Below are 57671 nucleotides of genomic sequence, written 5' to 3'. Positions count from 1 at the left end.
ATCACGCGGACGTCGTCGAAGACTCCGTCGCCAAGGCGGCGCTGGACGGGCTCACCCTGGTGCTGGAGCAGATCATCGCGGAGCCGGGGACGCCGGTCGGCAGGCTGGACGTGCTGGACGCCGCCGGGCGTGCGCTGGTGGTCGAGCGCTGGAACGAAACGGACGACATCGTCGACGCGGCGTCGGCGGTGGAGATGTTCGGCCGTCAGGTGAAACGGACCCCGCACGCGACGGCGATCGTGGCCGCGGACCGGGAATGGTCGTTCGCGGAACTCGACGAATGGTCCGGGAAACTCGCCACGGTGCTGACGGCCCGGGGCGTGCGGCGCGGCGACCGTGTCGGGGTGGTGGTCGAAAGGTCGGCGGAGCTGCTGGCGGCCTGGCTCGCGGTCTGGAAGGCCGGGGCGGTGTACGTGCCGATCGATCCGGACTATCCGGCCGAGCGGGTCGCGTTCATGCTGGAGGATTCCTCGGCGGCCGCGGTGGTGTGCCGGGCCGGGACCGCGACACCGTCCGGATATCAGCGGATCCTCGTGGACGATCGGGTTTCCGGTGAGGCTTCGCTGGTACCGGTCGGTGCGAACGATCTGGCGTACGTGATGTACACGTCCGGGTCGACCGGGACGCCGAAGGGCGTGGCCGTCTCGCACGGCGGCGTCGCGGCGCTGCTGGGGTACAAGGTGTGGGACCTGCACCCCGGCGACGCGGTGCTGATGCACGCGCCGCACACGTTCGACCCGGCGTTGTACGAGGTCTTGGTACCGCTCGTGGCGGGGGCGCGGGTGATCCTCGCCGGCCCTGGTGTGATCGACGCGGACCGGCTCGCCGCCCACGCGGCGGAAGGCCTCACCTCGGTGAACTTCACCGCCGGGCAGTTCCGCGCGCTGGTGCAGGAGAAGCCGGACTGCTTCGCGGGGCTGCGGTACTTCCAGACCGGCGGGGACGTGGTGCCGCTCGGTGCCGTGGAGCGGGTGCGGCAGGCCTGTCCGGATCTGCGCGTGCTCCACACTTACGGTCCGACGGAAACGACGTTCTGCGCGTCGTGGAAGGTGATCGAGCCCGGTGACGAGCTGGGCACGACGCTGCCGATCGGGAAGCCGCATCCGGGACGGCGGCTGTACGTACTGGACGTCTTCCTGCGGCCGCTGCCGCCGGGCGTCGCGGGCGACCTGTACATCGCGGGCGCCGGGGTGGCGCACGGCTACCTGGGCCGGACGGCGCTGACGGCCGAACGGTTCGTCGCCGACCCGTTCGCGTCCGGCGAGCGCATGTACCGGACGGGGGATCTGGCCTACTGGAACGACGAAGGTGAGCTGGTCTTCGCCGGACGGGCGGACACGCAGGTCAAGATCCGCGGCTATCGCGTGGAACCGGGCGAGGTCGAGGCGGTACTGGCGGACCAGCCGGGCGTCGACCAGGCGGTGGTGGCGGTCCGTGATGGACGGCTGATCGGGTACGTCGTGTCCGGCGCGGGGGTGGATCCGGTGCGGCTGCGGGAGCGGATCGCCGGGCTGCTGCCGGAGTACATGGTGCCGTCGGTGGTGATGGCGCTGGCCGCGCTGCCGGTGAACGCGAACGGCAAGGTCGACCGGAAGGCGTTGCCGGAGCCCGATTTCAGCGGGCACATCGCCGGCAGGGAACCGGTCACGGAGATCGAACGGCTGCTGTGCGAGCTGTTCGCCGAAATGCTCGGGCTGGCGCGGGTCGGAGCGGACGACAGTTTCTTCGAGCTGGGCGGCGATTCGATCGTCTCGATGCAGCTGGCGGCGCGGGCGCGGCGCGAGGGGATGACCTTCGGCGCGCGGGAGGTGTTCGAGTACCGGACCCCGGCGGGGCTCGCGTCGTTCGTCGAATTAGGGGAGGAACCGGACGAGGTCCCCGCGGCGCGGAAACCCGCCGCCGACTTCGAACTGGTCGACATGGGCAAGGACGAGATCGAGGAACTGGAGTCGGAGTTCGACACCGTGTGAGGCTCGCTTTTCGCCTTGGGGTCGTGAGTGGCGTTTCGGGTTAGAACCCGAAACGCCACTCACGACCCCGGTGAGGGCCAACGGTTCCTGGACGAAGGGGACTTTCGCCGCATGGGATGCGGTGAAAGTCCCCTTCGGCGCATCCGGCACCGGTGGGCATGTTGCAGTCCCTTTCACCGCAGGAAAAGCGGCCGTTGGACATGTTGTCCGTGCCGACCCTTCGGGCGACGATTCTGCGGGGGGACATGCCGCGTTCGACGTCGGCTCTTCGACTTCGCGCAGGACGGGATTCGCCGAAGGACTCGCTGATCGAGGGAGAAATTGATGGCTCAGTCGCGGATCGAGGACATCTGGCCGCTGTCGCCGTTGCAGGCAGGGCTGGTCTTCCACGCGGTCTACGACGGTGAGGGGCTCGACGTCTACATCGGACATTGGGTCCTGGAGCTGGACGGGCCCGTGGACGCGGCGAGGTTGCGCGCGGCGTGGGAGGCGCTGCTGGCCCGGCACGCTTCATTGCGGGCCTGCTTCCGGCAGCGCAAAACCGGTGAGACCGTGCAGATCATCGCCAGGCAGGTCGAACTGCCGTGGCGCGAGATCGACCTGTCCCACCTCGAAAACCCCGAAGCCGCCGTGCACGAGCTGGCCGAAGAGGACCGGACGAAGCGGTTCGACCTCGCGACGGCGCCGTTGCTGCGGCTGACCTTGATCCGGCTCGGCGACGACAGCCATCGCCTCGTGGTGACCTGCCATCACGCGATCATGGACGCCTGGTCGCTGCCGATCGTGTTCGACGAGCTGTCGGCGCTGTACGCGGCGGCGGAGCTGCCGGAAGTGACGCCGTACCGCGAATATCTCGCGTGGCTGAGCCGTCAGGACAAGACGAAGGCGCTTTCGGCCTGGACGAAGGAACTGGGCGATCTCGAGTCGCAGACGCTGGTCGCGCCCGCCGATCCGGGACGGGCGCCCGGAATTCCCGAGAGCGTCACGGTCGAACTTCCCTCGGAGCTCACCCGCTCGCTGGAGGAGCTGGCCCGCGGCAACGGGCTCACGCTGAACACGGTGGTGCAGGGCGCGTGGGCGCTGGTGCTCGCCCAGCTGTCCGGCCGCACCGACGTCGTGTTCGGCGCGGTGGTCTCGGCGCGCCCGCCGGATCTGCCCGGCGTGGAAGGAATGGTGGGGCTGTTCCTCAACACCGTCCCGGTACGCGCGCGGCTGCGTGGCTCGGCGCCGGTCGTCGAGATGCTGGCGGAGCTGCAGAAGCGGCAGTCGGCGCTCATCCCCGACCAGTTCGTCGGGCTGGCGGACATCCAGCAGGCGGCCGGTCCCGGCGCGAGCTTCGACACGATGATCGTCTTCGAGAACTTCCCGCGCGAGCTCGGCGGGCCGGAGTCCGCCGCCCCCTTCGGCATTCGCGTGAACCAGGGCCAGGAAGCGGCGCACTATCCGCTGACGCTGGTCGCCGTTCCCGGCGAGTCGATGCTCGTCAAACTCGACTACCTCACGGACCTCTTCGACGAGGCGGCCGCGTTCGCCATCGTCGAGCGGTTCACCGGCGTGCTGCGTCAGCTGACGCGTGATCTCACCGTCGCCGACATCGAGGTCATCAGCGAGGTCGAGCGCGAAACGGTCGGTCAGTGGGGCGTTTCGTCCGAGGCACCGCCGAATGTCCTGGCGCCGGATCTGTTCTCGCGTCAGGACGAAAGCGCGGTGGCCGTCGTCGCCGGTGACGAGACGCTGTCGTACGGAGAGCTGGCCGAGCGCGCCGAGCGGCTCGCCGGGTACCTGAGCGGCAACGGAGTCCGGCGCGGAGACCGCGTCGCCGTCGTGATGGACCGGTCGCCCGACCTGATCGCGACCCTGCTCGCCGTGTGGAAGGCGGGTGCCGCGTACATCCCGCTGGACCCCGCGTACCCGGCGGAACGCGTGAAGTTCATGCTGGCGGACGCCGAACCGGCGGCGGTGGTGTGCACGGAAGCCCACCGGAGCGCCGTGCTGGACGGCGGGCTCGCCCCGATCGTCCTCGACGAGCCGGAAACCCGGCGAGCGGTCGCGGAGTCCGCGCGGCGGTCGATCGGCGTCACGGCCGACGACGTCGCGTACGTGATGTACACGTCGGGCTCGACGGGCACGCCCAAGGGTGTCGCGGTGTCGCACGGCAACGTCGCGGCACTGGCCGGCGAGCCCGGCTGGGACGTCGGTCCCGAAGACGCCGTGCTGATGCACGCCTCGCACGCCTTCGACATCTCCCTGTTCGAGATGTGGGTGCCGCTGCTGACGGGCGCGCGGCTGGTGCTCGCCGGATCGGGGGTGGTGGACGGCGAGGCGCTGGCCGGTTACGTGGCCTCCGGGGTCACGGCCGCGCACCTGACCGCCGGCAGTTTCCGGGTGCTGGCCGAGGAGGCGCCGGAATCGGTGGCCGGGCTTCGCGAGGTGCTGACCGGCGGCGACGCGGTGCCGCCCGCCGCGGTCGAGCGTGTCCGGCGGACGTGCCCGGACGTACGGGTGCGGCATCTGTACGGGCCCACCGAGGCCACGCTGTGCGCGACGTGGTGGCTGCTCGAACCCGGCGACGAGATGGGGGCGGTGCTGCCGATCGGCCGTCCGCTCGCGGGACGCCGGGTCTACGTCCTCGACGCGTTCCTGCGGCCTGTTCCGCAAGGCTTGCCTGGCGAGCTGTACGTCGCCGGAGCCGGTGTGGCGCAAGGCTATCTGGGCCGGTCGATGCTGACGGCCGAGCGGTTCGTCGCGGATCCGTTCGTCGCGGGCGGCCGGATGTACCGGACCGGCGACCTGGCGTACTGGACGGAGAACGGCACGCTGGCCTTCGCCGGCCGCGCCGACGACCAGGTGAAGATCCGCGGTTACCGCGTGGAGCCGGGGGAGATCGAGGTGGCGCTCGCCCGGCTGCCCGGGGTCGCGCAGGCCGTGGTCGTCGCCCGGGGCGAGCACCTGATCGGCTACGCAGTCCCCGAAGCGGGGCAGGCCCTCGACCCGGCGCACCTGAGCGGACAGCTCGCCGAGACGCTGCCCGAGTTCATGATCCCGGCCGCGATGCTGGTGCTGGACGACTTGCCGCTGACCGTCAACGGGAAGGTGGACCGGCAGGCGCTGCCCGAACCGGACTTCTCCGCGAAGGCGGCGGGCCGCGAGCCCGCGACCGAGGACGAACGAGTCCTTTGTGGAGTGTTCGCCGACGTCCTCGGGCTGGAGCGGGTCGGTGTCGAGGACAGCTTCTTCGAGCTGGGCGGCGACTCGATCTCGTCGATGCAGGTGGCCGCCCGCGCCCGGCGCGAGGGCATCTCCCTGACCCCGCGGCTGGTGTTCGAGCACCGGACGCCCGAACGGCTGGCGGCGCTGGCCAAGGAAACCGCGGTACCGTCCACAGTGGAGTCCGGCGTGGGCGAGATCCCGATGACGCCGGTGATGCTCGCCCTCGGCGAGAACGCCGTGCGGCAGGGCTTCGCGCAGGCCAGAGTCCTCGTCACCCCGGAAGGATTCAGGCAGGAAGCGCTGGTCAAGGCGCTGCAGGCCGTGCTGGACACGCACGATCTGCTGCGGGCGCGCGTGGACGCGGGACGGCTGATCGTGCCCGAGCCGGGTGCGGTGGACGCGGCCGGTCTGGTGACGCGCGTCGAGGCCCGAGACCTGGACGAGGCCGCCGGACGCGAGGTCCGGAAGGCGACGGCCACGCTGGATCCGGCGGCCGGGACCATGCTGCGCGCGGTGTGGATCGACGATCCGCAATCCGGGCAGGGCAGGCTCGCGCTCGTGGCGCATCACCTGGCCGTCGACGCGGTCTCGTGGGGAATCCTGCTGCCCGATCTGCGGTCGGCCTACGAAGGCGCGGCGCTCGAACCCGTGACGACGTCGTACCGACACTGGGCGCGGCGGCTGGCCGCGCAGGCGCGCGACGAGCGTGCCGTGGCCGAAACCGGCCGCTGGCTCGCCCTCCTCGACGGGGCGGAACCGGCCGTGGACCTGAGCGCGGGCAAGACGCACTCGTGGTCCGCGACGCTGTCCGGCGCCGTGGCGGACGACCTGCTGACCCGGCTGCCGAACGCCTTCCACTGCGGGATCCAGGACGTCCTGCTGGCGGGTCTCGCGGGTGCGGTGACGAGACTGCGCGGGACCGGCGCGCTGCTGGTGGACGTCGAAGGACACGGGCGCGAGGCCGCCGACGACGAGGACCTGCTGCGTACCGTGGGCTGGTTCACCAGCGTGCACCCGGTCCGCTTCGACGTCTCGTCGGGGAATCTGCTGAAGACCGCCAAGGAACAGATCCGCGCGGTCCCCGGCGACGGACTCGGCTACGGGCTGCTGCGGTACCTCAACCCCGAGACCGGCGCCCGGCTGGCGGAGTCGCCGTCCGCGCAGATCGGCTTCAACTATCTCGGCCGCACCAGCCTTTCCGCCAAGGACCGTGCGTGGCAGCAGGCGGGCGAAGGGCCGCTCGGCGGTGGGCCGGACATGATCCTGGCCCATCCCGTCGAGGTCGGCGCCGAGGTGCAGGACACGCCGGACGGGCCGCGGCTCGGGCTCGCCATCGACGGCCGGGATGTCGATCCCGCCACGGTCGAGCGCCTCGGTGAGGCCTGGCTGGCGACGCTGAACGCGCTCGCCGACGATCGCGCCGCGGGCGGGCACACGCCGTCCGACTTCGCTCTCGTCGAGCTGGCGCAGCAGGACGTGACGGAGCTGGAAGCCGCGACGCCGGGGCTGACCGACATCTGGCCGCTTTCGCCGCTCCAGGAGGGCATGCTCTTCGAGCGGGCCGTCGCCGACGACGGCGTCGACGTCTATCAGAGCCAGCGGATCCTGGACCTCGACGGACCGCTCGACGCGGACCGGCTGCGGGCCGCGTGGGACCAGGTGGTCGTCCGGCACGACTCGCTTCGGACGAGCTTCCACCAGCTGGGTTCCGGCGCGACGGTGCAGGTCGTCGCCGCCGAGGCCGAAATCCCTTGGCGCATGGTCGATCTGTCGCACGTCGGGGAGGAGGACGCGGCCGCGGAGATCGAGCGACTGCTCGCCGAGGACCAGGCCGAGCGGTTCGACGTGACGAAGGCGCCGCTGCTCCGGCTGATGCTGATCAAGCTGAGCCCGGTGCGGCACCGGTTCGTGCTGACGTCGCACCACGTTCTTTTGGACGGCTGGTCGACGCCGCTCGTCCTGGGCGAGGTGTCGATCGCGTACGCGGGTGGACGAGGCCCGGCGAAGACACCGTCCTATAAGGACTATCTGAGCTGGCTGAGCCGCCAGGACGAGCAGGCGACCCAGGAGGCCTGGCGCGCCGAACTCGCCGGTTCCGACGAGCCGACCGTGGTGGACGCCGACGCGGACAAGGCGATGGTCGTTCCGGGCGAGCACGCCGAATGGCTGCCCGAAGCGGCGACACGGGCGCTCACCGGATTCGCCCGCGGACACGGCCTGACGCTGAGCACGATCGTGCAGGGCGCTTGGGCGCTGGTGCTGTCTCGGCTCGCGGGCCGCACCGACGTCGTGTTCGGGACGGTCGTCTCCGGCCGTCCGGCGGATGTGCCGGACGTGGAGCAGATGGTGGGGATGTTCATCAACACCGTCCCGGTCCGCGTGCGGCTCGACGGCGACCTGCCGGTGCTGGAACTGCTCCAGGACCTGCAGAGCCGTCAGTCCGCGTTGACCGAGCACCAGTACCTGGGGCTGTCGCAGGTGCAGCGCGCGGCCGGGGCGGGCGCGGTCTTCGACACCATCGTGATGATCGAGAACTATCCGCACGACGCCGACGGTCTCGGCGACGACGGCGGGGTGTCGATCAGCTCGGTCGTGACCAGGACCGGCACCGGTTATCCGCTGACGATGAGCGTTTCGCCCGGCAAGACCCTGCAGATCCGGGTGGCCTACCGGCCCGATCGGATCGAGGCGGCGACGGCGGCCGAGGTCGCCAGGCAGGTCGTGCGGGTACTGGAGCGGGTGTCGGCGGAGGCCTCGCTTCCCGTGGGCCGCCTCGGCGTGACGAGCGAACCGGCGCGCGCTTCCGTGGTGGAGCGCTGGAACGCGACGGGCGAGGCGACGTCCGGGACCACGGTGCCGGAGCTGTTCCGGCGGCGGGTCGCGGAATCGCCGGACGCGGTCGCGGTCGTCGACGGGGAGCGCACGCTGTCCTACGCCGAACTCGACCGGGAATCCGATGGGCTGGCCGGGTATCTGGCCTCGCGAGGGGTGCGGCGCGGTGACCGCGTCGGTGTCGTGATGGAACGCGGCGCGGATCTGCTCGTCGCCCTGCTCGCGATCTGGAAGGCAGGCGCGGCCCAGGTTCCGGTGAATGTCGATTACCCCGCGGAGCGGATCGAGCGGATGCTGGCCGATTCCGGTGCGGCGCTGGCGATCTGCGTGGCGGCGAGCCTCGACGCGGTGCCGCAGGGGATCGAGCCGGTCGTCATGGGCGCGAGGGAGTACGCGGCGCCGCCCGTCCTCGTCGGCGCGCACGACACGGCGTACGTGATGTACACGTCGGGTTCGACCGGCGTGCCCAAGGGGGTCGCGGTGCCGCACGGCAGTGTCGCGGCGCTGGCGGGTGACCCGGGCTGGTCGCAAGGCCCCGGGGATCGTGTGCTGCTGCACGCTTCCCACGCTTTCGACGCGTCACTGGTCGAGATCTGGGTGCCGCTGGTGAGCGGGGCCACCGTCGTGGTCGCGGAACCGGGCGCGGTCGACGCGCAGCGGGTGCGGGAGGCGATCGAGCGCGGCGTCACCACCATCCACCTGACCGCCGGGACTTTCCGTGTGGTGGCCGAGGAAGCGCCGGAGTCGTTCGTCGGGCTGCGGGAGATCCTGACCGGCGGCGACGCGGTGCCTCTCGCGTCCGTGGAGCGGATGCGCCGTGCCTGCCCGGACGTCCGGTTCCGTCAGTTGTACGGCCCCACCGAGATCACTCTGTGCGCCACGTGGCTCGTCCTCGAACCGGGTGCGGAAACGGGCGACGTCCTGCCGATCGGCGGACCGCTGGCCGGCCGCCAGGCGTACGTGCTCGACGCGTTCCTGCAGCCGGTGGCGCCGGGGGTGACCGGCGAGCTCTATCTCGCCGGTGCCGGTCTGGCACACGGCTATCTGGGTGCTCCGGACGCGACGGCCCAGCGTTTCGTCGCGAATCCGTTCGCGGCCGGTGAGCGCCTGTACCGCACGGGCGACCTCGCGCGCTGGACCGAGGACGGCGAACTGCTGTTCGGCGGCCGGGCCGACTCCCAGGTGAAGATCCGGGGCTACCGCGTCGAACCGGGCGAGATCGAGGCCGTGCTGACCGCACTGCCCGACGTCGCCCAGGCCGTCGTGGTCGCTCGGGAGGAACGACCCGGCGAGAAGCGGCTGATCGCCTACGTCACCGCGGAATCGGAACTGGACGCCGAGACGGTCCGCGCCCGGCTCGCCGAACGGCTGCCGGAGTTCATGGTGCCCGCGGTGGTGCTCGTGCTCGACACCTTCCCGTTGACCCTCAACGGAAAGATCGACCGCGCCGCCCTGCCCGCGCCCGAATTCGCTGGGAAACCCGCCGGCCGTGAACCGCGGACCGAGGCCGAACGCGTGCTGACCGATCTGTTCGCCGAGATCCTCGGCGTGGACCGGGTCGGCGCGGACGACAGCTTCTTCGAACTGGGCGGCGATTCGATCCTCTCGATGCGGCTGGCCGCCCGCGCCCGGCGCGAGGACTATGTCTTCGGTGCCAAGCAGGTCTTCGAGCAGAAGACGCCCGCCGGAATCGCGGCGGTCGCCGGACGTGGTGTGCGGCAGGAGGAGGTCGCCGACGGCGTCGGCGAGGTGCCGTGGACGCCGGTCGTGCGGGCGCTGCTCGAACGCGATCCCGGCGCGATGTCCCGGGGCGCGCTGGCGCAATGGGTGATCGCGGGGGTGCCCGGCGACCTGACCGAGACGGCGCTGACGACCGGTCTGCGTGCGGTGATCGACACGCACGACCTGCTGCGGAGCCGGGTGATCGACTCCGGTCTGGTCGTGGCGGAGCGGGGAACCGTGGACGTCGCCGCAGTGCTTCGGCGGGTCGAGGTGGGCGACGGTGACCTCGACGAGATCGCGGAGCGCCACGCGCACGAGGCGGCCGGACGGCTCGATCCCGTCGCGGGTGTGCTGCTCCAGGCCGTTTGGGTGGACGCGGGTGCCAAGGGGCGGCTCGTGCTGGCCGCCCACCACCTCGCAGTCGACGTCGTGTCGTGGCGTGTCCTGCTCGCCGATCTGCAGGCGGCGTGCGAGGAACCGGTGCTCGATCCCCCGCCCGTTTCGTTCCGGCGCTGGGCGCGGACGCTGGCCGACCAGGCCGCGCGGCGGACCGGGGAATTGGAGACCTGGAGGGAAATCCTCGACGGCGCGCGGGCGCGGATCGGCGTACTCGACCCGAAACGCGACACCATCGCGACCTCCGGCCGCCGCTCGTGGACGTTGCCGCGGGACCGCGCGAGCGTCCTCGCGGAGAAGGCGACGTCGGCGTTCCACTGCGGCATCCATGAGGTGCTGCTGGCCACCCTCGCCGGCGCGGTCACCCGATGGCGCGGCGGCACCGCCGTCGTGGTGGACGTCGAAGGCCATGGCCGTGAGCCCCTCGAAGACATGGACCTTTCGCGGACGCTCGGCTGGTTCACCGATGTCCATCCGCTGAGGTTGGACACCGCCGGGGCGGACACACCTGGCCAGTTGTTAAAGCAGGTCAAGGAAAACGTGCGTGCGGTCCCCGACGGCGGGCTCGGCTTCGGGATGCTGCGGTATCTCGACGACGAAGCCGGGAAGGTGCTGGCGGCACTGCCATCGCCGGAGATCGGGTTCAACTACCTCGGCCGGTTCTCGCCCCGGCCCGACGGCGACGCGGAACCCTGGCAGCTGGCCGGAACCATCGGCGGCACGGCGGAGGGCGACCTGCCGCTGCGGCACGCCGTCGAAATCGACGCGGTGGTGCTCGACGGCGACGCCGGACCCGAGTTCACCCTGACCCTCACCTGGGCGGAACGGCTGCTCACCGAAACCGACGCGGAATCGCTCGGCAAGGCGTGGCTGGACTCGCTGACCGAGCTCGCGACTCACGCTGAAGCCGGCGCGGGAGGACACACGCCGTCTGACTTCCCGCTCATCGAGCTGACGCAGCGGGAAGTGGCGGACGTCGAGGCGCTCGTCCCGAGCCTGCACGACATCTGGCCGCTTTCCCCGCTGCAGGAAGGGTTGCTGTTCCACGCGGTCGACGAGCGCGGCCCGGACGTCTACGCCGGTATCCGCGACATCGTCCTCGACGGGCCGCTCGACGTCGCCCGGTTCCGCGCGTCGTGGCAGACCCTGCTCGACCGGCATCCCGCGCTGCGGGCGGGTTTCCACCGGCTCGGCTCCGGCACGGCCGTCCAGGCGGTCGTCCGCGATGTTCCGGTGCCGTGGCAGGAAACCGACCTGTCCCACCTGCCTGAAGCCGAGGCGCTGGCGGAATTCGAGCGGCTCGCGGCGGAGTCCCATGCCGAGCGGTTCGACCTGGCGAAGGCGCCGCTGCTGCACCTGCACCTGGTGCGGTTCGGCGACCGCAGGCACCGGCTGGTGCTCCGGTCGCACCACATCTCGGCCGACGGCTGGTCGCTTCCGGTCTTCCTCGGCGAGGTGATGGCGGCGTACGAAGGCGAGCGGACGCTGCCCACCCCGACGTCGTACCGGGAGTACCTCGCCTGGCTTTCCCGTCAGGACAAGGCGGCCGCGAAGGAGGCGTGGCGGACCGAACTCGCCGGGCTCGACGAGGCGACCCACGTGGTGCCGCCGGACACGATCGCCGTGCCCATCGAGCCGGACCGCGTCCGCTTCGAACTCGACGCCGAGCTCAGCGTCCGCCTGATGGAGTTCACGCGGCGCCACGGCGTCACGACGAACACGCTTTTCCAAGGTGTCTGGGCACTGCTGCTGGCCAGGCTGACCGGACGTGACGACGTCGTCTTCGGGACCACGGTGGCCGGACGGCCGATCGAGATCCCGGGTGTCGAATCCGCGGTCGGCCTGTTCATGAACATGCTGCCGGTCCGTGCCCGGCTCACCGGTGCCCAGCCGTTCCTGGAGATGCTGACGGATCTGCAGGAACGCCAGGTCGCCCTCATGCCGCATCAGCATGTCGGACTGACGGAGATCAACCAGCTCGCCGGCCCGGGCGCGGCCTTCGACACGATCGTGGTGTTCGAGAACTACCCGCCGCCGCCCCCGCCGTCCGACGATCCCGACGTCCTCGCGTTGCGCCCGGCGGGGATCCCGGACGACACCGGGCACTATCCGTTGTCCATCCGCGCTTCCGAAGGCGGCGGCGTCCACGGTGAGGTGATCTACCGGCCGGACGTGTTCGACCGGACGCGGATCGACGAGATCGTCGCCTCGATCGTCCGGGCGCTCGACCAGGTCGTGACCGAACCGCGGGTGCCGGTCGGGCGGGTCGCCCTGATCGGGCCGGAGCAGCGCCGCCTGGTGATCGACGAATGGAACCGCACCGAGGTGCCGTTCGAGGCCGAAGCCCTGCCGGTGCTGTTCCGCCGTCAGGTGGAGAAGTCACGCGACGCGGTGGCGATCGAAGACGCGAAGCGGACCCTGACGTTCGGCGGGCTGCTCGACGAGGTCGAGACGCTGGCGCGGTTGCTCGTCGGGCTGGGTGTCCGGCGGGAGACCCGGGTCGGTGTCCTGGTGGAGCGGTCGGCCGAACTCGTGGTGACGATGATGGGCGTGTCGTTCTCCGGCGGGGCTTTCGTGCCGGTCGACCCGGACTATCCGGCCGAGCGTATCGAGCTGATGCTGACGAGTTCGGCGCCGCAGGTGCTGGTGTGCACGGCGGCCACGCGGGCGGTGGTGCCGTCGACGTTCGACGGCGAAATCCTGATGCTGGAAGAACTTCCGGCCGCGGATCCGGCGGTCGTGCTGCCGCCGGTGAAACCGACCGACGCGGCGTACGTGATCTACACGTCGGGGTCGACGGGGGTGCCGAAGGGTGTCATGGTCACCCATTCCGGGCTCGGGAACCTGGCGACGGCGCATATCGAACGCCTCGGCGTGACGTCGTCCTCACGGGTTCTGCAGCTGTCCGCGATCGGCTTCGACGCGATCGTCTCCGAGCTGTACATGTCGCTGCTGGCCGGCGCGACCCTGGTGCTGGCCGGCGCGGAGACCATGCCGCCGCGGGTGACGCTCGGCGACGCGTTGCGGCGCTGGGGGATCACCCATCTCACGGTGTCGCCGAGTGTGCTGGCGGTCGAGGAGGATCTGCCGGACACGCTGCGCGGCGTGCTGACCGGCGGCGAGGTGTGCACGCCCGCGCTGGTCGACCGCTGGTCGCCGGGCCGCCGGTTCATCAACGCCTACGGCCCGACCGAGACGACGATCTGCTCGACCATGAGCGCCCCGTTGTCGCCGGGACACGAGGTGGTCCCGCTCGGTGGCCCGATCCGGAACGTGAAGCACTACATCCTCGACGCGTACCTGCAGCCGGTGCCGCCGGGTGTCGCCGGCGAGCTGTACATCGCGGGGGCCGGGCTCGCTCGCGGGTACCTGGGGCGGCCGGGCCTGACGTCGGAACGGTTCGTCGCGGACCCGTTCACCCCTGGCGAGCGCATGTACCGCTCCGGCGACCGGTTCCGCTGGGACCCCGACGGCGAGCTGATCTTCGTCGGCCGGGTCGACGCGCAGGTCAAGGTCCGCGGCTACCGGGTCGAGCCCGCGGAGATCGAGAACGTGCTCGCCGAACATCCGGGCGTCGCGCAGGCGGCGGTCGCCGTGCACCGGGACGGGCCGGGCGACAAACGGCTCGTGGCTTACGTCGTGCCGTCGGACGGCGCCGACGGTTCGCTGACGTCGGTGCTGCGCGAGATGGCGGCGGAACGCCTGCCGGAGTACATGATGCCCGCGGCGTTCGTGGCGCTGGAGAAGATGCCGCTCACCCCGAACGGCAAACTCGACCACCGGGCGCTGCAGGCACCCGACTTCTCCGGCATGTCCTCCGGACGCGACCCGCGCACGGCCATGGAGGCGAGGCTGTGCGGCCTGTTCGCGGAGGTGCTCGGCCTGGAGCAGGTCGGGCCCGACGACAGCTTCTTCGAACTCGGCGGCGACTCGATCATCTCGATGCAGCTGTCGGCCCGCGCCCGCCGCGAAGGGCTGGAACTGAGCCCGTGGCAGGTGTTCGAAGAGAAGACACCGGAACGGCTGGCGACGCTCGTCAAGGAGATCCCGGCCGAAGGCGAAAGCACCCCGGAACCGGAGCCCGCCGGGGGCTCGCTTCTCGCCCTTTCCCCTGACCAGCTGGACCAACTCGAGGCCGGGTTCTCGTGATCGAGTACCGCACTCGCGTGCTTGAGGCCGTAACTCACGTGATTGGGGCCGTAACTCACGTGCGCGGCCCCGATCACGCGAGTTCCGCCTCTGATCACGCGAGTTCCGCCTCCAAACACGCGAACGCGAGTTCACCCACCCACCAAGGAGCAGATCGTGACCGTTGACGACACTCGCGCGAAACCGCGTTCCAGCGTGGAGGACGTCTGGCCTCTTTCCCCGCTGCAGGAGGGAATGCTCTACCACACCGTGCTCGACGACGACGGGCCGGACACGTACACCGTGCAGACCGTCTACGGTATCGACGGCCCGCTGGACGCCGCGCTGCTGCGCGCGACGTGGCAGGCGCTGGTCGATCGGCACGCCGCGCTGCGGGCCTGTTTCCGGTACGTCAGCGGCGCGCAGATGGTGCAGGTCATCACCCGCGACGCGCAGATCCCTTGGCGTGAAACGGATCTGACCGGGCTGCCGGAGGAGATCCTCGAAAGCGAAGTGGACCGGCTGGCCGCGGACGAGCTGGCCGAGCGGCTCCGCATCGAGGTGGCGCCGCTGATGAAGCTGCACCTGATCCGGCTCGGCCCGGACCGCCACCGGCTCGTGCACACGCTGCACCACGTGCTGACCGACGGCTGGTCGATGCCGATCATCCACCGCGAGCTCGCCGCGATCTACGCCGCGGGCGGGGACGCGTCCGGGCTGCCGCCCACAGTGTCCTATCGGGACTATCTCGCCTGGCTCGGCAAGCAGGACAAGGAAATCGCCCGCGCCGCCTGGCGCGACGAGTTCGCCGGGATCGACACGCCCACCGCGGTCGCGCCCGCCGATCCCGGCCGGGTGCCGGAGATCGACACCGAGATCGTCGAGCTGTCGACGGAACTCACCGAGGGGCTGGCGAATCTGGCGCGCGGCCACGACCTCACGCTGAACACCGTCGTGCAGGGCGCGTGGGCCGTGGTGCTTTCGCAGCTCGCCGGCCGCACCGAGGTCGTGTTCGGCGCGACGGCGTCGGGTCGTCCCGCCGAATTGGCCGGTGTCGAGTCGATGGTCGGCCAGTTGCTCAACACCCTGCCGGTGCGTGTGCGGCTCGACGGCGCCCGGCGCGCGGTCGACCTGTTCGCCGAACTGCAGCGCGACCAGTCGGCGCTCATGGCCCACCAGCATCTCGGCCTGCAGGACGTCCAGGCCGTGGTCGGTCCCGGCGCGGTCTTCGACACGCTGGTCATCTACGAGAACTTCCCCCGCAAGGGGCTCGGTCAGGCCCACGACGGCCTGACCCTGCGTCCGGTCAAACGCGGGCGCAACTCGTCGCACTACCCGTTCACGCTGGTCACCGGTCCGGGTGAGCAGATGCCGCTCATCCTCGATTACGACCGTGGCCTGTTCGACGAGAAGGTCGCCGGATCGGTCGTCGGCGCGCTGGCCCGCGTCCTGGAGCGGCTGGTCGCCGAACCCGACGTCCTCGTCGGCCGGTTGACCCTGCTGAGCGAGGCCGAACGTGCCTTGGTGGTGGACGAATTCAACGCGACCGAAGGCCCGGCCCCCGGGGAATCCGTCGTCGAACTGTTCGCCCGGCGGGTGACCGAGGCGCCCGAGGCGGTGGCGATCACCGACGCCGACGGCGCGGATCTGACCTACGCCGCCCTCGATCGGGCCTCGAACCGGCTGGCCGCGCACCTCGCCGCTCGTGGCGTCGGCCGCGGCGACCGCGTGGGTGTCGCCATGGAAAGGTCGCCGGAGCTGCTGATCGCGTTCCTGGCGATCTGGAAGGCGGGCGCCGCGTACGTCCCGGTGGACGTCGAGTACCCGGCCGAGCGGATCGCGTTCATCCTCGAAGACTCCGGGGTCTCGGTCGTCGTGTGCACCCAGGCCACCAGCGGGGTCGCGCCGGCGGACGCGATCGTCCTCGACGCACCGGAAACACGCGCAGCCGTCGACGCTTTCGCGGACACGGCAACGGAATTCCGGCCGAGCGCGGACGACCTGGCATACGTCATGTACACCTCCGGATCCACCGGTCTGCCCAAGGGCGTCGGCATCCCGCACGGCGGCGTGGCGGGACTGGCGGGCGACCGGGGCTGGCAGATCGGCCCTGGCGACGGCGTGCTGATGCACGCGACGCACGTCTTCGACCCGTCGCTGTACGCGATGTGGGTGCCGCTCTCGACCGGCGCGCGTGTCCTGCTCACCGAGCCGGGCGTCCTCGACGCGGCCGGAGTGCGGCAGGCCGTCGCCCGCGGCGCGAACTACGTCCACCTCACCGCGGGGACCTTCCGCGCCCTGGCGGAGACGTCACCGGAATGCTTCGACGGTCTGGTCGAGATCGGCACGGGCGGAGACATCGTTCCCGCGCAGTCCGTGGAAAACCTGCGGCGGGCCCAGCCGAACCTTCGGGTGCGCAACACCTACGGGCCCACCGAGACCACCCTGTGCGCGACGTGGCTCCCGATCGAACCCGGTGACGTCGTCGACCGGGAACTACCCATCGGGCACCCCATGACCAACCGCAGGATCTACATCCTCGACGCCTTCCTGCGGCCGGTCGCGCCGGGTGTGGCTGGCGAGCTGTACATCGCGGGAACGGGGCTGGCGCGCGGATATCTCGACAGCCCGGGCCTGACGTCGGAGCGGTTCGTGGCGTGCCCGTTCCTGCCGGGCGAACGTATGTACCGCACCGGCGACCTGGCCCGCTGGACCCGCGGCGGCGAGGTGGTGTTCCTCGAACGCGCCGACGACCAGGTGAAGATCCGCGGCTACCGCGTCGAACTGGGCGAGGTCGAATCCGTGCTGGCCGCGCAGCCGGGCGTGGTCGAGGCCGTCGTCATGGCGCGTGAGGACCAGCCGGGGGAGAAGCGGCTGGTCGGGTACTTCGTCTCGGACGGCGGCGACGCCGGTCCCGAGGAGATCAAGCGGCAGATGGGTTTGGTGCTGCCCGCGTACATGGTCCCCATGGCGGTCGTCGCGCTGCCCGGCCTTCCGGTCACGCCCAACGGGAAGGTCGACCGCCGGGCGCTGCCCGCCCCGGATCTCGCCGGCCGCGCGTCGGAGAAGGCGCCCGAGAGCGAATCCGAGAAGGTGCTCTGCGACCTGTTCTCGGAGATCCTCGGCGTCGACAACGTCGGTGTCGACGACGCCTTCCACGACCTCGGCGGCAGTTCGGCGCTGGCGATGCGGCTCATCGCGCGGATCCGCGAGGTGATCGGCGTGGATCTGCCCATCCGGCAGCTGTTCTCCTCGCCGACGCCCGCCGGTGTCGCCAGGGCGCTCGCCGCGAAGTCGCGGCCCGCGCTGGAACCCGCCGAGCGGCCCGAGCGGGTTCCGCTCACGGCGCGGCAGCTGCGTGCCTGGCTGCTGGCCAGCCCCGGCGAGGAGACCGCCGGACTGCAGATCTCGGTCGCGCTGCGCCTGCGCGGCAGGCTCGACGTGGCCGCGCTGGGGGCGGCACTCGGCGACATCGCCGCCCGGCACGAGGTGCTGCGCACGACCTTCCCCGGAGACGCGCAGAACGTCCGGCAGCTCGTCCACGAGCCCGCGGCCATCGAGCTGTCCCCGGTGCCTGCCACCGAGGAGGAGCTTCCCGGGCTGCTCGCCGGGCTGCGTGCGTCGGTCTTCGATCTCACCAGCGAAGTTCCTTGGCGCTGCGACCTTTTCGCGCTCGCGGAGAAGGAACACGTGCTGCATCTGCGGCTGCACCGGATCCTCGCCGACGACGACTCGCTCGACGTGTTCTTCCGCGACCTGGCGGCCGCGTACGGCGCACGGCGTTCGGGCCGGGTCCCGGAACGCGCGCCGCTGGCACTGCAGTTCGCCGACTACGCGATCTGGGAGCAGCGGCTGCTCGCGGACGAGGACGAACAGGGCAGCCTGATCAACGAGCAGGTCGTCTTCTGGCGGGACACCCTCACCGGGATCGAAGGCGAGACGGTGCTCCCGTTCGACCGGCCGCGTCCGGCCGTCCCGTCGCGCAAGGCGGGCACGGTCGAGCTGCGGCTCGGCGCCGAACCGTACGAACGGCTGACCAAGGCGGTGGAACGGCTCGGCGCGGACACCATTCACGTCGTGCACGCCGGTCTCGCGATGCTGCTGAGCAAATTCGGCGCGGGCCAGGATCTGGTGATCGGGACGAAACTGGCGCGGGACGAGGACCTCATCGACCTCGAACCGATGATCGGGCCGTTCGCCCGGCCGCTCGCCCTGCGCACGGATCTCTCCGGTGACCCGACGTTCCTCGAGGTCGTCACGCGGGTGCAGGAGGCCGTCCGGGGTGCGCGTCAGCAGCTGGACGTGCCGTTCGAGCGGATCGTCGACCTGCTGGACCTGCCCGCCTCGCTGTCCCGCCACCCCGTCTTCCAGGTGGGGCTGGAGGTCGACGAGGAGGACATCGGCGCGTGGGACGCGGCGGAACTGCCCGCCCTGCGCACCAGCGTCGAACCGGGCGGAACCGAGGCCACGGAACTGGATCTCGCGTTCAAGCTCACCGAGCGGCTCGACGAGGACGACGACGAGGACGGTCTCGAAGGCACTCTTCGCTACGCCGCCGACCTGTTCGACGAGGCGACGGCGGAATCGGTGGCGCGGCGGCTGGTCCACGTCCTGGAGCAGGTGGCGGAGGATCCCCAGCGGCGGATCAGCGAACTGGACCTCTTCCTCGACGAGACCGAACGCGGCCGTCCGGCGATCGCACCCGCCCGGTGGGCGGGCGAGGTACCCGCGGTGGTCGCGGAACTGGGTCCGCTCGGCGCGCTCGTGCTCGACGAGCAGCGCCGTCCGGTCGCCCCGGGCGTCGTCGGTGATCTCTACGTCACCGGTCCGGCGGTCGACGAGGGCAAGTCCGGCGAGCCCTGCCCGTTCGGCGAGCCGGGGCACCGGATGCTGAACACCGGCCTGCTCGCCCGCAAGACCCCGGCCAAAACCCTGATCGTGGTGGGGGAGCGGCGCCGCACGAGTACCGCGGTGAAGACGGGCGACTACGAGATCCTGTTGCCGCTTCAGGCGAACGGCGACCGGCCGCCGCTGTTCTGCGTTCACGCGAGCGGCGGGTTGAGCTGGAACTACGGGCCGCTGCTGCGGCATCTGCCCGCGAACCAGCCGGTCTACGGCGTGCAGGCACGCGGTCTCGCGCGGACCGAACGGCTGCCCGAGAGCGTCGAGGAAATGGCGGCCGACTACCTCGCGCACATCCGTGCCGTGCAGCCGACCGGGCCGTACCACCTGCTCGGCTGGTCGCTCGGCGGCCGGATCGCGCAGGCGATGGCCGCGATGCTCGAAGCCGACGGGGAAGAACTCGGCCTGCTCGCCCTGCTCGACGCGTATCCCGTCTACATGGGACGGAACGCGACCGGCACGGTGACCGAAGAGGCCGCGCGCGACGAAGACGGCCTCCAGAAACGGAAACAGCGGGATCTGGAGCTGGCGGGCGGCATGGTCCAGGGCCCCGGTGCGCGGGAGCGGCTGGAAGCGGTCATGAAGAACCTCTGGAAGGTCGGGCCGCAGCACACGGCCTCGCCGTTCAACGGCGACATCCTGCTCTTCGTCGCCTCGGAGGACCGGCCGGCGCACCTGCCCGTGTCGGAGGCCGTCGCGGGCTGGAAGGACTTCACCAGCGGGGCCATCGAACACCACGAGATCCCGACCAACCATTACGACATGGTGCAACCCGCGGCGTTGGTCCAGATTGGGTCCATCGTCGCCGAGAAGCTCCGGCCGCGGCCGGGCGCCTGAAAGGAAAACCGATGAGCAATCCCTTTGACAACGAAGACGGTTCCTTTTTCGTGCTGGTGAACGACGAGGGCCAGCACTCCCTCTGGCCGACGTTCGCCGAGGTTCCCGCGGGCTGGACCCGCGTCCACGGCGAGGCCCCGCGCCAGGAATGCCTCGCCTACGTCGAGGAGCACTGGACGGACCTGCGGCCGAAGAGCCTGATCGCCGAAGTCAACGGCTGAGCGGGGGTGTCCAGCCGCTCAATGCGGACGGTTGGACGAGCCTCGGCGAAGGGGACTTTCCCCGCGTGACACGCGGTGAAGGGCGCTTTCCTCGCATCTCATGCGGGGAAAGCGCCCTTCAGCCCCCGCCGCCCCCGATCCGGGCGGTTGGACGAACTCGACGCTCGTCCGGCCGACCGGGAACATCCCTATCCGCGCGCGACGGCCGGTTGAGGCGAAAGGAACTGCCGTGTTCGAGGAGCTCAACGTCGTCAAGGGCTTGGAAATCCACCGGAGAAACCGATTCGACCCGGGGGCCGAACTCCTTTCCCTGATGGCCGAAGGCCCCATCTCCGCCCTGGGCACCGAGGAAGACGGTGAACGGCGGACGGCGTGGCTCGCCACCGGATACGACGAGGTCCGCCAGGTCCTCAGCTCCGACAAGTTCAGCGCGCGGCTGATCTACGGCGGGACCGCGGCCGGGATCGCCTGGCCCGGTTTCCTCACCCACTACGACCCGCCGGACCACACGCGCCTGCGCCGCCTGGTGACCCCGCCGTTCGCCATCCGGCGGATGCAGGGGTTCCGGCCGGAAGTCCGGCAGATCGTCGAAGACACCTTGGACACCATCGAGGACATGGGCGGGCCCACCGACTTCGTCCCGCATTTCGGCTGGGCCGTCGCCACGACGGCGACCTGCGACTTCCTCGGCATCCCGCGCGACGATCAGGCCGATCTGTCGCGCACCCTGCACGCCAGCCGGACCGAGCGGACGGACAAACGGCGCAACGCGGCGGGCAACAAGTACATGCAGTACATGAACAAGGCCGTCGCCCGCGTCCGCCGCGATCCCGGCGACGACCTGTTCGGGGTCGTGGTGCGCGAACACGGTGACGAGATCACCGACGCGGAACTGGCCGGGGTGGCCGCGTTCATCATGGGCGCGGGCGGCGACCAGGTGGCCAGGTTCCTCGCGGCGGGTGCGTTGCTGATGGTCGATTTCCCGGAGCAGTTCGACATCCTGCGGGAACGGCCGGACACCGTCCCGGACTGGCTGGAGGAGCTGAACCGGTACCTCACGACCGACGAGAAGCTTCACCCGCGTATCGCCAAGGAAGACGTCACGATCGGCGGCCGCCTCGTCAAGGCCGGTGACACCGTCACGTGCTCCCTGCTGGGGGCCAACCGCGCGAACTTCCCGGCACCGGAAGACGAATTCGACATCACGCGGGAGAAGTCGCCGCACGTCTCGTTCGGCCACGGGATCCACCACTGCCTCGGCAGGCCGCTGGCGGAGATGGTGTTCCGGGAGGCGATCCCCGCGCTGGCGAGGCGTTTCCCCAAGCTCAGGCTCGCCGAGCCCGAGCGCAAGCTCAAATTCGGCCCGCCCCCGTTCGACGTGGAAGCCCTGCTGCTCGACTGGTAGCGCCGGAAACCTGAGGAGAATCATGGTAGTTCCCTTGCCGCATCAGCGGATCCGGCTCGATCCGGCGCCGGAGCTCTCCGCGTTGCAAAAAGAAGGCCCCCTGCACCGGTACGACACGGAGACGGGGCTGAACGGCCGCAGGCAATGGTTGGTCACCGGATACGACGAGGTGCGCGAGATCCTCGCCGACGCCACCCGGTTCAGCTCGATGCGGCCGGTCGACGACGAGGCGGACCGGGCCCATCTGCCGGGCATCCTGCAGGCCTACGACCCGCCCGACCACACCCGCCTGCGTGGCACGGTGGCCGGGGCGTTCAGCGTCCGCCGGATCGAGCGGTTGCGGCCCCGGGTCGAGGAGATCATCGAGGAGGGCCTGGACGATCTGGAGAGCATGGGCTCGCCGATCGACTTCGTCCGGTACGCGGGCTGGCCCATGCCGGCGCTCATCGCGTGCGAGTTCCTCGGTGTCCCGCGCGACGACCAGGCCGATCTGTCGCGGATGATCCGCGACAGCCGGGAAAGCCGGATTCCCAAGCAGCGGGCCCAGTCGAGCCTCGGTGTCGTCAACTACTGCGAGAAGCTCGCGGCCCGCGAACGCCGTGATCCCGGTGACGAGCTGATCGGGTTCATCGCGCGTGAGCACGGCGACAAGGTCAGCGACGAGGAACTGTCGGGGCTCGCAGAGGCGATCCTGATCGTGGCCGTCGAGCAGATGGCCGCCCAGCTGGCCATGGCGGTGCTCCTGTTCGCGACGAACCCGGCCCAGCTGTCGCTGCTGCGCGAACGGCCGGAGCTCGTGGACAGCGCGACCGAGGAGGTCTTGCGCTTCCCGACGATCGTCGAGGCCCCTTCGCCGCGGACGGCGCTCGTCGACCTGGACATCGCCGGATACGAGATCCACGCCGGTGACGTGCTGACCTGCTCGATGCTGGCGGTCAACCGCACGCTCGGCGACAAGTTCGACATCACGCGGGAGAACAGCCCGGGGCATCTGGCCTTCGGGCACGGCATCCACCACTGTGTCGGCGCCCCGCTGGCCAGGCTCGAACTGCGGGTCGCGCTGCCGATCCTGGCCCGGCGGTTCCCCGGCCTGCGGCTGGCGGTGCCGGAGGAGGAACTGCGGTTCGTGGCCGGCAAACCCGCGCCGTTCAACATCGAGGAGCTCCCCGTTGAGTGGTGAGGACACGCGTCCGCTGCACATTCGCAGACAGGACCTCGATCCGGCGGACGAACTGCGTGCCGCCGGACCGCTGTCGAAGGTCACGGTGGGCACCGGCGCGGACGCCGAGACCATCTGGATGGCGGCGGGGCACTCCGTCGTGCGCCAGGTTTTGGGCGACCACAAGCGCTTCAGCACCCGGCGCCGGTGGCACGAGCAGGACGAGGTCGGCGGGGAAGGCATCTTCCGGCCGCAGGAGCTGGTCGGCAACCTGATGGACTACGACCCGCCCGAGCACACCCGGATGCGGCAGAAGCTGACGCCGGGGTTCACGCTGCGCAAGATGCGGCGCATGGAGCCGTACATCGAGCAGATCGTGTCGGAACGGCTCGATGCCATGGAGGACGAGGGTTCTCCCGCCGACGTGATCGAACTCGTCGCCGACGAGGTGCCGGGAGCCGTGCTGTGCGAACTGATCGGGGTGCCGCGTGACGACCGCGCCATGTTCCTCAAGCTGTGCCACGGACATCTCGACGCTTCGCTGAGCCAGCGGAGACGAGCGGCCGCGGGTGAGGCGTTCTCCCGCTACCTGCTGGCGATGATCGCCAGGAACCGCGAGGAACCCGGCGAGGGGCTGATCGGGGCGGTCGTCGCCGAACACGGTGACGAGGCCACCGACGAGGAGCTGAGAGGCTTCTGCGTGCAGGTGATGCTGGCCGGTGACGACAACATCTCCGGCATGATCGGCCTCGGCGTGCTGGCGTTGCTGCGGCATCCCGATCAGCTCGCCGCGGTGCGGGGCGACGGGCAGGCGGCGGACCGGGCGGTCGACGAGCTGATCCGGTATCTCACCGTGCCGTACGCCCCGACCCCCCGGACGGCGATGGAGGACGTCGCCATCGGGGACGAGGTGATCAAGGAGGGCGAGACCGTTCTGTGTTCGCTCCCCATGGCGAACCGCGATCCCGCGCTGGTGCCGGATCCGGACCGGCTCGATCTGACCCGCGAGCCCGTGCCGCATGTGGCGTTCGGGCACGGGATCCACCACTGTCTCGGCGCTTCGCTGGCGCGGCTCGAACTGCGCACGGTCTTCACGTCGCTGTGGCGGCGTTTTCCCGGCCTGAGGCTCGCGGATCCAGAGAAGGACACCATGTTCCGCCTCACCACACCGGCTTACGGGCTCACGAGCCTGATGGTCGAGTGGTGAGTACGCACTGAGCGTCCATGGCGGCGCTGGACGTCCCGCCCGATCGCGGATGAAGATTGCGGCGCGGCCCCGGGCCGGACCGCGATTCCTGGTCTATGAAGGAGCTTCCACTCGGTATGGAGCACGCAATCGACGAGGTCGCGCCGGCCGTGGAGCCGACCGCGAACTACATGATGAGGACGCACTGCGACCCGCACGAGGACATGTTCACGTTGCGGGAGAAGGGCCCCTTGGTCCGGATTCTCGGTGACGCGTCCACGCAGCTCGGCAAGGGCTATGTCTGGCAGGCACTCGGGTACGACGTCGTGCGCAAGATCCTGGGCGACCACGAGAACTTCACGACGCGCCCCCGGCTGACCGAGGCCGAAGCCGAACGGACGACCAACGGCGAAGACGTTCCCATGGCACCGCAGTTCGTCGGGCAGATCTCGACCTACGACCCGCCCGAGCACACGCGGCTGCGCCGGATGCTGACGCCGGAGTTCACCGTCCGGCGGATCCGCCGGCTGGAACCGGCGATCCAGGAACTCATCGACGAACGTCTCGACGAGGTCGAGGCCGAAGGCCCACCCGCTGACGTACAAGGACTTTTCGCCGATCCGGTGGGTGGCGGTGTCCTTTGTGAACTCCTCGGGATCCCGCGCGACGACCGCAACGAGTTCATCCGCCGCATCCGGCGCAACGTCGACCTCAGCCGCGGTTTCAAGGCGAGGGCCGCCGACAGCGCGGCGTTCAACCAGTATCTGCTCGGTCTCATCACCCGCCAGCGCAAGGATCCCGACGACGGTTTCCTCGGCATGCTGGTGCGCGAACACGGGGACAATGTCACCGACGACGAGCTGAAAGGCCTGTGCACGGCGCTGCTGCTCGGCGGTGTCGAGACCGTCGCGGGAATGCTGGGCTTCGGCGTGCTCGCGCTTCTGGACCACCCCGAACAGAAGCAGTTGCTCTTCGAAGGCCGTGAGCAGGCGGACCGGGTCGTCAACGAACTGCTGCGCTATCTCTCGCCGGTGCAGCAGCCGAATCCGCGGATGGCGCTCCGGGACGTCGTCGTCGGCGGACAGCTGATCAAGGCGGGGGATTACGTCCTCTGCTCGATCCTGATGGCCAACCGCGACGAAGCGCTGACGCCGAACCCGAACGTTCTCGACGCGCGGCGCCCGCCGGTTTCCGACGTCGGATTCGGGCACGGCATCCATTACTGCATCGGCGCCGCGATCGCGAGGTCGGTGCTGCGGATGGCGTATCAGTCGCTGTGGCAGCGATTCCCCGGGCTGCGCCTGGCGGTGTCCAACGACGAGGTCAAGCTCCGGAACGCGTTCATCGACTGCCCGGATCAGTTGCCGGTCACCTGGTAGAGGGGAAGCGCAATGCGCGTGTTGTTGTGGGCGTGTGGATCACGCGGCGACGTCGAACCGCTGGTCGCGTTGGCGGCGCGGTTGAAGGAATCCGGCGCGGAAGTGCGGGTGTGCGCGCCGCCGGACAGCGCCGAACGGCTGGCCGAGCTCGACGTGCCGCTGGTGCCGGTCCCCCGGCCGGACCGCGGGATGAACGACGGCGAGGGACGGGACCCCGAGCTCGCGGCCGCCGGGATCGCCGATCAGTTCGACCAGATGCCCGCCGTCGCCGAAGGCTGCGACGTCGTGGTGGCGACCGGTCTGCTGTCCGGCGCCGTCGCGGTGCGGTCGGTGGCCGAGAAGCTCGGAATCCCGTACTACTACGTCGCTTTGTGCCCGATCCACCTCCCGAGCCACCTCGAAGCGCCGCAGCGGGAGATGTACAACCAGGGCGCCGACGGCCTGTTCGGCGACGCGCTCAACGCCAAGCGTGCCGAGATCGGCCTGGCGCCGGTGAAGAACCTCTTCGACTACTGCTCCACCGAAAAGCCTTTGCTGGCGGCGGATCCGATCCTCGCGCCGCTGGAGCCGCGGCATGAGGCCGTGCAGACCGGCGCGTGGATCCTGCCCGACGAGCGGCCGCTTCCCGCGAACCTGGAGGCGTTCCTCGCCGCCGGAGCGCCGCCGGTGTACGTCGGTTTCGGCAGTTCGTCCGGCACCGCCGACGCGGCGAAGGTGGCCATCGAGGCCATCCGCGCGAAGGGCCACCGTGTGATCCTTTCCCGCGGCTGGGCCGGTTTGGACCTGCCCGAGGACGAGGCCGACTGCTTCGCCGTCGACGAGGTGAACCTGCAGGAGCTGTTCCGCCGGGTCGCCGTCTCCATCCACCACGACGGCACCGGCACGACCCATATCGCCACCCGGGCGGGCTCCCCGCAGATCATCGTGCGGTCGATCGTCGGCCAGCAGTACTACTCCGACCGGGTCGCCGAGCTGGGGATCGGGGTCGCCCTGGAGGGGCCGGCGCCGAGCTTCGAAGCCATGTCCGCCGCGCTCACCACGGCACTGGATCCCGAGACCCGGGCCAAGGCGATCGAGGTCGCCGAGACGACCAGCGCCGACGGGACCACGGTGGCCGTGGACCTGCTGCGTGACGCGGTCAGCCGCGAAAAGCCGTCGGTTCCCGCCTGACCTGAAAGAACGGGGAATTACGTGAAGCGCGTGTTGCTGGCGACGTCCGGAAGCCGCGGAGACGTCGAACCGCTGGTGGCGTTGGCGGTGCGGCTGCGGGAGGCGGGGGCCGAGGTGCGGATGGCCGCGCCGCCGGACTCCTCCGAGCGGCTGGCCGAGGTCGGTGTCCCGCTGGTGCCGGTCGGGCAGTCGACCCGCACGGCGATCAAGGACGCGAAACCGCCGTCGCCCGAGGACGGGCCGCGGCTTTCGGCCGAGGCGATGGCCGTCCAGTTCGCCGAGGTCCCGGCCGCCGCCGAGGGTTGTGACGTCGTGGTGACGACCGGGATGCTGGCCACCGCGGTCGCCGTCCGGTCGGTGGCCGAGAAGCTGGGCATCCCTTACTACTACGGGTTCTACTGCCCGCGCTTCATCCCGTCGCCGCACTACGCGCCGCCGCCTCCGCTGGGCGAGCCGCCCGCGCCGGAGGGGGCCGACAACCGCGCGTTGTGGGAGCGCAACAGCCGCAGCGCCCTCAGGCGGTTCGGCGAGCCGCTCAACGCCCAGCGGGCCGCGATCGGTCTGCCGCCGGTCGAGGACGTCTTCGGCTACGGCTTCACCGATCACCCGTTGCTCGCGGCCGACTCGTCGCTGGCCCCGCTGCAGCCGACGGATCTCGACGTCGTCCAGACCGGCGCTTGGACACTGCCCGACGTGCGGCCGCTTTCCGCGGAGCTGGAGGAGTTCCTCGCCGCGGGTCCGCCGCCGGTGTACGTCGGTTTCGGCAGCATGCGCGCCCCTGAGGAGGCCGCCAAGGTCGCCGTCGAAGCGGTGCGCGCCCACGGACACCGCGTGATCCTTTCCCGTGGCTGGGCCGATCTGGCGCTGATCGACGACCGGAGCGACTGTTTCGCGGCGGGGGAGGGCAACCAGCAGTTGCTGTTCGGCCGGGTCGCCGCGGCCGTCCATCACGGTGGCGCGGGGACGACGACCACGGCCACCCGGGCGGGTGTTCCGCAGGTCGTGGTCCCGCAGATCGCGGACCAGCCGTACTTCGCGGGCCGGGTGGCCGAGCTGGGCATCGGCGTGGCGCACGACGGCCCGACGCCGACCTTCGAATCCCTGTCCGCCGCGCTCGAGACGGCGCTCGCCCCGGAGGTCCGGGAGCGGGCGGCGGCCGTGGCGGGCACGGTCCGCACCGATGGGGCCGCCGTGGCCGCGAAATTCCTCCTCGACGCGGTCGACCGCGTTTCCGTCTGAACCAGGGGATACGAAATGCGTGTGTTGTTGTCGACGACCGGACTCCGCGGCGACGTCGAGCCGGTGGTCGCGCTGGCGGTGCGGTTGCGGGAACTCGGCACCGAGGTGCGGGTGTGCGCGCCGCCGGACACCGTGGAGCGGCTGACCGAGTTCGGCATCGAGGTCGTCCCGGTCGGGCAGTCGTTGCGCGCCATGATGGAGGGGATGGCGGAAGGGCCGGAACCCCGGCGTCCCGCCGACGAGCTCGCCGAGCAGTTCGACGCGGTCCCGGCGGCCGCCGAGGGCTGTGACGTGGTGCTGGCGACCGGCGTCCTCTCCGCCGCCATCGCCGTGCGGTCGGTGGCGGAAAGCCTGGGCATCCCGTACTTCTACGCCGCCTACTGCCCGATCTACCTGCCGTCGCCGTACTACCCGCCGCCGCTGTCGCGGGGCGACGGACGGCCGCCGGAGGAGGCGATGGACGACAACCGGGCGCTGTGGGACTTCTACACCGACGTCTTCTCCCAGCGCTACGCGGACGCGCTCAACGGCCGTCGCGCGGAGCTCGGCCTGGCGCCGGTGGGGAACCTCGTCGAATACGGTTTCACCGAACAGCCCTGGATGGCGGCGGATCCGGTCCTGGCCCCGCCTCGGCCGGAACTCGGCGCCGTCCAGACCGGCGCGTGGATTCTGCCCGACGAGCGGCCGCTTCCCACGGACCTGGAGGAGTTCCTCGCCGCGGGTCCGCCGCCGGTGTACGTCGGTTTCGGCAGCACGCCCGAGATCGCGGACACGGTGAAGCTGGCCGTCGAGGCGATCCGGGCGCAGGGGCACCGGGTGGTGCTCTCCCGTGGTTGGGCGGACATGGCGCTTCCCGACGACGGAGCCGACTGTTTCGCCGTCGGTGAAGTGAACCTGCAGGCGTTGTTCGGCCGCGTCGCCGCCGTCGTCCACCACGCCGGCGGGGGTACGACGACCGTGGCCGCGCGGGCGGGCGTCCCCCAGGTCGTGCTGCCGCAGATCACCGATCAGCCGTACTTCGCCGAGCAGGTGGCCGCGTTGGGCATCGGTGTGGCGTTCGAGGAGTTCGGCCCGGCCCCGACCTTCGGCTCGCTGTCCGCCGCGCTCGTCACCGCGCTCTCCCCGGAGACCCGTGCCCGGGCGAAGGCCGTCGCGGGCACGCTCCGCGGCGACGGGACGACCGTGGCCGCGGAGCGCCTGCGCGCCGCCGTCGGCCGCGTTTCCGTTTGACCATCAACCGACCAGGGTGAGGAACATGTCCGATCTGGCTGCAGCACCGCACGAGAACCGGCAGATGGCGCAGTGGTTCGGCGCCGACGCCGAACGGTACGACCGCGCCCGTCCCACCTATCCCGAGGCACTGGTCGACCGGATCGTCTCGTTGAGCCCCGGCAAGAGCTTCGTGGACGTCGGCTGCGGGACCGGTCTCTCGTCGCGCCCGTTCCAGGCGGCGGGATGCACGGTGCTCGGTGTCGAACCGGACGCGCGGATGGCGGAGGTCGCCCGCAGGCGTGGGCTCGACGTCGAGGTCGCCAAGTTCGAGGACTGGGACCCGGCGGGCCGCACCTTCGACGCGGTCACTTCGGGGACCGCGTGGCACTGGGTCGACCCGTTCGCGGGCGCGGCCAAGGTGGCGGACGTGCTCGTTCCCCAGGGGCTGATCGCGTTGTTCGACAACGGGTTCGAACTCCCGGAAGCCGTCATGACGGCACAGGGGGAGGCGTACCGGCACGCGATGCCGGACGTGAAGTTCGAACCTCCGTCCAAAAAGGACGAAGACGTCGAAGAGTACGTCGAGCAGATCTACGCCAAGCAGTACGTGAAGGCGGCCGAAGGCATCCTCCGCACCGGCGCGTTCACTCAGCCGGAGGAACTGCGGTTCGAGTGGTCGCGCGTCTGCACACGGGACGAATGGCTCGACCAGATCCCGACCCAGGGCGGGCTCAACCACCTCGCGGAAGACGCGCGTGCCCGGTTCCTGGCGTACCTCGGCTCGGCGATCGACGAGATCGGCGGCTCGTTCACCATCAACTACGCCACGGTCGGCATCGCCGCGGTCCGGCGCTGAAGCATCCAGGGGATACGAAATGCGCGTGCTGTTTTGGTCGTACGGAACCCGCGGCGAGATCGAACCGCTGCTGGCACTGGCACTCCGGTTGCGCGAGCAGGGCGACGAGGTACGGATGTGCGCCCCGCCGGACTACACCGCGCGGCTGGCCGAGGTCGGAGTGCCGCACGTCGTCGTCGGCAAGCCGGTGCTCGAAGAGGCGGGCGCGCTGGGCGGACCGCCCGAATCGCCCGAGGCCGCGATCGCGGGGATCGCCGAGCAGTTCGAGAAGATCCCGGCGGCCGCCGAGGGCTGTGACGCGGTGGTGGCGACCGGGCTGCTGTCGGGCGCGATCGGTGTCCGTTCGGTGGCCGAGAAACTGGGCATCCCGTACTTCTACGTCGTGCCTTCGCCGGTGCTCGTGCCGTCGCCCGAACACCGGGGGATGTACAACAACGGCGCCGACGGCATGTTCGGCGGCGCGCTGAACGAACTGCGCGCCGCGATCGGCCTCCCGCCGGTGAAGAACCTGTACGACTTCAGCAGCACCGACAAACCCTTCCTGGCGGCGGATCCCGTCCTGGCCCCGGCCGACGGCGGTGTCCGGACCGGTGCTTGGATCCACCCTGACGATCGGCCGCTTTCTGCGCGGCTGGAAGCGTTTCTCGCCGCGGGCGAGGCGCCGGTGTACGTCGGCTTCGGCTGCTCGCCCGCCCCCGCCGGCATCGCCAAGGTGGCCGTCGAGGCGATCCGCGCGCAGGGCCGCCGGGTCGTGCTTTCCACCGGCTGGGCCGGTTTGACGCTGCCCGACGACGGTGCCGACTGTCTGGCCGTCGGTGAGGAGAACCTGCAGGCGTTGTTCGGCAGGGTCGCCGCGGCCGTCCATCACGGCGGCACCGGGACGACGCATGTGGCGGCTCTGGCAGGCGTTCCGCAGATCGTGGTCCCGCAGATCGCGGATCATCCGCATTTCGCCGCCAAGGTGGCCGAACTGGGCATCGGCGTGGCGCACGACGGCCCGAACCCGACGGTCGATTCGTTGTCCGCCGCGCTCGTCACCGCGCTGGCGCCGGAAACCCGCGCCCGCGCGAAGGCCGTCGCCGGCACGATCCGCACCGACGGCACGACGGTGGCGGCACAGGCGCTGTCCAGGCTCGTCGGTTGAAGCGCGACAAGGCGGTGACCAAAATCAGCACCATGCCTCCACGCCGGCTGCTGGCGATCTCCCCGCATCTGGACGACGCGGTCCTTTCCTTCGGCGCCGGTCTCGCCCAGGCGGCGCGGGACGGCGCGGAGGTACTCGTCGACACCGTCTTCGCCGGAACGGCGCCACCTCCGTATTCCGCGGCGGCGGAGCGTATGCACGCGGTCTGGGGTCTTTCCCCGGAGGACGACGCGCCTCTCCATCGCCGGAACGAGGACATCGCCGCGCTCGCCCATCTCGGGCTGGCGTACCGGCACGGCCGGTTCCTCGACTCCATCTACCGGAGGCTGCCGGACGGCCGATGGCTCACGGATCACGTGGAGGGCGGGCAAAAGCTCGCTTTGGCCCAGGATTCACCGGGCGATGACGGTCTCGTCGCCGAGATCAAGGACGACATCGAGGCGATCGTCGCCGAATTCGAGCCGACGCTGATCGTCACGTGCGCGGCCGTCGTGGACCATCCCGACAACCTGGCCACCCGTGACGCCGCGTTGTCCGCCGCGCGTGCGATGAACGTTCCGATACGGCTGTGGGAAGACCTCCCGTATTCGATGTTCACTCCGGGAAAGGTCGAATTACCGCCCGGTTTCCACCTCGGGGGTTCCGAATTCGTTCCCGCGACCGCGGAGAATTGGAAACGGAAGAACGAAGCCGTGGAGTGTTATTCTTCCCAGCTGACGATGCTCAACGGCCGGAACAAGAATCTCTTCGCGAGGCTGGACGAGCACGCGCGGAAGAACTCACCGCGGGGCGGATTCGGCGAAACCATCTGGCCCGTTCTCGTCGACGAAGACAACGGTTAAGCGAGGTACCGGAGTGTCCGCAACACTCACTCATCTGCCGTCACCATCATTATCGGACGCCCCCGAGGGCGTGCGCGGCCGCTGGGCGTTCTGGCGTTCGCCCGCCGATCAGCCGCCGTGGGCGCGTCCGGCGCTGCTGGGCATCGCGTTCGTGGCGCTGGTCCTCTACGCCTGGAACCTGCCGAGGGTCGACTTCGCGCCGCTGTACTCGGACACGGCCAAGAGCATGTCCGAGAGCTGGAAGGCGTTCTTCTACGGCACCGTCGACCCGGGGGCCACGTACACGCTCGACAAACTCGCCGGATCGTTCGCGCCGCAGGCCATCTCGGCCAAGATCTTCGGCTACCACGAATGGTCGCTGGCGCTGCCGCAGGTGATCGAGGGCGTGATCTCGGTGCTGGTGATGTACCGGGTCGTGCGGCGCTGGGCGGGAGTGGTGCCCGGCCTGCTCGCCGCCGGCGTCTTCACCCTCACCCCGGTCCTCGCGTCGATGTTCGGGCACAGCATGCAGGACGGCCTGCTCACGATGTGCCTGGTCCTCGCCGTCGACGCCTACCAGCGCGCCGTGCTCGAGGCGCGGCTGAAGTGGCTGGTGCTGGCGGGTGTCTGGGTCGGGATCGGCTTCCAGGCGAAAATGGTGCAGGCGTGGATGATCCTGCCCGCGCTGGCCATCGGCTATCTGCTCACCGCCCCGGTCGAGCTGCGCCGCCGCGTGACGCATCTGGGCATCGCCGGTGTGGTGACGTTGGCGGTGTCGCTGTCGTGGATCGCGCTCTACACCTTCACCCCGGACAGCGCGCGGCCGCATGTCAGCGGCACGACGAACAACAGCGCGTTCGCCATGGTGTTCGGCTACAACGGTCTCGGCCGCATCGGTGTCCACCTGCCCGGCGCCGAGGACCCCAACGGCCGCGGCGGCCTGCCGTCGCTCGGGCCGGGCGGTCCCGGCGGCGGACCCGGTGACTTCCCCAGTGGTCCTGGTGGCCCTGGTGGTCCCGAGGGCGGTCCTGGTGACGGCCCCGGTGGCGGTCCTGGTGGGCCGGAAGGCGGCCCCGGGGATCCGCAAGGCCCCGGTGGCGGTCAGGGCCTCGACGAGAACGGGAACTTCGGGACCAAGCACCAAGACGAGCAGAACGGGAACCTCGGCCCGAAGGCCGACGGCGACCAGCCGCTCGGTCCGGGCGGCCCGCAGCCGGATCAGTCCAAAGTGGAGACACGGGCGGATCCGATGGGGGCGACCAAACTCCTCGACGGTCACCTCGGTGTCGCGATCGCCTGGCTGTTCCCGCTCGCCCTGCTGTCTCTGCTGTGCGGGCTCTGGTGGTGGCGCCGCGCCGAACGCACCGACCCGGTGCGCGGCGGGCTGGTGATGTGGGGCGTCTGGCTGGTGACCTTCCTCGTCGTCTTCAGCGCGAGCGACGTCGCGCACACCGCGTACGTCGCCTCGCTCGCTCCCGCGATCGCCGCCCTTTCCGGGCTCGGCATCGTGACCTTCTGGCGCGCCTACCGCAACGGCGGCAGGCAGGGCTGGATCCTGCCGATCGCGATCGCCGCGGAACTGGCCTGGGGCGCCTGGCTGTGGTCCCATTACCCGAACTTCCTGCCGTGGGCCAAATGGGGCACGCTCGTGCTCGGCGTCGCCGCCCTCGTCGTGCTGATCCTGGCGCGAGTGCGGGAAAGCGCGTCGAAATCCCTGGTCACGGCGGCGCTCGTGCTCGGGGTCGTGGCGATGATCGCCGCGCCCGCCACCTATGCCTTCTCCGTACTCCATCCCGATTACTCCGGCAGCTCTTTCGACGCCAATGCCGGACCGGCGTCCGGCTCCTTCTGAGGCGGGCCGGTGTCGTTCTCAACGTCTGCGGAAGTCTCCGCCGGCCGGAAAGGAAATCTGCCGATGCAGGAATCGCTCGACTCCACCGAGGTCCACCGTCGTTTCCAGCTGATCGCCAACGGCCCCGCGCTGTTCAACGCGGTGGTGTCCGGCATCGAGTTGGACATCTTCGACTTCCTGGAAGAGCGCGGCGGTGCCGACGCCGCGGCGCTCGGTGAGTTCACCGGCCTGGAGCCGCACAAGGTCCGCGTGCTGATGCTCGCGCTGACCACCTCGGGCCTGATCGAGAAGCGGGGTGTCGACTATGTGAACCACCCGGTCGCGACCGAGCTGCTCGCCACGACCGGGCCGGAGAGCTGGCAGCACATCCTGCTCAGCTGGAAGACCATCTACTACCCGGCGTTCGCGCGGATGACCTCCGCGCTGCGCGCCGGCACCAACGAGGCCCTCGACGCCCTCGAGGGCCCGGGCGACACGCTTTACGCGCGGCTCGGCAACGACCCGGAGAAGGCGCGGATCTTCTACACGGCGATGTCGGCGTTCTCGCTGCAGACGATGCCGGGACTGCTGGAGCACATCGACGTGAAGTCGTCGCGGCATCTGCTCGACGTCGGCGGCGGTGACGGCACCACGGCGGCGGCCCTGCTGAAGGCCAACCCCGGCCTCAAGGCCACCCTGCTCGACCTGGCCAGCAGCGTGGCGCTCGCCGAACAGCGGGTGCCCGCCGAGGTCACCGACCGGCTCACCCTGCACCCGGCCGACCTGCTGACGGACCCGTTCCCCAGCGGCACCGACCACGCCTTGTTCAGCCACGTCCTCGACACCTTCACGGCCGAGCAGTGTGTGATGTTGCTGGCGAAGGCGTACGAGGTGCTGCCGTCCGGCGGGAAGATCTCGATCTACGGGTTCGCGGCCGCGGACGACGAGACCGGCGGCCCGCTTTCGGCACGGCTTTCGTTGTACCTCAACATTCTCGCCACCGGGCGGGGGATGGCCTGGCCGCAGGCCGAGGCCGCGGCGTGGCTCAAGTCGGTCGGATGCGTCGACGTGCGCTCGGTCGAGTTGCCGTTCGAGCACGCGCTGGTGACCGGTACGAAGCCCTGACCTACGGCGGTTGGTGTCGCTAGAAGTACATGAAGGCCCCCTTCCTTGCGCTAGACGCAGTGAAGGGGGCCTTCATGTACTTCCGAGGGGCCGGGCGCGGGTCCGGGAAGGTTGCGAAAGCCACTTTCGCAACCTTCAACGTTGCGAAAGTGGCTTTCGCATCACGGATGTCGGGACCCGACGCAACCCAGACCGGCCGGAATGGGCTGAAGGGGCCCATCGCCGCATCAGACGCGGCGATGGGCCCCTTCACCTCAGCCGCAGCCCCCACCAGCACCCGGCGCACGAAGAAGCCCCCATCCTCACCAACGGATGGGGGCTTTTCGCGTGAAACGCTCAGGGAAGCCGCGGCTTGATCAACGCCGCGAGCCGCGCGACGCCCTCTTCGATCAGTTCCGGCGTGAGCAGGCTGATCGACAGCCGGAGCTGGTGGAATCCGCCCTTGCCGCCGTAGAAGTGGTGCATCGGGGTGAACAGCACGCCGTGTTCGCGGGCGGCGGTTTCGAGCAGTTCGTCGTCGACGACGAACGGCACCGTGACGGTGACGAAGAAACCACCCGTCGGCGTGTTCCAGCTGACGCCCTCGCACGAGCCGAGCCCGCGCTCCAGCGCGTCGAGCGTCAGCCGCAGGTTCCGTTGGTAGATGGCGATTTCCCGCGCGTTGGCCTTGGTGAGGCTGAAGTCGTTGAGCAGGAGCTTCCCGGCGATCACGGCTTGGGCGATGGGCGAGGTGTTCACCGTGAGCATGCCCTTGAGCTTCGAAAGCTGGTCGGCGAACAGGCCGCCGTCGGCCATCCGCTGGTCGGCCACCGCGAAACCGACCCGGGCGCCGGGCATGCCGGTCTTGGCGAAGGAACCGAGGTAGACCACGGATCCCGACCGGTCGAGGGATTTCAGCGAGGGCAGCCGCTCGGAGCCGAACAGGCCGTACGCGTTGTCCTCCAGGAGCAGGATGCCGTTCGATTCGGCGACGTCGAGGAGCCGGTGGCGCGAAGGCAGGTCCATGCTGGTGCCGGTGGGATTGGCGAAGTTGGGGGTCACGTAGCAGGCGCGCACCCGCTTGCCCTGCTCGTCAGCGCGCTTCAGCTGGAGGACGAGGTCGTCCGGATCGATGCCGTTCTCGTTCGACCGCACCGGCCACACGGGAGTGTCGGTGAGCAGCGCCGCCCCGGTCAGTCCGACGTAGGTGGGGGCGGGGGCGAGCAGCACGTCGCGCTCGCCCGCCCGCAGTGTGCGCAGGACCAGGAACATCGCCTCCTGCGCGCCCACCGTGACGACGACGGATTCCGGGGCGGCGTCGATGTTCTCGTCTTCGGCGAGGTTCTTGGCGATGAGATCGGCGATGACGCCCTTGGTGGTGCCGTATTGGAAGAGCGTGCGGGTCACCACGGCCTCGTCCATTTTCCGGTCGCGCCGGAGATGGTCGCAATAGGCGTCGAGGTAGGTGTGAATGAGCCGTATGTCGAAGAACTCTTCATACGGCCGGCCTGCCGCCATGGAAATGGCCACAGGGTATTCGTCGATCAGTTCGTTCAGCAGGTTCATCGACGAGATGGCCGGATCGGTGAGCGATCCGTGCAGCGTTTCCACGTTCAAGTGAGTGGACAGACCGTTTGAATCCATGAATACTAGGATTTCCACAGTCCGTCGGAGTGTCAAGAAGAGACGGTGGACGCCCCTTTTCCGGGAATTGTCCATTGCCGATGCTCTTTGACACCGGATCTTTCGAAGGTACGGTCGGATCCGCGCCACGTCTTGGCGCAGCAGCCCTTTTCCCTCAAGGAGCATCATGCTGATGACAACCGAGAACGGGATCCGGTTGTCCTACAACGATTGTGGCGACGGTCCGCCGGTCCTTCTGCTGACCGGCACCGGTGCGCCGAGTTCGGTGTGGGACCTGCATCAGGTGCCCGCGCTCCGCGCCGCCGGTTTCCGGGTGATCACGATGGACAATCGCGGGATCCCGCCGAGCGACGACGGCGCGGACGGATTCACCATCGATGACCTCGTCGCGGATGTGGCCGCCCTGATCGACTATCTGGACGCGGTGCCGTGCCGGATCGTCGGCACGTCGATGGGTTCCTATATCGCGCAAGAGGTCGCGCTCGCCCATCCGGAACTGCTGGAATCGGTCGTGCTGATGGCCGCCTGCGGCAAGAGCAGTCTCGTCCAGCGCGAGCTCGCCGAGGGTGAGGCGAAGCTGATCGAGCAGGGCATCGAGCTGCCGCCGGGTTTCCTCGCCGCGGTCCGCGCCATGCACAACCTGGGGCCCGCGACGCTCGCCGACGACGACCTCACCGGAGACTGGCTCGATCTGTTCGCGGCGGCGGGATCCTGGGGCCCGGGTGTCCGGTCGCAGCTGCTGCTGAGCGCGTTGCCGGATCGCCTCGCTTTCTACCAGGAGATCAAGGTGCCCTGTCACGTCGTCTCGTTCGAGCACGACCTCGTGGCGCCACCGGCGGCCGGGCTGGAGCTGGCTTCCGCGATCCCCGGCGCGACCTACCGCACGATTCCCGAGTGCGGGCATTTCGGCTACCTGGAGAACCCGGAAGCGGTGAACCGCGAGCTGATCCGGTTCCTCCGCACCGAATCGTCCGAGACACTGGGAGAGACCGTATGACCGTCCTTTCGGCGGCCACGACCCCCGCCCTGTTCGAGGCGACCGCAGCCGTGCTGCCGGATCGGCCTGCGGTGGCGATGGACAGCACCACCCTCACCTACGCCGAGCTGAACGGCGAGGCCAACCGGCTCGCCCGGCGGCTCGTCGCGCACGGAGTCGGCCCGGAGCGGCTCGTCGCGCTGGCGATGCCGAGGTCGATCGAGTTCGTCATCGCGATTCTGGCCGTGCACAAGGCAGGCGCGGCGTACGTGCCGGTCGATCCGGACTATCCGGAGGAACGCAAGCGGCAGATGCTGGACGACGCGGCGGCGCACTGCCTCTTGTGCCTGCCGGGGCAGGACGTGGCCGGTGCCCCCGTCATCCTGAGCGTGGCGCGGGAGCCTGGCCGGGAAGAGCCGAACCTGGGCGACGAAGACCGGATCGGTCCGTTGCGTCCCGGCCATCCCGCGTACGTCATCTACACCTCGGGCTCGACAGGGCGGCCGAAAGGCGTGCTGGTCACGCATCGCGGGATCCCGAACCTGGCCGACGACTACGTGCGCCGTCAGGAACTGGGGCCCGGCAGCAGGTTGCTGGCCTTCGCCTCGCCCAGCTTCGACGCCGCGGTCGCCGAATTCTGGCCGATCTGGCAGGCGGGTGGGTGTCTCGTCCTGGCTTCCGCGCCGGATCTGGTACCCGGTGAGCCCCTCTCCCGGCTGGTGCGCGACCAGCGGATCACCCATGTCACGTTGCCGCCGTCGGCGCTGGCGCCGCTGGAGGAGGCGGGCGGCCTCCCCGCCGGGCTGACGCTGCTGGTCGCCGGCGAGGCGTGCCCGGCCCCGGTCGCGAAACGCTGGGCCGTGGACCGCGTGATGATCAACGCCTACGGTCCGACCGAGACCACGGTGGCGGTCACCGCGAGCGAGCCGTTGACCGGGGAGGAGACGCCGCCGATCGGCAGGCCGATCACCGGTGTCCGTACCTATGTCCTGGACGACCGGCTGCGCCCCGTCGAGGACGGCGACGTCGGCGAGCTGTACGCGGTGGGGCCCGGTCTCGCCCGCGGCTACCTCCGAAGAGCGGCCGCGACCGCGGAACGGTTCCTGCCGGATCCCTTCGGTGGCCCGGGCGGGCGCATGTACCGCACGGGTGACCGGGTGCGGACGCGTCCGGACGGTCAGTACGTCTTCGTCGGCCGGGTCGACGACCAGCTGAAGGTGCGCGGCCACCGGATCGAACCGGGCGAGGTCGAAGCCGCCTTGCTGGCGGTGGACGGCGTGGCCCAGGCGGTGGTGACCGAGCACGAGAACAGGCTCGTCGCCTATGTGGTCGGCGCCGGTGGCGAACGCGTGCCCACCGAAAAACTCCTGACGCCGCTTCGTGAACAGCTGCCCGGATATCTGGTGCCCGACGTGGTCGTCGGTCTGCCGAGCCTGCCGGTCTCGCCCAACGGCAAGATCGACCGGGTCGCCCTGCCCACTCCCGAAGAGGAACACGCCGGACGCGCGGCCGGACGGGCACCGCTCACCCCCACGGAGATCATCCTCGCCGAGCTGTTCGCCGAAGTCCTCGGCGTCAGCACCGTCGGGGTGGAGGACAGCTTCTTCGAGATCGGCGGCCATTCGCTGCTCGCGACTCGCCTCGTGAGCCGGGTCCGCGAACGCTTGAAGATCCGGCTGAGGGTGCAGGCGTTCTTCGACGCCCCGACAGTGGCTCGACTCGCCAAGGTGCTCGACGGCGCACACACCTGACCTGGAGACCATTCATGCAGACGACGACAGCCGTCGACCTCGGCGATCCCGACCTGTACACGACCTTGGCCCGGCACGACCGGTGGCGCGAGTACGCGGCGGAAGACGCGATGGTGTGGAGCGGCCCGGGCAGCTCGCCCAGCGGGTTCTGGTCCGTGTTCTCGCATCAGGCGTGCGCGGCGGTGCTCGCGCCGTCGGCCCCGTTCACCTCCGAGTACGGGATGATGATCGGCTTCGACCGCGATCATCCCGACAACTCGGGCGGTCAGATGATGGTGGTCTCCGAACAGGACCAGCACCGGAAACTGCGCAAACTGGTGGGGCCGCTGCTTTCGCGGGCGGCGGCGCGGAAACTGTCGGAACGGGTGCGGACCGAGGTGACCGGCGTCCTCGACCGGGTGCTCGACGCCGAGGTGTGCGACGTGGCCGCGGCGATCGGCCCGCGGATCCCCGCCGCCGTCGTCTGCGAAATCCTCGGTGTGCCCGCCGAAGACCAGGACATGCTCATCGACCTGACGAACCACGCGTTCGGCGGCGAGGACGAACTGTTCGACGGGATGACGCCCCGTCAGGCGCACACCGAAATCCTCGTCTACTTCGACGAGCTGATCACCGCTCGCCGGGCGAGCCCCGGCGAGGATCTCGTCAGCACCCTGCTTTCCGACGACGAGCTCTCGATCGACGACGTCCTGCTCAACTGCGACAACGTGTTGATCGGCGGCAACGAGACCACGCGGCACGCGATCACCGGCGCGGTGCACGCTTTCGCCACCGTGCCGGGACTTCTGGCCCAGGTGCGGGACGGGGACGCCGACGTCGACACCGTCGTGGACGAGGTGCTGCGCTGGACTTCGCCCGCGATGCACGTGTTGCGGGTGACGACCGGCGAGGTCACGATCAACGGCCACGACCTCGAAGCCGGCACACCGGTGGTCGCGTGGCTTCCCGCCGCGAACCGGGATCCCGCCGTGTTCGACGAGCCGGACACGTTCCGGGCGGGGCGGAAACCCAACCGGCACATCGCTTTCGGGCACGGCATGCACCACTGTCTCGGGTCCGCGCTCGCGCGGATCGAGCTGGCGGTGGTGCTGCGGGAGGTGGCCGGGCGGGTGTCGCGGGTGGAGCTGGTGAAGGACCCGTCCTGGCTGCGGGCGGTCGTCGTACAGGGATACCGGGAGCTCCCGGTGCGGTTCACGGGCCGCTGACCCGACGTCCGTCCGATGTGGACCGAAGTGTCAAGCGGACACCATTGATGCGGAAATGGCTTCGCGCCATCCTGTGATTGAGGATTACATCTATTCCACGGAGGAATGTCTTGTCTTCTCACGAAAACACGCAGAATTTCGAGATCGACTATGTGGAAATGTATGTGGCCAACCTCGAGGTGGCCGCGTCCGGCTGGCTGGACAAGTACGACTTCTCCGTCACGGCCACCGACCGGTCGGCCGACCACCGGAGCGTGACGCTGCGGCACAGCGCGATCGCGCTGGTGCTGACCGAGCCGCTGTCGGACCGGCACCCCGGGGCGACCTACCTGCAGACCCACGGTGAAGGGGTGGCCGACATCGCGCTGCGTACCACCGACGTGGCCGCGGCCTTCGAAGCCGCGGTGAAGGCGGGAGCGAAACCCCTCCGCGAGCCGGAGAAGGGCGTGGACTCGGTCCTCACGGCGACCGTCAGCGGTTTCGGCGATGTCGTGCACACCCTGATCCAGAGCGACGTCGCCGAGGAGGCCCCGCGCGGCAAGGGCGGCGTGGAACTGGGCGTGATCGACCACTTCGCGGTGTGCCTGAACGCCGGCGATCTCGGCCCCACGGTGGCGTTCTACGAGCGCGCGCTCGGTTTCAAGCAGATCTTCGAAGAGCACATCGTGGTCGGTGCGCAGGCGATGAACTCGACCGTCGTGCAGAGCACGTCGGGCGCGGTCACGCTCACCCTGATCGAGCCGGACAAGACCGCCGACCCCGGCCAGATCGACGACTTCATCAAGGAGCACCACGGGTCCGGCGTCCAGCACATCGCCTTCACCAGCCCGGACGCGGTCCGCGCCGTCAAGGAGCTTTCCGCGCGTGGCGTGGAATTCCTGAAGACCCCGGACGCCTACTACGACCTGCTCGGTGAGCGGATCGAGCTGGAGACGCACTCGCTGGACGATCTGCGCGAGACGAAGCTGCTCGCCGACGAGGACCACGGCGGCCAGCTGTTCCAGATCTTCACCGCCTCCACGCATCCGCGTAAGACGATCTTCTTCGAGATCATCGAGCGGCAGGGCGCCGGAACGTTCGGCAGCTCCAACATCAAGGCCCTGTACGAAGCCGTGGAGCTGGAGCGCACCGGGCAGAGCAAGCTCGGCCCCGCCCGGCGATGACCCACCTCTGCCTGGACGACCTCGAACGTGCCGCACGGACGGCGCTGCCCGGCGAGATCTGGGACTTCCTCGCCGGGGGCAGCGGCGCCGAGGCGTCACTGGCGGCCAATCGCACCGCGCTGGACCGGATCTTCGTGATCCCCCGGATGCTGCGCGAGCTGACCGGCGGCACCACCGAGGCCGAGGTTCTCGGCCGGCGCGCTTCGCTCCCTGTGGCGGTCGCGCCGGTCGCGTACCAGCGGTTGTTCCATCCCGAAGGCGAACTCGCGGCGGCACGGGCGGCGCGTGACGCCGGGGTGCCGTACACCATCTGCACCCTGAGCAGTGTCCCGCTCGAGGAGATCGCGGTGGTAGGCGGACGGCCGTGGTTCCAGTTGTACTGGCTGCGCGACGAAAAGCGGTCACTGGAGCTCGTGCGCCGGGCGGAGGACGCAGGCTGCGAGGCGATCGTGTTCACCGTCGACGTGCCGTGGATGGGACGAAGGCTGCGGGACATGCGGAACGGGTTCGCGTTGCCGGAGTCGGTGACCGCGGCCAACTTCGACGCCGGTGCGGCCGCGCATCGCCGTACCGAAGGGCTTTCCGCCGTCGCCGACCACACCGCGCGGGAATTCGCCCCGGCCACTTGGGAATCCGTCGAGGCGGTCCGTGCGCACACGAACCTTCCGGTGGTGCTCAAGGGGATCCTCGCGGTCGAGGACGCGGTGCGCGCCGTCGACGCGGGAGCCACCGGGATCGTGGTGTCCAACCACGGAGGCCGTCAGTTGGACGGGGCCGTACCGGGGATCGCGATGCTGGAGGAGATCGCGGACGCCGTCTCCGGCGGCTGCGAAGTGTTGCTGGACGGCGGGATCCGGACCGGCGGGGACGTGCTCAAGGCGCTCGCCCTCGGCGCGTCGGGGGTACTGATCGGGCGGCCCTTCATGTGGGGGCTGGCCGCGGACGGCCAGGCGGGCGCCCGTCAGGTGCTCGACCTGCTCGCCGTCGAACTCCGGAACGCACTGGGCCTGGCGGGCTGCGACTCGGTGAGCGCGGCCCGCCGGTTGAGCACTCGGTACGAAAGGTGAGGTCCATGCTGCCCCTTCTCGCGCCCGCGACGGTGCGTCCTCGTGCCGATCGCGACCACGCCGACCGCATCGCCCGGTCGGCCGCGACGACCGACGGCGTGCACATGCGGACCGAGGACGTCCGCGCCTGGATCGCCGAACGCCGTGAGGCCAACGTCTTCCACGTCGAACGCATCTCCTTCGCCGATCTCGACCAGTGGTGGTTCGAGGACGTGACGGGGAATCTCGTGCACAGCAGCGGACGGTTCTTCGCCATCGAGGGCTTGCACGTGGTCGAGGCCGACGGCCCCCACGGCGACGGGCCGTACCGCGAATGGCGGCAGCCGGTCATCAAACAGCCCGAGGTGGGCATTCTCGGCATCCTGGCCAAGGAGTTCGACGGTGTCCTGCATTTCCTCATGCAGGCCAAGATGGAGCCGGGGAACCCGAACCTCGTGCAGCTCTCACCGACCGTGCAGGCCACCCGCAGCAACTACACCAAGGCGCACGGCGGCACGAACGTCAAACTGATCGAGTACTTCGCCCCGCCCGATCCGGAGGGGATCATCGTCGACGTCCTGCAGGCCGAGCAGGGCTCGTGGTTCTTCCGCAAGTCCAATCGCAACATGATCGTCGAGACCGTCGACGACGTGCCGATGTGGGACGACTTCTGCTGGCTCACCCTCGGCCAGATCGCGGAGCTGATGCACGAGGACGAGACGATCAACATGAACGCCAGGAGCGTGCTGTCGTGTCTTCCGTACCACGACAGGGCTTCCGGCGCGCTGCTCTCCGACATCCAGCTCCTGTCGTGGTTCACCAACGAGCGTTCGCGCCACGACGTCCGCGCGCGGCGCATCCCGCTCACGGACGTCGACGGCTGGAAACAGGGTGTCGAAGCGATCGAGCACGAGGACGGCCGCTACTTCAAGGTCCTCGCGGTCGCGGTCAAGGGCAGCAACCGCGAGAAGATCAGCTGGACCCAGCCGCTGCTGGAATCCGTCGGCACGGGGGTCGTCGCGTTCCTCGTGCGCGAGATCGACGGCGTGCCGCACGTCCTGGTGCACGCCCGCGCCGACGGCGGTTTCCTGGACACTGTCGAGCTGGCCCCGACCGTCCAGTGCACGCCCCACAACTACGCGCACCTGCCGCCGGAGAGCCGCCCGCCCTTCCTCGACCTCGTCCTCGACGCGCCGCGCTCGCGGATCCGGTACGAGGCGGTACATTCCGAGGAGGGCGGCCGTTTCCTCAACGTCAGGGCCCGCTATCTCGCGATCGACGCGGACGACACGACCGTGGTCCCGCCCGGCTACGCCTGGGTCACGCCCGCCCAGCTCACCGCGCTCACCCGGCACGGGCACTACGTCAACGTCGAAGCCCGCACCCTGCTCGCCTGTATCAACGCCGCGACGGCGCAGCCGCAAGGAAAGGCATGAAATGAAGCTGATCACCGTCCTCGGGGCGTCGGGCTTCGTCGGCTCGGCCGTCACCCGCGCGCTGGCGCGGCAACCGATCCGGTTGCGAGCGGTGGCGCGCAGGTCTGTCACGCCGCCGCCCGGCCCGGCCGAAACGACCGTCGTCGCCGCCGATCTCACCGACCGCGCCGCTTTGGCCGACGCGGTCGCGGGCTCGGACGCGATCGTGTACCTGCTGCTGGCGGACGGCGGCTGGCGGGTGGCCGAGACCGAGGAAGCCGAACGCGTGAACCTGGGCGTGATGCGGGATCTCGTCGACGTAATCGGCGCTGTCAGCGGGAAACCTCCGCTGGTGATCTACGGCGGGGCCGCGTCGCAGGTCGGTGTGCCGCCCCGGGAACCGATCGACGGCAGCGAGACCGACGAGCCCGGAACCCCTTACGACAAGCAGAAACTGGCGGCGGAGCAGGTCCTCAAGAAGGCCACGGCCGACGGCCTCGTGCGCGGGATCAGCCTGCGGCTGCCCACGGTGTTCGGCGAGAACCCGGCCGAGGGCGCGAATCCCGACCGCGGTGTCGTGTCCGCGATGGCGCGGCGGGCGCTCGACGGCCAGGACCTCACCATCTGGGGCGACGGCACCGTGCGCCGCGACCTCGTCCACGTCGAGGACATCGCGGCGGCGTTCACCGCGGCGCTGGCCGCCCCGGACGCGTTGGTCGGCGGCCACTGGTTGCTCGGTGCCGGCCGGGGAGACCAGCTGGCCGACGTCTTCCGGCTCGTGGCCAAGGAAATGGCCGACCACACCGGCCGCGCCCCGGTGGACGTGACCTGTGTGGAACCCCCGTCGCACGCGCCGGCGACGGATCTGCGCAGCGTCACCATCGATTCCACGCCGTTCCGGGCGATCACCGGCTGGCGTCCGGAGATATCACTGCCCGAAGGAGTGCGCCGCACCGTCGCCGCGCTGACCACCCCTGTTCACGGAAAGGCTCGCACATGACCACGCGCGTATGGGACTACCTCGCCGAATACGAGACCGAACGCGAAGACCTGCTCGACGCGGTCGAGACGGTCTTCAACTCGGGGCAGCTCGTGCTCGGCGCGAGCCTGCGCGGCTTCGAGACGGAATTCGCCGCGTACCACGGCATCGGGCACTGCGTCGGGCTCGACAACGGCACGAACGCGATCAAGCTCGCCCTGCAGGCGCTGGGTGTCGGGCCGGGCGACGAGGTGATCACGGTGTCGAACACCGCCGCCCCGACCGTGGTCGCGATCGACGGCACCGGTGCCACTCCCGTCTTCGTCGACGTCCGCGAGGACGACTTCCTGATGGACACCGGCCAGGTCGAGGCCGCCATCACCGAGCGCACCAAATGCCTGCTTCCCGTCCACCTGTACGGCCAGTGCGTGGACATGGCCCCGCTGAAGGAACTCGCCGCGGAACACGGACTGTCCCTTTTGGAGGATTGTGCCCAGGCGCACGGCGCCCGGCAGGACGGCACGATCGCGGGCACGACCGGCGACGCGGCCGCGTTCTCCTTCTATCCCACCAAGGTGCTCGGCGCCTACGGCGACGGCGGCGCGGCGATCACGTCGGACGAGAAGGTGGCCGCGAAGCTGCGCCGGTTGCGGTACTACGGCATGGAAGAGCGTTACTACACGGTCGAGACGCCGGCCCACAACAGCCGGTTGGACGAGGTCCAGGCCGAGATCCTGCGGCGCAAGCTCAAGCGGCTCGACGCCTACACCGCCGGCCGCCGCGCCGTCGCCCAGCGCTATGTCGACGCCCTCGGCGACACCGAATTGAAGCTGCCGAAGACCGTCCCTGGCAACGAGCACGTGTACTACGTGTACGTGGTGCGGCACCCGCATCGTGACGAGATCCTCGAACGCCTCAAGGCCTACGACATCCACCTCAACATCAGCTACCCGTGGCCGGTGCACACCATGGCCGGATTCGCCCACCTCGGTTACGAGAAGGGTTCGCTCCCGGTCACAGAGAAGCTGGCAGGCGAGATCTTCTCGCTGCCGATGTACCCCGCGCTCTCACCCGACCTGCAGGACAAGGTCATCCACGCCGTCCGCGAAGTCCTTTCCACCCTCTGACCGAGCACAGGAGCAAGCCGTGCAAGCACGCAAACTCGCCGTCGAAGGCGCGATCGAGTTCACCCCGCGCGTCTTCCCCGACGACCGGGGCCTGTTCGTCTCGCCGTTCCAGGAAGAGGCCTTCGCCGAAGCCCACGGCAGCCCGCTCTTCCCGGTGGCGCAGACGAACCACAGCATGTCCAAACGCGGTGTGGTGCGGGGAATCCACTACACCGTGACGCCGCCGGGCATCGCGAAGTACGTCTACTGCGCCCGCGGCAGGGCGCTGGACATCGTCGTGGACATCCGGGTCGGCTCGCCCACGTTCGGGAAATGGGACGCGGTCCTGATGGACCAGCAGGATTTCCGGACGATGTATTTCCCGGTCGGCGTCGGCCACGCCTTCGTGGCGCTCGAGGACGACACCGTCATGTCGTACATGCTTTCCGCGGGCTACGTGGCGCAGAACGAACTCGCGCTTTCGGCGCTGGACCCCGCGTTGAGCCTGCCGATCGGCACCGAGGTGGAGCCGATCCTGTCCGACCGCGACCAGGTCGCCATCACGCTCGCCGAGGCGGAGCGGCAGGGGCTGCTTCCCGACTACGCCACCAGCGTGGAACTGGAGCGGCAGCTGACCGGAGTTTCGCTCTCCGCCTGAGTTTCTTCACCCGGCCGACGAGGGCCATCACGGACCCGACACGGCGTCGCCCCACCGGCGGCGCCGACCGTGATGGCCCTCGTCGGCGCGGGCGCATAGCCGAGTAATCGATATCCAGGGCGGGCCGGACGCACCGGCCCGCCGGGGGAAGGACGCCGAACTTGACGACCGATGGCCTTCAGCCGTCAGCGGACCCTTCGAACGACAACGCGTTTCTCCGCTGGGTGCGCAGACACCAGCGGTGGTTGTACGCGGGCGTGGTGATCGCCCTGCTCACGCAGATGGCGATCGCGATGATCACGACCGCCGTGGAACAGTCCCCGACCATCGACGAGCCGGTCTACGTCGGCACCGCGGTGGTCTACCTCGAAGAGCACAGCCTGCGGTACAACCCCGAGCATCCGCCGCTGGGCAAGCTGATCATCGCGGCCGGGGTGGCCTTCACCGACCCGAAGATCGCCCCCGGCTTCAGCGGCCACGAGTGGGAACTCGGCAAACACGTGGTCTACGAAGCGGGCAACGACCCAGATCGGCTGATGCTGGCCGCCCGGCTCCCGGTGATCCTGCTGACGTTGTTGTTCGGGCTGGTCGTCTTCGCGTTCGCCGCCGATCTGGCCGGCCGCGCGGGCGGGGTGCTGGCGCTCACCCTGTTCACGTTCTCGCCCGACGTCATCGCGCATGGCTCGCTGGCCACGCTCGACGTGCCGGTGGCCGGATTCCTGCTGACGTCGGTCTGGCTGGTGTGGCGCGCCCGGCGCCGCCCCGGGCTCTACCTCCCGCTCGCCGGGCTGGCCCTCGGCGCGGCCACGGCCACGAAGGTGCTTTCCCTGGTGGTGGTTCCGGTCCTGGTCCCACTGGCCGTGCTGTCCGTCTGGCATGCCCGCCGCGCCCGTGGGCTCGACCCGAAGAGCCCGGCCCTGCTGATCGGACGCGGTGTGCTGGCGGGAGCCGGGATGGCGCTGATCGCGATCGCCGTGGTGTGGGCGTCGTATCTCGTCGTGGATCCGAGCCTGCGCTGGGAGACTCCGTCGGGTATGCAGCCCCTGCACGGGATGCGCACGCTCGTCGAGTGGCTGCCGTTCCCACAGCCGTTGCGGGACGGGATGCGGTTCCAGTTCGAACTCGAAGACCATGTGTGGCACAACTTCCTGTTCGGCAGGCACTACACGGGTTCGCTCTGGTACTACGGGCCCGCCGCGCTGCTGGTGAAGACACCGTTGGGGGCGCTGGCGATCTGGCTGGCGGGCGCCGCCGTGCTGCTGTCGGTCCGGCGCCTGCGCCCGGCGGCGCCGTACGTGCTCGTCCCGACGGCCCTGCTCATGGCCACGGCCATGGTGATCGTCCGTGACAACGGCGTGCGGTACCTGGCCTTCGCGCCGATGTTCCTGGCCGTCGCCGCGGCCGCGGTGCTCGTCGTGCGACGGCGGTGGGTGAAGGTGGCGGCGATCGCCGTGGTGGCCTTCGCCGCGGTCAGCTCGCTGATGACGTTCCCGTACTACCTCCCGTACTCCAACGAGGCGTTCGGAGGCCCGGAGAACACGCACAAGTACCTGCTGGACTCGAACGTCGACTGGGGGCAGGATCTGGGCCGCCTGGCGGATCGCCTGAAACAGGACTACGCGGGCGAGCGGACCTGGCTCGTCTACCAGGGGAGCGGTCTGCCGTCCTACTACGGCATCGATGCCGCCGATCCGCTCACGGTGCCCGAGGATCAGGTGCACGGGGTGCTCGCCGTGTCGGATTCCGCGGTCCTCGGCGCGTTCGCCGATCCCATGGGCGGGGGAGGGGCGCCCGGAAACGGCCACGGCGGCGACCTCGGCTCCCTGATCGCGGGCAGTACGCCGATCGAGCGAGTGGGCCATTCCATGACGATCTACCGCCGCCCGTAACGCACGTGTAGTCCACTTGAGACGGTCGGCCGCCTGATTTCCCTTGCCGTACGGGGCTTGGACGCGTTGACCATCGAGTTCGACGAAGCCTAATTTCGGAAATGTCCACTGAGATCCGCGAAAGGTGAGACCAATGCCCGCTGCGCAGTTCAAGCAGCTGCTTCGTAGCAAGCTCAGAACATGGGGGTGGATGTACCGATGACGGCCATCATCGAACCGGCCGAGGACCTTTCCGTCCTCACCGGACTCACCGAGATCACCCGATTCGCCGGCGTGGGCACCGCGGTGTCCGAGTCGTCGTACTCACAGACCGAACTTCTCGAAATCCTCGACATCGAGGATCCGAAGATCCGTTCGGTCTTCCTGAACAGCGCCATCGACCGGCGCTTCCTCACCCTGCCGCCGGAGGGTCCCGGCGGCGCCCGCGCGACCGAACCGCAGGGCGACCTCCTCGACAAGCACAAGAGGATCGCCGTCGACATGGGTTGCCGCGCCTTGGAGGCCTGCCTGAAGTCGGCGGGCGCGACGCTTTCGGATCTGCGTCATCTGTGCTGTGTCACCTCGACCGGGTTCCTGACGCCCGGCTTGAGCGCGCTCATCATCCGGGAAATGGGCATCGACCCGCATTGCAGCCGCTCGGACATCGTGGGCATGGGCTGCAACGCCGGTCTCAACGCGCTCAACGTGGTCGCGGGCTGGTCCGCGGCGCATCCCGGCGAACTCGGCGTCGTCCTGTGCAGCGAGGCGTGTTCCGCCGCCTACGCGCTGGACGGCACGATGCGGACCGCGGTGGTCAACAGTCTTTTCGGCGACGGATCCGCGGCGCTCGCGCTCGTTTCCGGTGACGGGCGCGTGCCGGGTCCGCGCGTCCTCAAATTCGCCAGCTACATCATCACCGACGCGGTCGACGCGATGCGCTACGACTGGGACCGTGACCAGGACCGGTTCAGTTTCTTCCTCGACCCGCAGATCCCCTACGTGGTCGGCGCGCACGCCGAAATCGTCATCGACCGGCTCCTGTCCGGGACGGGCCTGCGCCGCAGCGACATCGGGCACTGGCTGGTGCATTCGGGCGGGAAGAAGGTGATCGACGCCGTCGTCGTCAACCTCGGCCTGAGCCGGCACGACGTGCGCCACACCACCGGTGTGCTCCGCGACTACGGGAACCTCTCCAGCGGCTCCTTCCTCTTCTCCTACGAGCGGCTCGCCGACGAAGACGTCGCCCGCCCGGGGGACTACGGCGTGCTCATGACCATGGGGCCTGGCTCCACAATCGAAATGGCGCTTATTCAATGGTGACGCGTAACGAAATCAAGGGCGAACTGGTGCTGCGCTTCGACGGATCCCGTCCGCTGTCGGCCGCGGCCGTCGAGGAGATCGGCGCGTTCTGCGACCGAGCCGAGGACCAGCGTGAACCGGGACCGGTGACCATCCACGTCACGGGGGCCCCGCCCGCCGACTGGGCGAAGGGGCTGGCGGTCGGGCTCGTGTCCAAATGGGAACGGGTCGTGCGCCGGTTCGAACGCCTCGGCAGGCTCACGGCCGCGGTGGCGTCGGGCGAATGCGCCGGAACGGCCTTGGATCTGCTCCTCGCCGCCGACATCCGGATCGCCGAACCGGGCACCACGCTGCGGCTCGCGTCGGCGGGCGGTGGCACCTGGCCGGGCATGACCGTCTACCGGCTCACCAAACAGGCCGGAGCGGCGGGCATCCGCCGGGCCGTGCTGCTCGGGGCCCCGATCGGGACGGAGCGCGCGCTCGCCCTCGACCTGATCGACGAGGTGTCCGACGATCCGGCGAAGACGCTGGCGGAGCTGGACGTCGTCGTGGACGGCGCCGAGACGGCGATCCGGCGGCAGCTGATCTTCGAAGCGGGCTCGACCACCTTCGAAGAGGCGCTCGGTTCCCACCTGGCCGCGGCGGACAGGGCCCTGCGGCGGGAAGCCAAGTCGTGACGGCTCTTTCGCCAGGGCTCGACCTCCGGGCCCTGGCGGGGGAGGCCCACCGCGTCGACGACGAGGTCCGGACGCTGCGCGCGGCCTTCGTCGAGGCGCACGCCGAGGAGCTCTACGCCGAACTCACCGACGGCCGGACGCGGTACCTGCGGATCGACGAGCTCGTCCGCGCCGCCGCGCTCGCCTTCCCCGGTCTGGTGCCGTCGGAGGCGCAGATGGCGGCCGAGCGTGCGCGGCCGCAGGCGGAGAAGGAAGGGCGCGAGATCGACCAGGGCATCTTCCTGCGCGGGATCCTGCGCGCGCCGAAGGCGGGCCCGCATCTGCTCGACGCCATGCTCCGGCCCACCGCCAGGGCGCGGCGGCTGCTCCCGGAGTTCCTCGAAACCGGGGTCGTGCAGATGGAGGCCGTCCGGCTGGAGCGCCGGGACGGCGTCGCGCACCTGACCCTGTGCCGGGACGACTGCCTGAACGCCGAGGACGCCCAGCAGGTCGACGACATGGAGACCGCGGTCGACCTGGTGCTGCTCGACCCGTCCGTCCGGGTGGGACTGCTGCGGGGCGGGGTGATGAGCCATCCCCGCTATCTGGGGCGCCGCGTGTTCTGCGCGGGGATCAACCTCAAGAAGCTCAGCTCCGGCGACATCCCACTGGTGGATTTCCTGCTGCGGCGGGAAACGGGGTACATCCAGAAGATCTTCCGCGGTCTGCTCACGGACGATTCCTGGCATTCCCGGTTCACCGGCAAACCCTGGATGGCGGCCGTCGATTCCTTCGCCATCGGCGGCGGGACCCAGCTGCTGCTGGTCTTCGACCACGTGCTGGCGGCGTCCGACGCGTATCTCAGCCTGCCCGCGGCCAAGGAGGGGATCATCCCCGGCGTGTCCAACTTCCGGCTTTCCCGGATCGCCGGGCCGCGGGTGGCCCGGCAGGTGATCCTCGGCGGCCGCAAGCTCCGGGCGGACGAGCCGGACGCCCGCTCGATCGTCGACGAGGTCGTGCCGCCGGAGGAGATGGACGCGGCCATCGACGGCGCGCTCGCCCGGCTCGACGGGGAGGCCGTCGCCGCCAACCGGCGCATGGTGAACCTTTCCGAGGAACCACCGGAGGAATTCCGCCGGTATATCGCCGAATTCGCGTTGCAGCAGGCTTTGCGCATCTACGGCGCGGACGTGATCGGCAAGGTGGACGGCTTCGCGGTGGGCTCGCGATGAACGGCGTCCGGTACGAGAAGAAGGATCACGTCGCCTACGTGACGATGGACCGGCCCGAGGCGCTGAACGCGATGGACCGGCGGATGCACGCGGAACTCGCCGGGATCTGGGACGACGTCGAAGCCGACGACGACGTCCGGGCCGTGGTCCTGACCGGGGCGGGGGATCGGGCGTTCTCCGTCGGGCAGGACCTCAAGGAACGGGCGCGGCTGACCGACGAAGGCGTTGAAGCGTCGACGTTCGGCAGCAGCGGTCAGCCGGGGCATCCCCGGCTGACCGACCGGTTCACGCTGTCCAAACCGGTGGTCGCACGCGTGCACGGCTATGCGCTGGGCGGCGGTTTCGAACTGGTGCTCGCGTGCGACATCGTCGTCGCTTCCGAAGAAGCTGTCTTCGGCTTGCCGGAGGTCCGTCTCGGTCTGATCGCCGGGGCGGGCGGGGTGTTCCGGTTGCCGCGCCAGCTTCCGCAGAAGGTGGCGATGGGATATCTGCTGACCGGCCGCAGAATGGACGCGGCGACGGCGTTGCGGCACGGGCTGGTCAACGAGGTCGTCCCGTTCCCGGAATTGGATCGGTGCGTCGCCGAATGGACGGACGACCTGGTGCGCGCCGCTCCGCTTTCGGTACGGGCGATCAAGGAGGCCGCGCTGCGATCACTCGACCTCCCGCTCGAAGAAGCGTTCAAAACCTCGTATCCGTGGGAAGAACGGCGACGGACGAGCGCGGACGCGAGCGAGGGCGCCCGTGCCTTCGCCGAGAAACGGGATCCGATCTGGACCGGTCGCTGAATTCGGGTTGGACCATTGTTCCGCGTGGCGGATGATGGAACATTCGGGGTAAGAGAATTCTCGCTCGAGTAAATGCCGGGCCTGCTTCTAATTCACCCGAGACCGCCGTCCGGGCCGGGAAACCCCGGCTTTCCCGCGCCCGGTGCCGGCAGAAACCCTGGATATCTGTGATGACAACCATCGCCACGGTCGAACTCGACAACCAGCGCATCGACCGGATGGTCCCGCTGGTCACACCCGCCCTGCTGCACCACGAACTGCCGCTCAGCGCGACCGCGGCCGACACGGTGCGCCACGGCAGGGAAAACGTCCTCCGCGTCCTCGACGGCACGGACGACAGGCTGCTCGTGATCGCCGGGCCCTGTTCCATCCACGATCCCGCCGCGGCACTCGAATACGCCGACCGGCTGGCCGCCCTCGCCGGCCGGTTCGTCGACGAACTCCTGGTCGTCATGCGCGTGTACTTCGAAAAGCCCCGCACGGTCGGCGGCTGGAAGGGACTCATCAACGATCCGCACCTCGACGGCACCGGCGACGTCAACCGCGGGCTGCGCGTCGCCAGGGACCTGCTCCTCGAACTCGCCGAGGGTGGTCTGCCCGCCGCTTGCGAATGGCTGGACACCACGATCCCGGCGTACCTGGCCGACACCGTCTCGTGGGGCGCGATCGGCGCGCGCACCGTGGAAAGCCAGAACCACCGCATGCTGGCGAGCGGCCTGTCCATGCCGGTCGGGTTCAAGAACCGCCGCGACGGCGATGTCGGTGTCGCGGTCGACGCGATCCGCGCCGCCGAAGCCCGGCACGTCGTCCCCGGCGTCGACCCCAGTGGCCTGCCCGCGATCCTGCACACCGTCGGCAACCCGGACTGTCACCTCGTGCTGCGCGGCGGCAACAGCGCGCCGAACCACAACCCGGCGTCCGTCCGCGCGGCGCTCACCACGCTGCAGAACGCGGGACTGCCCCGCCGGGTCGTGATCGACGCCAGCCACGACAACAGCCGCAAGGACCACCTCCGGCAGCCCGTCGTCGCCGGCCAGATCGCCGAACAGATCAAGAACGGTCAGCGCGGCATCGTCGGCGTCATGCTCGAATCCAACCTCCAGGCGGGCCGCCAGGACCTCCACCCCGACCGGCCGCTCACCTACGGCCAGTCCATCACGGACGCCTGCATCGACCTCGCCGCCACCCAAGAGGTCCTGCAGACCCTCGCCACGGCCACCGCCGCCCGCCGCTCCGGAGTGCGCTGACCCCGTGATCGCCCCCTAATCACGCGAGATCGCTCTTCAATCACGCATGATCGCCGTTCAATCACGCGAGATCGCTATCCGATCGCGTCGGCGCAGCCCATCGCGGCGTTCGGCGCGGCGTCGCCACGGGTGCGTTCGAGATGCGCCTCGCCCCAGACCCGGACTCCCTCGACCACCGGCAGAACCGTGGCGCCGTAAGGAGTGAGCCGGTAGATGACACGCGCCGGGACCGGCCCGGTGACCACGCGCTCGACGAGCCCGTCGGCTTCGAGTTCGCGGAGCTGTTCGGCCAGCACCTTGGGCGTGATGGGGGCGCCCCGGCGGCGGAGGCCGGCGAAATGGGATTCACCGTGGGCGAGCCAGTACAGCAGCGTCAGTTTCCATTTCCCGCCGATCGCGGCGAACGCCGCGGCCATCGGACAGCCCGGCAGCGGGTTGGGACGGGGAAGGTTACCCGGAAGTGCCTTCTTGTCCATGGTCGTCCTCCGCTCGGATAGTTCGGACCATGACCGTGCCATACAAACGAATCCTGACAGTGGGCCTTTCGGCCCTGATGCTGGTCGCGACGGCGGCGTCGGGCGACGCGTCGACCTCGGGCACCGATCCCCAGCGCGCGTTCGACTGGGAGATCGGCACCTGGCGCTCCACGGTGCGGGTGCTCGCCGAGCCGCTTTCGGAGTCCGCGGACCAGTGGCTCCAGTTCGCGGGCACCAGCACCGTCCGCCCGCTCATGGACCGGCGGGCGAACGCCCTCGAATTCGAGGTTTCGGGCCCGGACGGGCGCATCGACGCGCTGAACCTGCGGCTGTACGAACCGCAGGCGCAGCGGTGGAGCCTGACCTTCGTCAACATGCGTGACGGTCTGCTCACCCCATCGGTCTACGGCGGGTTCCATGACGGCGTCGGCGAGTTCCACGGCGACGACCAGCTCGGCGGCCGTCCGATCAAGGTGCGTTTCCTCGTCTTCCGGCAAGGCGCGGACGAGGCGCGATTCGAGCAGGCGTTCTCGGCCGACGGCGGGACGACCTGGGAGACGAACTGGGTCGCCGTGGACCGCCGGGTCCGCTGGTGAGCCTTCGGTGCGGTGGGTCGTGAGTGGCGTTTCGGGTTAGAACCCGAAACGCGACTCACGACCCCCGCGAGCTCACCCCCGACCCACACCGTCCAGCAAAGCCAGCTCCTCCTCGCTCAACCGCAGGCCGCCCGCCGCGACGTTCTCCGCCAGATGCCCGGGATCGCCGGTCCCGGGGATGGCGAGGACGTGCGCGCCGCGGTGCAGCGTCCAGGCGAGCCGGATCTGCGCCGAAGTCGCGTCGTGCGCCGCGGCGACCTTCGCGACCTCGGCCTCGCCACGAACAGCGCCGGGCGAAGCGGCGCCGGGAATCGAGGTCGTGACGGCGAAGAACGGCACGAACGCGACGCCGAGCTCCCCGCACAGGTCGAGCAGGGCGTCGTCCTCGCGGTCGGCCAGGCCGTAGCGGTTCTGCACGCAGACCACCGGAGCGATCGACAAAGCCTCGGTCAGCTGGTCCGCCACGACGTTGGAGATGCCGAGGTGCCGGATCAGGCCCGCCTCGCGCAGCTCCGCCAGCGCGCCGAAATGGTCGGCCACCGAGCCGGGCTCCTTGCCCATCGCGGCGCCCCAGCGCAGATTGACGACGTCGAGGTGGTCGAGGCCGAGTTGCCGGATGTTCTCCTCGACCTGGCCGCGCAGCTGATCCGGCCGGGCGAAGGAGAACTCGCCGTCACGGTCGCGGCCCGCGCCGACCTTCGTGGTGATCACGAGGTCTTCGGGATACGGCTGGAGCGCGGTCGCGATCAGCTCGTTCGCCGACCGCGTGGGCGTGAAGTAGAACGAAGCCGTGTCGATGTGGTTGACGCCGAGTTCGATCGCGCGGTGCAGGACGGTGATCGCGTCCTCGCGGCTCTTGGGTCGCTCGTCCCAGGGCATCCCGGTCAGCCGCATCGCGCCGAGCCCGAGGCGGTTGACGGTGAGGTCGCCGAGCCGCCAGGTGTCGTGAAGGTTCGTCATGACCACCAGCGTCGTGAGGAGGCCGTCCGTAGTCAGAAAATGGCAACAAGCTGCCACGTGGTCGCGCGGCTGGGGCAGTATCGGTGTCATGCGGACGAGTGATGCGGTCACGGTCGTGCGCGGCGAGGAGGAGCTGTTCCGCCGCGTCGGGCACCTGTTCTCGACCGTCACCGACCTGGCGTGTGCGGCCAACGACCTCGCGACCTGGGTCGCCGCCCACGGAGCCGGCGAGCTCGCCGAGCGCCGGGCGGGCCAGGTCCGGATCCGCAAGATCTACCGCGCCGGGCTGCTGCTCGACGAGGGCGCCGCGCAGGAGCTCGCGAGGGTCCGCGACCGGCACGGAGCCCAGGTCCGGATCTCCACCGAGGACCTCAACGAGACGATCGTCCTGGACGGCAGGCTCGTCATCCTCGCCGGTGACCTCAGCGCAGGGCAGCGTGGCTACAGCGTCATCACCCAGCCCGAAACCGTGCAGGGCGTGATGTCGCTGTTCGAGGCGGCCTGGCGATCGGCCACCGAACTCGCTGTCTTCGACGCGCAGGTGTCCGAGATCCGGCGGCTCGCGCCCGCGGTGCTGGACCTGCTCGGCAGCGGCGTCAAGGACGAAGCCGCCGCCCGGACCCTCGGCCTCGGCGTGCGGACCTACCGGCGCCGGGTGGCCGAACTGATGGCCGCCCTCGGCGCCGAGTCCCGCTTCCAGGCCGGAGTCCGGGCGCGCGAACTCGGCTTGGTCTAGACGCCCGCCCAATCCGGCAGCGGTTCGCAGGTGTCCCGCCAGGACGGCGGCAGGCCGTCGGCACCGACACGGGTCGCGACGATGCCGCCGACGATGGCGCAGGTGGTGTCCACGTCGCCACCGGCGGCCGCCGTGGTCCAGAAGGCCTTCTCGTAGTCGTCGAGGTGGCGGGCCGCCACCCACAGGGTGAAGGGCACCGTGTCGTGGGCGCCCGTGTGGCTGCCGTTGCCCAGTTCGTGGGCGGCGGTCGCGGCCGAGGGCTCGTCGGCCAGGCGGATGGCGGCTCGGACACCGTCGTGCACGCGGCCCGGCGGCACGCGCCGCAGCACCTGGTCGAGGAAGTCCTTCGGTGACGGCGGGTCCGGGGTGGCGGCCAGCGAGGCGGCGACCGCGACAGCGATCGCGCCCGCCACCCCGTCCGGATGGGTGTGGGTCACCTCGGCCGAAAGCGCGGCCTGGCGCGCTGCCTCGTCGGGCTCGCCGCCGAACCAGGCGCCGAGCGGCGCGACGCGCATCGCCGCGCCGTTGCCCCAGGAGCCCTGCCCGTCGAACAGATCCGCGACGAGTTCACGCCACGAGCCGCCCTGGCGGACGAGACGCAGCAAGCGGTTCATGGACGGGCCGTAGCCGCGGTCGAAGTCGTGGTGCGTCGCGAAGCTCGCGGCGAGCAGGTCTGGGTCGATGTGGCCGGTCCGGTCGAGGACGGCGAAAACGGAACACGCCATCTCGGCGTCGTCGGTCCATTGCCACGGGCCGGGCGGCGGCTGCCGCCGTGCCCAGTGGTCGCGATTGGCGGGGACGAAGAACTGGGAACCCAGCGCGTCGCCGAGGGTCAAGCCGTACAGGGAGGTCAAGGCGCGAGTGCGCCGATCGATGGTCATCGTGGCCCATTCTGGCAAACCCCCGACCGGGTGAGCTTCGGCTCCTCCCGGCCGGTGCCGGGAGGGTAAGATCTCCCCTCCGAGGACGCCGTGGAAATCTTCCGGGAACCAACGCGCGGCCGGATGCGTCGGTGTACACGAACGGCGTCATCGCGTTTACGGAAACGGTGCACACGCGTGGGTGGGAACTCATAGGGTGCGCGATAGAGCAATACGGGTCAGGCAAGCACGGGCTGGAGGATCATTCATGACTCGCCGATTCGAT

At 69.9% G+C, this 57671-nt stretch carries 37 protein-coding genes and 1 pseudogene (2 of these 38 running past the window's edge); 34 read left to right on the top strand and 4 right to left on the bottom strand.

Annotation, left to right across the window (positions count from 1 at the left end; translation table 11 throughout):
• The 16 genes and pseudogenes from AJAP_RS45445 to AJAP_RS31610 all read left to right on the top strand — a co-directional run.
• Positions 1-1970, top strand: a pseudogene (locus tag AJAP_RS45445) (amino acid adenylation domain-containing protein) (it extends 7338 nt beyond the left edge of the window).
• A 324-nt stretch (positions 1971-2294) separates the two neighbouring features.
• Entirely contained in the window at positions 2295-14279 is an 11985-nt protein-coding gene (locus AJAP_RS31680) for a non-ribosomal peptide synthetase (RefSeq protein ID WP_038518278.1), read from the top strand.
• A gap of 156 nt (positions 14280-14435) precedes the next feature.
• Complete coding sequence (locus AJAP_RS31675; protein ID WP_038518276.1) at positions 14436-19997, top strand: non-ribosomal peptide synthetase; 5562 nt, start codon at positions 14436-14438, stop codon at positions 19995-19997.
• A gap of 11 nt (positions 19998-20008) precedes the next feature.
• Complete coding sequence (locus AJAP_RS31670; RefSeq protein WP_037346390.1) at positions 20009-20218, top strand: MbtH family protein; 210 nt, start codon at positions 20009-20011, stop codon at positions 20216-20218.
• 229 nt (positions 20219-20447) lie between these two features.
• Positions 20448-21623 (top strand): cytochrome P450, encoded by a 1176-nt coding sequence (locus AJAP_RS31665; RefSeq protein ID WP_038518273.1) that lies wholly within the window; start codon positions 20448-20450, stop codon positions 21621-21623.
• Between the two features lie 22 nt (positions 21624-21645).
• The gene (locus tag AJAP_RS31660; protein ID WP_038518271.1) at positions 21646-22803 is read left to right on the top strand and encodes a cytochrome P450; all 1158 of its coding nucleotides are present in this window, start codon (positions 21646-21648) and stop codon (positions 22801-22803) included.
• On the top strand, positions 22793-23989 hold the full coding sequence (locus AJAP_RS31655) for a cytochrome P450 (protein WP_038518269.1): 1197 nt from the start codon (positions 22793-22795) through the stop codon (positions 23987-23989). The genes AJAP_RS31660 and AJAP_RS31655 overlap by 11 nt, the downstream gene beginning before the upstream one ends.
• 116 nt (positions 23990-24105) lie before the next feature.
• Entirely contained in the window at positions 24106-25347 is a 1242-nt protein-coding gene (locus AJAP_RS31650; protein ID WP_038518266.1) for a cytochrome P450, read from the top strand.
• A 12-nt stretch (positions 25348-25359) separates the two neighbouring features.
• Entirely contained in the window at positions 25360-26517 is a 1158-nt protein-coding gene (locus AJAP_RS31645) for a glycosyltransferase (protein WP_038518263.1), read from the top strand.
• Positions 26518-26538: 21 nt separating this feature from the next.
• Positions 26539-27756: a glycosyltransferase gene (locus AJAP_RS31640; protein ID WP_038518260.1), complete on the top strand. Its 1218-nt coding sequence runs from the start codon at positions 26539-26541 to the stop codon at positions 27754-27756.
• A 15-nt stretch (positions 27757-27771) separates the two neighbouring features.
• Complete coding sequence (locus AJAP_RS31635) at positions 27772-28986, top strand: glycosyltransferase (RefSeq protein WP_038518257.1); 1215 nt, start codon at positions 27772-27774, stop codon at positions 28984-28986.
• Between the two features lie 25 nt (positions 28987-29011).
• Positions 29012-29824, top strand: coding sequence for a class I SAM-dependent methyltransferase (locus AJAP_RS31630; RefSeq protein ID WP_038518254.1), 813 nt, complete (start codon positions 29012-29014; stop codon positions 29822-29824).
• A 19-nt stretch (positions 29825-29843) separates the two neighbouring features.
• The gene (locus AJAP_RS31625; protein ID WP_038518252.1) at positions 29844-30968 is read left to right on the top strand and encodes a glycosyltransferase; all 1125 of its coding nucleotides are present in this window, start codon (positions 29844-29846) and stop codon (positions 30966-30968) included.
• A gap of 32 nt (positions 30969-31000) precedes the next feature.
• Positions 31001-31810 carry a PIG-L deacetylase family protein gene (locus tag AJAP_RS31620; RefSeq protein WP_038524261.1) on the top strand — a complete coding sequence of 270 codons (810 nt, stop codon included), beginning with the start codon at positions 31001-31003 and terminating at the stop codon, positions 31808-31810.
• A gap of 13 nt (positions 31811-31823) precedes the next feature.
• A complete protein-coding gene (locus AJAP_RS31615; protein WP_084098404.1) occupies positions 31824-33641 on the top strand; it encodes an ArnT family glycosyltransferase in 1818 nt (605 codons plus the stop codon).
• Positions 33642-33704: 63 nt separating this feature from the next.
• Positions 33705-34745, top strand: a complete 1041-nt coding sequence (locus tag AJAP_RS31610; protein WP_038518246.1) for a methyltransferase — start codon at positions 33705-33707, stop codon at positions 34743-34745.
• A 336-nt stretch (positions 34746-35081) separates the two neighbouring features.
• Here AJAP_RS31610 and AJAP_RS31600 read toward each other — a convergent pair whose 3' ends face one another.
• Positions 35082-36368: an aminotransferase-like domain-containing protein gene (locus tag AJAP_RS31600; RefSeq protein ID WP_038518240.1), complete on the bottom strand. Its 1287-nt coding sequence runs from the start codon at positions 36366-36368 to the stop codon at positions 35082-35084.
• Between the two features lie 166 nt (positions 36369-36534).
• Between AJAP_RS31600 and AJAP_RS31595 the strand changes: the two genes are divergently transcribed.
• From AJAP_RS31595 to AJAP_RS31525, 15 genes are all read left to right on the top strand, one after another.
• Positions 36535-37365 (top strand): alpha/beta fold hydrolase, encoded by an 831-nt coding sequence (locus tag AJAP_RS31595; RefSeq protein WP_038518236.1) that lies wholly within the window; start codon positions 36535-36537, stop codon positions 37363-37365.
• Positions 37362-39095: an amino acid adenylation domain-containing protein gene (locus AJAP_RS31590; protein ID WP_038518233.1), complete on the top strand. Its 1734-nt coding sequence runs from the start codon at positions 37362-37364 to the stop codon at positions 39093-39095. The genes AJAP_RS31595 and AJAP_RS31590 overlap by 4 nt, the downstream gene beginning before the upstream one ends.
• Before the next feature lie 14 nt (positions 39096-39109).
• Entirely contained in the window at positions 39110-40300 is a 1191-nt protein-coding gene (locus AJAP_RS31585) for a cytochrome P450 (RefSeq protein WP_038518230.1), read from the top strand.
• Between the two features lie 110 nt (positions 40301-40410).
• Positions 40411-41463 (top strand): 4-hydroxyphenylpyruvate dioxygenase, encoded by a 1053-nt coding sequence (hppD, locus tag AJAP_RS31580; protein WP_038518227.1) that lies wholly within the window; start codon positions 40411-40413, stop codon positions 41461-41463.
• Positions 41460-42530 carry an alpha-hydroxy acid oxidase gene (locus AJAP_RS31575; RefSeq protein WP_038518225.1) on the top strand — a complete coding sequence of 357 codons (1071 nt, stop codon included), beginning with the start codon at positions 41460-41462 and terminating at the stop codon, positions 42528-42530. The genes hppD and AJAP_RS31575 overlap by 4 nt, the downstream gene beginning before the upstream one ends.
• A 5-nt stretch (positions 42531-42535) precedes the next feature.
• The gene (locus AJAP_RS31570) at positions 42536-43945 is read left to right on the top strand and encodes an NDP-hexose 2,3-dehydratase family protein (RefSeq protein WP_038518222.1); all 1410 of its coding nucleotides are present in this window, start codon (positions 42536-42538) and stop codon (positions 43943-43945) included.
• 1 nt (position 43946) lies between these two features.
• Positions 43947-44924, top strand: a complete 978-nt coding sequence (locus tag AJAP_RS31565) for an NAD-dependent epimerase/dehydratase family protein (protein WP_038518219.1) — start codon at positions 43947-43949, stop codon at positions 44922-44924.
• Positions 44921-46030 (top strand): DegT/DnrJ/EryC1/StrS family aminotransferase, encoded by a 1110-nt coding sequence (locus AJAP_RS31560; RefSeq protein WP_038518216.1) that lies wholly within the window; start codon positions 44921-44923, stop codon positions 46028-46030. The genes AJAP_RS31565 and AJAP_RS31560 overlap by 4 nt, the downstream gene beginning before the upstream one ends.
• Before the next feature lie 19 nt (positions 46031-46049).
• Positions 46050-46667: a dTDP-4-dehydrorhamnose 3,5-epimerase family protein gene (locus tag AJAP_RS31555; RefSeq protein WP_038518213.1), complete on the top strand. Its 618-nt coding sequence runs from the start codon at positions 46050-46052 to the stop codon at positions 46665-46667.
• 224 nt (positions 46668-46891) lie between these two features.
• The gene (locus AJAP_RS31550; protein ID WP_228694660.1) at positions 46892-48556 is read left to right on the top strand and encodes an ArnT family glycosyltransferase; all 1665 of its coding nucleotides are present in this window, start codon (positions 46892-46894) and stop codon (positions 48554-48556) included.
• A gap of 198 nt (positions 48557-48754) precedes the next feature.
• A complete protein-coding gene (gene dpgA / locus AJAP_RS31545; protein WP_038518209.1) occupies positions 48755-49855 on the top strand; it encodes a 3,5-dihydroxyphenylacetyl-CoA synthase DpgA in 1101 nt (366 codons plus the stop codon).
• Complete coding sequence (dpgB, locus tag AJAP_RS31540) at positions 49849-50511, top strand: enoyl-CoA-hydratase DpgB (protein ID WP_038518205.1); 663 nt, start codon at positions 49849-49851, stop codon at positions 50509-50511. The genes dpgA and dpgB overlap by 7 nt, the downstream gene beginning before the upstream one ends.
• Positions 50508-51722: a (3,5-dihydroxyphenyl)acetyl-CoA 1,2-dioxygenase DpgC gene (gene dpgC, locus AJAP_RS31535; protein ID WP_038518202.1), complete on the top strand. Its 1215-nt coding sequence runs from the start codon at positions 50508-50510 to the stop codon at positions 51720-51722. Before dpgB ends, dpgC begins: the two co-directional genes overlap by 4 nt.
• A complete protein-coding gene (gene dpgD, locus AJAP_RS31530; RefSeq protein ID WP_037346444.1) occupies positions 51719-52510 on the top strand; it encodes an enoyl-CoA-hydratase DpgD in 792 nt (263 codons plus the stop codon). The genes dpgC and dpgD overlap by 4 nt, the downstream gene beginning before the upstream one ends.
• A gap of 170 nt (positions 52511-52680) precedes the next feature.
• Entirely contained in the window at positions 52681-53757 is a 1077-nt protein-coding gene (locus AJAP_RS31525) for a 3-deoxy-7-phosphoheptulonate synthase (RefSeq protein ID WP_038518200.1), read from the top strand.
• Between the two features lie 74 nt (positions 53758-53831).
• Here AJAP_RS31525 and AJAP_RS31520 read toward each other — a convergent pair whose 3' ends face one another.
• A complete protein-coding gene (locus tag AJAP_RS31520; protein ID WP_228694658.1) occupies positions 53832-54233 on the bottom strand; it encodes a winged helix-turn-helix transcriptional regulator in 402 nt (133 codons plus the stop codon).
• Between the two features lie 29 nt (positions 54234-54262).
• Here AJAP_RS31520 and AJAP_RS31515 point away from each other — a divergent pair, with 29 nt between their 5' ends.
• Complete coding sequence (locus AJAP_RS31515; protein WP_038518197.1) at positions 54263-54829, top strand: hypothetical protein; 567 nt, start codon at positions 54263-54265, stop codon at positions 54827-54829.
• A gap of 72 nt (positions 54830-54901) precedes the next feature.
• Here AJAP_RS31515 and AJAP_RS31510 read toward each other — a convergent pair whose 3' ends face one another.
• The gene (locus tag AJAP_RS31510; protein WP_038518194.1) at positions 54902-55789 is read right to left on the bottom strand and encodes an oxidoreductase; all 888 of its coding nucleotides are present in this window, start codon (positions 55787-55789) and stop codon (positions 54902-54904) included.
• An 88-nt stretch (positions 55790-55877) separates the two neighbouring features.
• Between AJAP_RS31510 and AJAP_RS31505 the strand changes: the two genes are divergently transcribed.
• Positions 55878-56525: a response regulator transcription factor gene (locus AJAP_RS31505; protein ID WP_038518191.1), complete on the top strand. Its 648-nt coding sequence runs from the start codon at positions 55878-55880 to the stop codon at positions 56523-56525.
• Here the strand turns inward: AJAP_RS31505 and AJAP_RS31500 are convergent.
• Positions 56522-57406, bottom strand: coding sequence for an ADP-ribosylglycohydrolase family protein (locus AJAP_RS31500; protein ID WP_038524253.1), 885 nt, complete (start codon positions 57404-57406; stop codon positions 56522-56524). The genes AJAP_RS31505 and AJAP_RS31500 overlap by 4 nt on opposite strands.
• Positions 57407-57653: 247 nt before the next feature.
• On the opposite strand from AJAP_RS31500, the gene AJAP_RS31495 reads away from it, so the two are divergent.
• A protein-coding gene (locus AJAP_RS31495; RefSeq protein ID WP_038518188.1) for a hypothetical protein crosses the window boundary here: on the top strand, positions 57654-57671 show its start. Its footprint extends 297 nt past the window's final position; the window shows 18 of its 315 coding nt (coding positions 1-18); its start codon is at positions 57654-57656; its stop codon lies beyond the right edge, outside the window.

The organism is Amycolatopsis japonica (assembly GCF_000732925.1).
Taxonomy (GTDB): Bacteria; Actinomycetota; Actinomycetes; order Mycobacteriales; family Pseudonocardiaceae; genus Amycolatopsis; species Amycolatopsis japonica.
The sequence above is the reverse complement of the archived record's forward strand: the minus strand, read 5'-3'. Positions and strand labels throughout refer to the sequence as shown.

Bases quoted from the DNA above. Each gene is read 5' to 3' on its own strand.
- dpgD (WP_037346444.1), top strand. From the start codon at position 51,719: ATGAACGGCGTCCGGTACGAGAAGAAGGATCACGTCGCCTACGTGACG.
- AJAP_RS31560 (WP_038518216.1), top strand. From the start codon at position 44,921: ATGACCACGCGCGTATGGGACTACCTCGCCGAATACGAGACCGAACGC.
- AJAP_RS31630 (WP_038518254.1), top strand. From the start codon at position 29,012: ATGTCCGATCTGGCTGCAGCACCGCACGAGAACCGGCAGATGGCGCAG.
- AJAP_RS31670 (WP_037346390.1), top strand. From the start codon at position 20,009: ATGAGCAATCCCTTTGACAACGAAGACGGTTCCTTTTTCGTGCTGGTG.
- AJAP_RS31620 (WP_038524261.1), top strand. From the start codon at position 31,001: ATGCCTCCACGCCGGCTGCTGGCGATCTCCCCGCATCTGGACGACGCG.
- AJAP_RS31610 (WP_038518246.1), top strand. From the start codon at position 33,705: ATGCAGGAATCGCTCGACTCCACCGAGGTCCACCGTCGTTTCCAGCTG.
- AJAP_RS31660 (WP_038518271.1), top strand. From the start codon at position 21,646: ATGGTAGTTCCCTTGCCGCATCAGCGGATCCGGCTCGATCCGGCGCCG.
- AJAP_RS31595 (WP_038518236.1), top strand. From the start codon at position 36,535: ATGCTGATGACAACCGAGAACGGGATCCGGTTGTCCTACAACGATTGT.
- AJAP_RS31645 (WP_038518263.1), top strand. From the start codon at position 25,360: ATGCGCGTGTTGTTGTGGGCGTGTGGATCACGCGGCGACGTCGAACCG.
- AJAP_RS31505 (WP_038518191.1), top strand. From the start codon at position 55,878: ATGCGGACGAGTGATGCGGTCACGGTCGTGCGCGGCGAGGAGGAGCTG.
- AJAP_RS31585 (WP_038518230.1), top strand. From the start codon at position 39,110: ATGCAGACGACGACAGCCGTCGACCTCGGCGATCCCGACCTGTACACG.
- AJAP_RS31575 (WP_038518225.1), top strand. From the start codon at position 41,460: ATGACCCACCTCTGCCTGGACGACCTCGAACGTGCCGCACGGACGGCG.
- AJAP_RS31590 (WP_038518233.1), top strand. From the start codon at position 37,362: ATGACCGTCCTTTCGGCGGCCACGACCCCCGCCCTGTTCGAGGCGACC.
- AJAP_RS31510 (WP_038518194.1), bottom strand. From the start codon at position 55,789: ATGACGAACCTTCACGACACCTGGCGGCTCGGCGACCTCACCGTCAAC.
- AJAP_RS31570 (WP_038518222.1), top strand. From the start codon at position 42,536: ATGCTGCCCCTTCTCGCGCCCGCGACGGTGCGTCCTCGTGCCGATCGC.
- AJAP_RS31650 (WP_038518266.1), top strand. From the start codon at position 24,106: ATGGAGCACGCAATCGACGAGGTCGCGCCGGCCGTGGAGCCGACCGCG.
- AJAP_RS31635 (WP_038518257.1), top strand. From the start codon at position 27,772: ATGCGTGTGTTGTTGTCGACGACCGGACTCCGCGGCGACGTCGAGCCG.
- AJAP_RS31680 (WP_038518278.1), top strand. From the start codon at position 2,295: ATGGCTCAGTCGCGGATCGAGGACATCTGGCCGCTGTCGCCGTTGCAG.
- AJAP_RS31625 (WP_038518252.1), top strand. From the start codon at position 29,844: ATGCGCGTGCTGTTTTGGTCGTACGGAACCCGCGGCGAGATCGAACCG.
- dpgA (WP_038518209.1), top strand. From the start codon at position 48,755: ATGACGGCCATCATCGAACCGGCCGAGGACCTTTCCGTCCTCACCGGA.
- AJAP_RS31515 (WP_038518197.1), top strand. From the start codon at position 54,263: ATGACCGTGCCATACAAACGAATCCTGACAGTGGGCCTTTCGGCCCTG.
- AJAP_RS31500 (WP_038524253.1), bottom strand. From the start codon at position 57,406: ATGACCATCGATCGGCGCACTCGCGCCTTGACCTCCCTGTACGGCTTG.
- AJAP_RS31525 (WP_038518200.1), top strand. From the start codon at position 52,681: ATGACAACCATCGCCACGGTCGAACTCGACAACCAGCGCATCGACCGG.
- AJAP_RS31565 (WP_038518219.1), top strand. From the start codon at position 43,947: ATGAAGCTGATCACCGTCCTCGGGGCGTCGGGCTTCGTCGGCTCGGCC.
- dpgB (WP_038518205.1), top strand. From the start codon at position 49,849: ATGGTGACGCGTAACGAAATCAAGGGCGAACTGGTGCTGCGCTTCGAC.
- AJAP_RS31520 (WP_228694658.1), bottom strand. From the start codon at position 54,233: ATGGACAAGAAGGCACTTCCGGGTAACCTTCCCCGTCCCAACCCGCTG.
- AJAP_RS31600 (WP_038518240.1), bottom strand. From the start codon at position 36,368: ATGGATTCAAACGGTCTGTCCACTCACTTGAACGTGGAAACGCTGCAC.